Source organism: Actinomadura livida (genome assembly GCF_014648675.1).
Lineage (GTDB): Bacteria > Actinomycetota > Actinomycetes > Streptosporangiales > Streptosporangiaceae > Spirillospora > Spirillospora livida.
In genome coordinates, this window is record NZ_BMRO01000001.1 from 447,732 (window position 1) to 503,646 (window position 55,915).

Here is a 55,915-nt window from a genome sequence, read left to right on the forward strand (position 1 = left end):
GCACGGGCAGCGGCCGTGGGCCCGGCAGGCGCTCTGGGGCCTGTTCCTCACCTCCGCGCTGAACGCCGAGGTGGACGAGGCGGCGCTCGGGCTGTCGGCCATGGTGTGCCGCCACGCGCTGTTCGGGCGCGCCGACGCGGCCGACATCGGGCTGCCGCTCGTGCCGCTGGATGAGCTGCACGGCGGCCCGGCGCTGCGGCGGATCGCGGAGATGGGCGGGACCGTCCGCCTCAAGGCCAAGGTCGAGGCGGTCACCACCGACCCGAAGGTCGTCGTGGACGGCGTCCCGATGGCCGCCGACGCGGTGATCATGGCGGTGCCGCACGACGCGGCGGCGCGGCTGCTGCCCGCGCAGGCGCTGCCGGACCCGCTGCCCTGGCCCGAGCTCGACGCCAGCCCGATCGTGAACGTGCACGTCGTCTACGACCGCCCGGTCATGGACGGGCCGTTCGCCGCCGCCGTCGGCTCGTCCGCGCAGTGGGTGTTCGACCGGACGGCCGTGAGCGGGCTGCGCGGCGGCCAGTACCTCGCGGTCTCGCTGTCGGCCGCGGACCGCTGGGTCGACATGCCGACCGCCGAGCTGCGCGCCCGGTTCGTGCCCGAGCTGCGGCGGCTGCTGCCCGCCGCGCGGGACGCCCGCGTCCGGGACTTCTTCGTGACGCGGGAGCGGCGCGCGACGTTCCGGCAGCGCCCGGGCACCGCGGCCGCCCGCCCCGGCGCGGCGACGCGGGCGGCCGGGCTGTTCCTGGCCGGCGCGTGGACCGACACGGGCTGGCCCGACACCATGGAGGGAGCAGTGCGCAGCGGCCTCACCGCCGCGCGCCTGGCCCGCCGCCACCTGGAGGGGGTGCGGGACCGGTGACGGCTGTTCCCGGCTCGATGACCGATGTCCGTGAGCTGGTCGACGGCGCGCTGCGCGCCGCGGTCGGCCGGCTCGACCCGCGCACCTACCGGGTCGCCGCCTACCATCTCGGCTGGACGGACAAGGAGGGCCGGCCGCGCAAGGCGCCCGCCGGCAAGGCGCTCCGCCCGGCGCTGGCGCTGCTGTCGGCCCGCGCCGCGGTGGCGCCGCAGGAGAGCGCCCTTCCGGGGGCGGTCGCGGTCGAGCTGACCCACGCGTTCTCGCTCCTGCACGACGACATCATGGACGGCGACCGGACGCGGAGGCACCGCCCGGCGGCGTGGACGGTCTTCGGCGAGGCGTCCGCGATCCTGGCCGGGGACGCGCTGCTCGCGCTCGCCGGCGAGGTCGTGCTGGAGGCGCCCGGACAGGGCTCCGCGCGGGCGGCGCGCGTGCTCGCGGCCGCCACGCGGCGCCTCATCGCGGGCCAGGCCCTCGACATGGACCTGGAGACCCACCACAAGCGCGCCGGCCTGGACGAGTGCATGTCGATGGCGGCCGACAAGACCGGCGCGCTGCTGGCGTGCTCCTGCGCGATCGGGGCCGTCCTGGACGGGGCGTCCGAGCCCCTCTGCGCCGCGCTTGAGGCGTTCGGGGCCGACCTCGGGATCGCCTTCCAGCTCACCGACGACCTCCTCGGCATCTGGGGCGACCCTGCCGCCACCGGCAAGCCCGCGCTGTCGGACCTGCGCTCCCGCAAGATGTCGCTGCCGATCGTGGCGGCGCTGAACTCGGGCAGGCCCGAGGCCGCGCGGCTCGCGGAGCTTTACGCGCGCCCCGGACCGCCCGAGGACGACCTGTCCGAGGACGAGCTGGCCGAGGCCGCCGGCCTGGTGGAGGCGGCCGGTGGGCGCGCCTGGGCCGAGATGGAGGCCGAGAGCCGCATCCAGCGCGCCGCCGAGCACCTGGTCACGGCCCGGATCCCGGATCCCGTGCGGGCCGACTTCCTGCGCATCGCCGACTTCGTCACCCGCAGGGACCACTGATGACGGCGGTGGAGACGGGGACGCGGACCCGGACGGCGGCCGAGGCGCTGGAGGCGGCGCGCGAGCACCTGCTGCTCCTGCAGTCGCCGGAGGGATGGTGGAAGGGCGAGCTGCAGACCAACGTGACGATGGACGCCGAGGACCTGCTGCTGCGCGAGTTCCTCGGCATCCGCACCGGCGCCGACACCGACGAGACGGCCCGCTGGATCCGGTCGCGGCAGGCTCCGGACGGCACCTGGGCGACCTTCCACGGCGGCCCGCCCGACCTGTCCACCACGGTCGAGGCGTACGTGGCGCTGCGGCTCGCCGGGGACCCGCCCGACGCGGACCACATGATGCGCGCGGCCGCCTACGTCCGCGGCGCGGGCGGCATCCCGGCGACCCGGGTGTTCACGCGCTTCTGGCTGGCGATGTTCGGCCGGTGGCCGTGGGACGAGCTGCCCGTGCTGCCGCCGGAGATGATGTTCCTGCCGCGCTGGTTCCCGCTGAACGTCTACGACTGGGCGTGCTGGGCTCGGCAGACGATCGTTCCGCTGGCGGTCGTGGGGGCGCTGCGTCCCGTCCGGCCGCTGCCGTTCGGGCTGGACGAGCTGGCGCCCTTCGACGACGTCCCGCGGAACCGGAGGCGGGGCCTGCCGGGGTGGGACACGGCGTTCGAGACGCTCGACCGGGCCCTGCACGTGTACGAGCGGCGGCCCGTGCGGGGGCTGCGGCGGGCCGCGCTCCGCCGCGCCGGGGAGTGGATCATCGCGCGGCAGGAGCGGGACGGCTCGTGGGGCGGCATCCAGCCGCCCATGGTGTACTCCCTGATCGCGCTGCACCTTCTCGGTTACGGCCTGGACCACCCGGTCGTGCGGCGCGGCCTGGACGGCCTCGAACGCTTCACGATCCGGGACGCGGAGGGACGGCGGATCGAGGCGTGCCAGTCCCCCGTCTGGGACACCGTCCTCGCGATGAACGCGCTCGCCGACGCGGGACTGCCGGAGGGGCACCCGGCCCTGGAGCGGGCCGCGGAATGGGTGATCGGCGAGGAGGTCCGCGGCCCCGGCGACTGGGCGGTGCGGCGGCCCGACCTGCCGCCGGGCGGGTGGGCGTTCGAGTTCGACAACGACTGCTACCCGGACGTCGACGACACCGCCGAGGCCGTCATCGCGCTGAACCGCGTGCGGCATCCGCTGGCCGAGCCCGCGATCGAGCGGGGCGTCCGCTGGATGGCCGGGATGGCGTCCCGGGACGGCGGCTTCGGCGCGTTCGACGCCGACAACACCCGCGGGCTGTGCCGCAGGCTCCCGTTCTGCGACTTCGGCGAGGTCGTCGACCCGCCGTCCGCCGACGTCACCGCGCACGTCGTGGAGGCCATGGCGCACCGCGGCATGGCCGACTCGCTGACGGTCAAGCGGGCCGTGGTGTGGCTGCTGAAGGCGCAGGAACCCGACGGGTCCTGGTTCGGCCGGTGGGGCGCCAACCACGTGTACGGCACGGGCGCCGTCGTCCCCGCGCTGATCGCCGCGGGCGTCCGGCCCGGCAGGCCGGAGATCCGCGCCGCGGTGGAGTGGCTGGAGCTCCACCAGCGCGACGACGGGGGCTGGGGCGAGGACCTGCGCTCCTACCGCGACCCGTCGTGGATCGGGCGGGGCGTCTCGACGCCGTCGCAGACCGCGTGGGCACTGCTCGCGCTGCTCGCCGCCGGGGAGCGCGGCGAGGCCGTCGAACGCGGCGTCGGCTGGCTGGCCGAGCACCAGCGGGCCGACGGCACGTGGGACGAGGACCACTTCACCGGCACCGGGTTCCCCGGCGACTTCTACATCAACTACCACCTGTACCGCCTGGTGTTCCCGATCTCGGCGCTGGGCCGGTACCTGAAGGGTGCATGAGACATGGCGATGCCACTGCGCCAGAGCCTGCGGGTCGGCGGGTACGTGCTGCGCAACAGGCTGGCGGGACGCAAGCGCTTCCCGCTCCTGCTGGAACTGGAGCCCCTGTACGCGTGCAACCTGGCGTGCGCGGGCTGCGGGAAGATCCAGCACCCGGCCGACGTGCTCAAGCAGCGGATGCCCGTCGAGCAGGCGGTCGCGGCCGTCCGCGAGTGCGGCGCGCCGATGGTGTCGATCGCGGGCGGCGAGCCGCTGATGCACCCGCAGATCGGGGAGCTGACCGCCGAGCTGGTCAGGATGCGGCGGTACGTGTTCCTGTGCACGAACGCGGCGCTGATCCCGAAGAAGATCGACCGGTTCGAGCCGTCCCGCTACTTCGCGTGGGCCGTGCACATCGACGGGCTGCGCGAGCGGCACGACGCGTCCGTCTGCAAGGAGGGCGTCTTCGACCAGGCGGTCGAGGCGATCAGGATGTGCAAGGAGCGCGGGTTCCGGGTCACGACGAACACGACCGTGTTCAACACCGACACCCCGCAGACCGTCATCGACGTCCTCGACTACCTCAACGACGAGCTGGCCGTCGACCAGATGATGATCTCGCCCGCGTACGCCTACGAGAAGGCGCCCGACCAGGAGCACTTCCTCGGCGTCCAGGAGACCCGGAGCCTGTTCCGCAAGGCGTTCGCGGACGGCCGGCGGGAGCGCTGGCGGTTCAACCACTCGCCGCTGTTCCTCGACTTCCTCGAAGGCAAGACCGACTTCCCGTGCACGGCGTGGGCGATCCCGTCGTACTCGCTGAAGGGCTGGCAGCGGCCCTGCTACCTGATGGACGACGGCTACACCGCCAGCTACCGGGAGCTGGTGGAGACGACCGACTGGGACGCCTACGGGCGGGGACGCGACGACCGCTGCGCGAACTGCATGGCGCACTGCGGGTACGAGCCCACCGCCGTGTTCGCGACGATGGGCTCACTGAAGGAGTCGCTGCGCGCCGTGCGCAGCGTGTGAGCCCGGCGGGCGGTGCCGCCGGCGGGCCGTAGGGCCCGGCGGCGGCACGGTGGTCAGCGGCACGGTGGTCAGCGGCACGGTGGTCAGCGGCACGGTGGTCAGCGGCACGGTGGTCAGCGGCACGGTGGTCAGCGGCACGGTGGTCAGCGGCACGGTGGTCAGCGGCACGGCCGTCAGCGCGGCCCGTCCCGCAGTTCCTCGAGCACGTCGCCGAAGGCCGCCATCAGCGCGTCGGCGTCGTCGGCCAGCCCGGGATCGAGGGAGAGGCCGAAGCACAGCTCCCCGTCGATGCCCAGCCCGGCGATCGCGAACGCCGTGCCGGGCGCCAGCGGGACGATCGGGTACACGGCGGTGAGGGGCGCCCCGGCCAGCCGCAGCGGCCCGGCGGTGGCGGGCAGGCTCGACACGGTCCCCTGGAGGAAGCGGCCGCTGTAGGACATGCGGGCGAAGCGCCGGTGCAGCGGCGCCGGCAGGAAGCGTCCGGCCTGCCACATCACGAACCATGCCGCCTGCCCGCGGGTCCCGGAGCGCAGCACCCGGGCGCGTTTGGCGATCACGGCGAGCCGGTCGGTCTCGGCCATCTTCCCGACGGGCAGGTCCACCATGACGGCGGTGGTGTGGTTGCCGACCATCGCGCTGCCCGGCGGCCGCATCATCAGCGGCACCGCGACGCGGACGGCGGCGGGCCGCCCCTCCTCCTCGCCCATGACCCGGTTCAGGGCGCCCGCGAACGCGCAGAGGACGACGTCGGTGACGCGGGCGCCGTGGCGGCGGCCCGTGTCGCGCACCTCCGCCAGCGGGAGCCGCATGGTGCCGTACCGGCGCTCCGGCGTGCCGGACGACGGCAGCCGCTCCGGGCGCGTGACGGCGGTGGCGAGCTGCGCGAGCCCGGCCGCGGTCGCGAGCGCCCTGCGCAGCGGCCGGCGCGGTGGCGCGGGCACCGGCGCGGGCGGCGGCTCCATCAGGTGGACCGCCTGCGCGACGATGCCGACGCCGTCGGCGACCACGTGGTGCATCAGGTACACGACGGCGGTGCGGCCCGGCGCGGCGCCCTTCAGCACGACCATGCGCCACGGCGGCCGGTCCAGCGGCAGCCGCTCGGCCTGCAGTTCGGCGACGGCCTCGCGCACGCCGGCCATGCCGTCGACGCGCCGCTCCATGACGTGCCACTCCCAGTCGACCGGGTCGTGGTCCCGCCAGAGCGGCCGGCGCCAGCGGCCGCGCCCGGTGAGCCGCTGCCGGAACCGGGGCAGCCCGTCGAGCCGCGCCCGGATCTCCCGGACGAGGTCCGCGCGGCCGACCTCCCGGGCGGCGGTGTCCAGCATGATCAGGCCGCCGGCCTGCTGCGGGGCGGCGGGCGTCTCCACGGCCATGAAGAACGCGTCCGGGCCCTCGACCTTCGGAGCCGGCGGGCGGGACGCGCGCTCGGCGATGTAGACCGGGATGGCGACGAACGGGATCGCGGCGACGGCGTCCAGCAGGAAGTGGTTCGCGGTGGCCATGATGACGTAGAGGGTCACCAGGATGTGCACGATGTTGAGCACCTGCACCCAGCGCTTGGCCTTCACGCGGGCGAGTTCCACGCCGACCCACATCGTCCAGGCCATGTGCAGGGACGGCACCGCCGCCAGCTGGTCGGCGTGCTCCACCAGCGGCGACCCCCACGACCCCCACGTGCCGCCGAGGTAGACGGTGTCGATGAAGCCGAGGTCGGGCATCAGGCGCGGCGGCATGACCGGGTACAGCACGAAGCAGGTGAGGCCGCCCAGGTTCAGCAGGATGAACGAGTTGCGGGCCGTCCGGTACCGCTCGGGATGGCGCAGGAACAGCCAGAGCAGCAGGGCGAGCGCGCTGGCGATGTAGGTGATGGCGTACTCGTAGTTCGCCAGCACCCGCAGGATGCCCTGGTCGGCGAGCCACCTGTTGAGGGAGAGCTCGATGTCGAGGCGCAGGGCGCGTTCGAGGCTGTAGATCGCCTCGCCGTGCTCCCGGGCGCGGCCGATCCTGGCCTCCTCGGGAAGGCCGGCCACGACCAGGTACACCCCGAACAGCAGCAGTCCGAGCAGCATCTCGCGCCGGGCGCTCAGCCGCGCCCGGGCCGCCGTACCGGTGGTGAGCACCGTGTCCCGCACGGTGACCGCTTCGCCAGTGCCCATCGTCCTCCCCATAACGGCTGTTACCCAAGTTTCCTGCGATCAGACGGGGGCGCCCGGAACCGGGGACCGCGTCCGGAACGTCGCGCCGGGGACGGAAAGTTCTCGGGAACAATCTAGCTCATTCGGTCGTCTTCGATATATCGTTGGTGTATCGCGAGAGATCATAGAGAGATCTCAGAAGGTGGTGTAGAACATGGGACACCGGCATGGGCACGGCGGCCCGCGGGGCCGCGGCGACTCCCCGAACCTCGGCTGGCTGTTCGGCGGCGGCCCCGGTCCCGGACCGTGGGGCCCGCCCGGCTTCGGCCCCGGCGGGCGGCCCCCGTGGGCGCGCGGGCGCGGCGGCCCGTGGGGGCGGGGCCCGAAGGCGCGCAAGGGGAACGTCCGCGCGGCGATCCTCGTCCTGCTCGCCGAGGAGCCGCGCAACGGCTACCAGATCATCCAGGAGATCCACGAGCGCAGCGGCGGGGCCTGGAAGCCGAGCCCCGGCGCGGTCTACCCGGCGCTGCAGCAGCTCGCCGACGAGGGCCTGATCGCGGGCGAGGAGGCGGCCGGGCGGCGGTCCTTCCACCTCACCGACGAGGGGCGCGCCCACGTCGAGGAGAACGCCGCGCGGCTGGCCGAGCCGTGGGCGGAGATGACGCCCGAGTACGGCGAGGGCGTCCCCGAGCTGTTCCGGCAGGCCGCGCAGATGGGCGCCGCGGTGATGCAGATCGTCCACTCCGGTTCCGGCGAGCAGGTCGCGCAGGCCAGGGACGTCCTGTCGAACGCGCGGCGCGACCTCTACCGGATCCTCGCCGACGACATCGACGGCACGCACGACGCGGCCCACGACGATGACACCGACGATGACACCGGCGACGACACCGGCGACGACACCGGCACGGGCCCGACGTCCGCGCACCACGGGGAGTGAACATGGCACGCCAGGACGAGCCGCGCGACGAGATGCGCATCGGTGACACCGAACGGGACGCCGTCATGGTCGCGCTCCACGACCACTTCGCGGCGGGACGGCTCGACCGCGGGGAGCTGGACGAGCGCATGGACGCCGTGCTGTCCGCCAAGACGCGCGGCGACCTGCGGCCCCTCGTCCGCGACCTGCCCGCGCCGACCGGCCTGCCCGAACCGGACCGGCGGGCGCCGTCGTCCATGGAGGGCGCGGCGGTCATGTTCGGCGGGCCCTGGCACCCGGCGTGGCAGGAGCACCACCGGCACATGGCCCGGCGCAGGCATCGGCACATGGCACGGGGCCACCACCGGCACGGGCCGCCTTTCCCGGCGTTCCCGCTGCTGCTCGCGGTGTTCCTCGTGCTGGCGTTCACGGTCGGGCCGGGCGCGGGGGTCCTCGCCGTCCTGCAGATCGCGCTGGCCGTCTGGATCGTCCGCGCGGCGCTGCTGGCCTTCGGCGCGCGAAAGTCCGGCCGCTCAACCTAGTCCCGCGTCCCTCGCGAGGAGCCCCGCCTGGGTCCGGTCGGCGCAGCCGAGCTTGTCGAGGACGCGGGAGCCGTGGCCCTGCACGGTGGCCTCGCTGAGGTGGAGGCGTCCCGCGATCTGCGCGTTGGACATGCCCTCGCCGAGGCAGGCCGGCACCCGGGCGTCCTCCGGGCGAGCGCGGCGGACTGAGCCGGGTCAGGCGGCGGGCATCCGGGCGCAGCGGGCGGGGACGGCGTCGTGGAGGGCGCGCAGGCCGCGGTCGATCAGGGGGTTGCCGCGGCTGCCGCGCCGCACGCAGGTCAGCAGGCGCCGCTGCGGGACGGCGTCGCCGGTCAGCGGGACCCGGACCACCGGCTGGTCCGCGGGCCCGCCCGCGAGCCGCGGGACGAGCGACACGCCGAGCCCGTGCGCGACCAGCGCCCAGATCACCGACCAGTTGGTGGCGTGGTGCGCGAACCGGGGCGTGAACCCGGCGGCGCCGCAGTACGCCAGCACCTGCTGGTGGTGGGCGCAGACCTCGGGCTCGACGCTGATCCACGTCTCGTCCTCCGCGTGCTCCAGCCGGACGCCGGTCCGGCCCGCCAGCGGGTGCCCGGCCGGGACGATGAGGTCGTAGACCTCCTCCAGCAGCGGTTCGCGGTCGAAGCGGAGGTCGTCGGACGGCGGCGCGTCCGGGGTGGGCTCGATGACCGCGATGTCGGTGTCGCCGGCGGCGAGGAGGCCGACCGCGACGTCGGTATCGCATTCGCGGACCTCGACCTTGAGGTCTGGATCGTCCCGGATCAGGGCGCCGGCGGCCGGTGCGACGAGACCGCCGACCGCCGTCGTGAACCCGCACATGCGCAGCGGCCCCGCGCCCCCCGCGCGGTGCGACTCCAGGTCGGCGAGGGTCTCCTCCCACTTGGCGAGCAGCCCGTCGGCGTGCTCGATCAGCAGGTTCGCGGCCGGTGTCAGCTTCACCTTGCGGCCCTGCGGCTCCAGCAGCGGCACCTTCAGCTCCCGCGCCAGCTCGCGGAGGTGGTGGGAGACCGCCGACGGGGTCAGGTGCATCGCCTCCGCCGCCGACGTGACCGTCCCGTACTGGTGGACGAGCCGGAGCATGTGCAGCCGCCGCAGATCAATCATGAAACCATATTGCACGATTCAGTGCGGAAACCTGAAATAGACGGCAACGATCGGAGACCGCAGACTGGAGTCATGACTCAGCGGAACACCACTCTCTCCCGGCACGTGACCAGTGAAGGCATCGTCGTCTGGACCCGGTGCGCCTGCGGCCGGCTCCGCATGGACCTGCTGCCGACCGCGGGCGGCGCACCCCTCACCGCGGGCCCCTGCCCGCGCTGCCACACCGGCCCGGACCCGCTCAGTCCCGATCGAGGGTGAGTTCGTAGTGGAGCGTCCGGTACCCCTTCATCCGGTGGAACAGCGGCACCGCGAACCCCTGGAGGAAGGGGTGCTTGCGGGCCAGCAGCCTGCGGACCGGCTTCGACTCCTCCTCGGTGAGCAGCCGGACCCGGCCGCGCGACGCGGCCCCGGTGACCTCCCCCCGGAACGTGCTCGGCGCGATCTCCACCTCCGGGTTGCGCGCCAGGCGCTTCGCCTTGAACGCCTTGTCGTAGGTGCGGAAATAGGCGAGGTCGCCTTGGACGACGACGTTGACGGGCGTGCCGACCGGCGTCCCGTCCTTGCGGTAGGAGGTCAGCAGGACGGTGCGCTGCTTCTTCAGGGCGGTCAGTGCCGATGTAGTGGTCATGTCCGGTAGACGGGGGGTCCGCCTCCGGATGTGACATCACCCGGTGCGCAGGGCGGCCGCTTCGGAGGCGAGCCTGCGGACGCGGTCCCAGTCGCCGGCGCGGACGACGCTCGCCGGGGTCAGCCAGGAACCGCCGACGCACCCGACGTTGCCGAGCGCGAGGTAGTCGGCGGCGTTCCGCGGGCTGATCCCGCCGGTCGGGCAGAACCGGACCTGCGGCAGCGGCCCGGCGAGCGCCCTGAGCGCGGCGGCGCCGCCCGCGGCCTCGGCGGGGAAGAACTTCATCGCGGTGATCCCGTCCTCCAGCAGCGCCATCGCCTCGGACGCGGTGGCGACGCCCGGCAGGAACGGCAGGCCGGTCGCGGCCATCGCGGCCTGGAGGCCGGGCGTGCGGCCGGGGCTGACCAGGAAGCGGGCCCCGGCGGCGGCGGACCGCTCGGCGTCCTCCGGGCGGACGACCGTCCCCGCGCCGACGACCGCGTCCGGGACCTCGGCGGCGATCCGCTCGATCGCCGCCGGCGCGGCGGGCGTGCGGAGCGTCACCTCGATCACGGGCAGCCCGCCCGCGACGAGGGCGCGGGCCATCGGGACGGCCGCCTCCGCGTCGTCCAGGACGACGACGGGGATCACGGGCGCGAGGTCGAACAGGTCTTCGGCGATCATGCAGGCTCCAGGGAGTCCGGGTCGGGCGGGCGCTGCGCGATCCGCATGGTGGCGCCGGCCAGGGCGGGGCCGGGGTGGACGATGAGCGCGGTGGGGACGCCGCGCAGGTAGTCCTCGACGGGGGGCTTCCCCTCGAAGCGGGCGCGGAACGCGCTGTCGCGCAGCACGTCCGCGATGCGCGGGAGGATGCCGCCGCCGAGGTAGACGCCGCCCCGGGCGCCGAGCGTCAGGGCGGCGTTCCCGGCCAGCGAGCCGAGCAGCGCGCAGAACATGTGCAGCGCCTCGCGGCAGACCGGGTCGTCGCGGCGCTCGCAGATCCGCTGCGCGGTGAGCGGTCCGGCCGGCGCGCCGTCGAGGGTCGCGAGGTACCGGTGGATGCGGGCCAGGCCGTCCCCGGACAGCAGCAGCTCGGCGGTCGCGGAGCCGCGCTCGGCGCGCAGCAGCCGCGCGACCTCGATCTCCCGGTCGGTCGCGGCCGGGATGTCGACCTGGCCGCCCTCACCGGGCAGCGGCACCCACCCGGACGGAGTCGGGACGAGACCCGCCACGCCCAGGCCGGTACCCGGACCGACCACCGCGAGGGTCCCGCCGGCGGACGGACGGTCCTCACCGATCGGGACCAGGTCGTCAGGGCCCAGGCGCGGAAGCGCCAGGGCGAGGGCTTCGAAGTCGTTGATGACCTCTAGGTGAGGCAGGCCGAGGTGGGCTCGGACCTCCTCCGGAGTGCCCTTCGGCCAGCCCGCGTTGGTCAGGCGGAACGTCTCGCCCGTGACCGGCCCCGCCACCGCGAGGCACGCGGCGGACGGCCGGACGCCTCCCGCGTGCTCGCGGAGGTACGCGGCCGCGGCCTCGGCGAGCCCGGCGTGGTCGCGGGTCGGCAGCGAACGGACGCGGTAGGGGGCGCCGTCCGGGCCGTCCACCAGCGCGAACCGCGCGTTCGTGCCGCCGACGTCCGCGACCAGCCACGGCCGGTGCGCTCCGCTCACGCCTGCACCCTGTGGGGGGACGACCCCCCACGCCCCCCGGTTCGCTTCGCTCATGTGAAGACCCCCGCGCCGCGCTCGGCCGGGCCGACCGCGTGCCGGAACGCCTGGAACAGCTCCCGTCCGGTGCCCCATGCGCGTCCGGCGTCTCCGGCCGCGGGTTCGCGGGCGGCGAACTCCCCGTCCGGGACGAGAACCTCCAGCACGCCCGCGTCCGCGTCGAGCCGGACGACGTCGCCGTCGCGGACGCGGGCGAGCGGCCCGCCCGCGGCCGCCTCCGGCGACACGTGGATCGCGGCGGGCACCGCCCCCGAGGCGCCCGACATGCGTCCGTCCGTGACCAGCGCGACGCGGTGCCCCCGGTCCTGCAGGACCGACAGCGGCGGGGTGAGCCGGTGCAGTTCCGGCATGCCGTTGGCGCGCGGCCCCTGGTTGCGGACGACCGCCACCACGTCCCGGTCGAGCTCCCCTGCGGCGAACGCGTCCTGGAGGTCCTCCTGCGAGTCGAACACGCGGGCCGGGGCCTCGACCGTCCGGTGCTCGGGACGGACCGCGGACACCTTGACCACCGCCCGGCCGAGGTTGCCGCGCACCGTGTGCAGCCCGCCCTGCGCGTCGAACGGCTCCGCCACCGGCCGCAGGACGTCCGTGTCGCCCGACTCGGTGACGGCCTCCCGCCACTCGGCCCTGCCGCCCGCGAACTCCGGGACGCGCCGGTAGTCGGCGAGGGTGTCGCCGCCGACCGTGCGCGCGTCCGCGTGCAGGAGCCCGGCGTCGATCAGCTCGCCGATGAGGAACGCGGTGCCGCCGGCCGCGTGGAAGTGGTTCACGTCGGCGGACCCGTTCGGGTAGAGGCGGGTGAGCAGCGGCGTGACCCTGGACAGCTCGTCGAAGTCGTCCCAGGTCAGCTCGATGCCGGCCGCGGCGGCCATCGCGACGAGGTGGAGCGTGTGGTTCGTCGAGCCGCCGGTGGCGAGCAGCGCGACGACGCCGTTGACGAACGCGCGCTCGTCCAGGAGTTCGCCGATGGGCGTGTAGTGGTCGCCCAGATCGGTCAGCTGCAGGACGCGCCGCCCGGCCGCCTCGGTGAGGGCGTCCCTCAGCTTGCTGCCCGGCGGGACGAAGCTCGCGCCCGGCAGGTGCAGGCCCATGACCTCCATCAGGAGCTGGTTGGAGTTGGCCGTCCCGTAGAACGTGCACGTGCCGGGCGAGTGGTAGGACGCGGCCTCGGCGGCGAGCAGTTCGTCGCGCCCGGCCTCCCCGGCCGCGAACCGCTTGCGGACCTTCGCCTTCGCGTCGTTGGGCAGCCCGGACGCCATCGGCCCGGCCGGCACCAGGACCACCGGCAGGTGCCCGAACGACAGCGCCCCGATCACCAGCCCCGGGACGATCTTGTCGCAGACGCCGAGCAGCAGCGCGCCGTCGAACATGTCGTGGGACAGCGCCACCGCCGTCGCCATCGCCACCACGTCCCGGCTGAACAGCGACAGCTCCATGCCGGCGCGGCCCTGCGTGATGCCGTCGCACATCGCGGGCACTCCCCCGGCGAACTGCGCCGTCCCCCCGGCCGCCCGGATCGCGGCCTTGAGCAGGTCGGGGTAGTCCTGGAGGGGCTGGTGCGCGGACAGCATGTCGTTGTACGCAGACACGATCGCGATGTTGGGGGTGACGCCGCCCCTCAGCCACAGCTTGTCCTGGGCGCCGCAGGCCGCGAAGCCGTGGGCGAGGTTCGCGCAGCCCATGCCGCCGCGCACCGGGCCCTCGGTCCGCGCGTCCCGGATCCGCTCCAGGTACGCGCCTCGCGCTCCGGCGCTCCGCTCGGCGACACGCCGGGTCACTTCCGCCAGCACGGGATGGACGGCCATCAGACGCTCCAGGACGAAGGGGGATCTTCGCGATCAAGCTACCGAGACATAGGTAAGCGAGACAACCCACTTACGAATTTTCTTTTACATAAGTCATCCTCTTGCGTCAACTAGACGTACTGAACACGGACGTGCTTGACTGACCGGATGCCGCGTCCCGCCGGCCGCCCGTCCACGAGCGGCGACATCCTGCGCCTGATCCGCGAGGACGGTGTCGCCACCCGCGCCGAACTGGGGCGCGTCACGGGGCTGTCCCGCCCCGCCGTGGCCTCCCGCGTCGCCGACCTCGTCGCCCGCGGCCTCGTCGTCGAACGCGCGGACGGCCCCTCCACCGGCGGCCGCCCCCCGGCCCGCCTGGAGTTCAACGCCGCCGGCGGCACCGTCCTCGTCGCCAACCTCGGCCAGTCCCGCGGCCAGGTCGCCGTCTGCGACCTGGCGGGCGCGGTCATCACCCGCGCCGACGGCCCGCCGCCCGAGGCCACCCCTGGCAAGACGCTCCCCCGGCTCCTCGACCAGTGGACATCGCTGCTGGCGGACTCCGGGATCGACGCCGCCACCGTCCGCGGCGTCGGCCTCGGCGTCCCCGACGCCGTGGAGCACGCCGCGGGACGCTGGGACGCCGTGGAGATCGGCCCTCCGATCTCCGGCCGCTTCGGCGTCCCCGCCTACCTCGACAACGAGGTCAACGCCGCCGCCCTCGGCGAGCACCAGGCCCACCCCGGCGTGGACGACCTCCTGTTCGTCAAGGTCTCCACGGGCATCGGCGCCGGCCTCATCGCGGGCGGCCGCATCCAGCGCGGAGCCCTGGGCGCCGCCGGCGAGATCGGGCACGTACCCGTCCCGTCCTCGGCGGAGACCCCCTGCCGCTGCGGCAACGTCAACTGCGTCGAGGCCGTCGCGGGCGGCACCGCCCTCCTGGCCCGCTCGCCGGCGCACGACCTGGCCGGCCTCGCCGCCCTGGCCCGCTCGGGCGACCCCGGCACCGTCGCGCTCCTCCGCGAGGCCGGCCGCCGCATCGGCGAGGTGGTCGCCACCGCCGTCAACCTGCTCAACCCGGCCGTCGTCGTCCTCGGCGGCGACCTCGTCGGCGCCGACGAGCCGCTGATCGCCGGTCTCCGCGAGGTCGTCTACCAGCGCGCCACCGCCCTCGCGACCCGCAACCTGCGCATCGAGCCCAGCCGCCTCGGCGAGGCCGCGGGCCTCACCGGCTGCGCCGCGATGGTCCTCGACCGCATCCTCGCCCCGGAGGCCGTCGACTCGCCTCCCCGCTGAGCGAGGCCGGCCCGCCCTTCCCGGGAGCGTGACCCGGGGGCGGGCCCCCCGGGTCACGAATGGCGTGCCGGATTCCGCCGTACACCGCGAGAACGGCTCCCCTCTAGCACAGCCGGGCGGCGGCCTGCCAGGGGTCGCCATGGCGGCCATCGGCCATGACTGCCTGAGAAAACGATTCGACACCGAATTGGCAAAGTCGCCGCCGATCCACCACTCGGACGAGCCGGACAAATCGCCAAATTGCGGGGCGCTCACCCGCCCTCGGTGACCACTCACGGCACACCTGTCACACCGATATGTTCTTCCGGGTAACACTTTTCTACCGCCGCGGCGCACGTCTGGACGGGAATTCACTCTGGCAATCACGGAGGATTCATGGCTAACGTGTCCTCGTTCGCCGAAGGCAGTCGATCGATCGGCCGAACACCATTGATCGAAGGCGGAAAGATCGCGCCGGGGACGCGGAATCCCCGGTCGGCGGACGAAAAGGGAGCGGCGGAACACCATGGCTGACTTCAATTTCAGCGTCTTTTCCCGGGCCGCGGCCGCGGCCGGGGAGAGCGGCGACACCCGCCTGGCCGACGTCCTCGACCGGGCGGTCGCCGCGGCGCGAGACGGTGGGCGGGACGGCGGGCGGGCCGGTGCGCGCTGGACGGTGCGCCGGGACGCCATGTGGTGCCACGTGCTCCCCGAAGGAGTCGAATGCCCAGCTCAGGGCTGGAAGCTGCACGTCTCCGCCACCCCGGCGTCGGCCGAGGAGGTGCTCGCCCGCTCGCTCGCGGTGCTCCTCGCCGCCGGCTCCGCGTTCAAGTTCGCCGCCGCCCACGACCAGGTGGCGGCGCTCAACGCCCGCAACACCTCCCGCGGCCATTCCGGAAAGTTCATCACCGTCTACCCGGTGAGCGATGAGGAGGCCGTCCGGCTGGCGCTGGAACTGCACCGGGCGACGGCCGGCCTGCCCGGCCCGCGCATTCTGTCCGACCGCCCCTACGCACCGGGCAGTCTCGTCCATTACCGTTACGGCGCCTTCACCGAAGAGCGGCGGATAACCAACGACGGCTTCTACACATGGATGATTCTCGACCCGGACGGCAACCCGGTCGAAGACCAGCGCATCGGAAGATACACGCCTCCCTCCTGGGTCAGCTGCCCCTTTCCGGATCATCGGGCGGCCGACTCCGGCCACAGCGGAAAGGGAACCGGCGACGCGAACGGAAACGGCGCCGACGCCAACCAGAACGAGCTTCTGATCGGGACGCGTTTCACCGTCCGGGAGGCGATCCGCCACACCAACAAAGGCGGTGTCTACCGTGCCCTCGACACCGAGACGGGCGACCCGGTCGTCCTCAAGGAGGCCCGCCCGCACGTGGCCGCCGACGAGGACGGGAACGACGCCCGCGACCTCCTGCGCGCCGAGGCCCGCGCGCTCGAGGCGGTCGAGCACCTGGGGCTGGCGCCGCGCCCGGTCCGGCTGTTCACCCAGAGCGGCCACCTGTTCCTGGCGGAGGAGCTGATCCCGGGCACCACCCTCGGGAAGTGGACGGCGGATCTGCTCGGCGACCGCGGCTGGGGCCCGCACCTGGCCCCCGCGCTGGAGATGGCCGTCCGGCTCACCGACCTGATGATCCGGGCGCACGGCGCCGGGCTCGTCGTGCGCGACTTCACCCCGAACAACATCATGGTCCGCCCGGACGGCGCGCCCATCCTGATCGACCTGGAGCTGGCCGTCGCCCCGGGCTCCCCGGACGCCGTCCCGCTGCGCGCCGGCACCCCGGGCTATGCGGCGCCCGAGCAGATGGACGGCGCGGCCCCCGACCCCGCGGCGGACCGGTTCGCGCTCGGCGCGACGCTCTGCCACGTGCTCACCGGCGGCCCGCCCTACCTCCTGGACGAGCGGCCCGTGGCGCGGCCGCCGGCCGAACGGCTCACGGAGCTGCTGACCGCGCGCACCCAGGGCCTCGACCTGCCCGCCCCGCTGATCCCGCTGCTGCTCGGGCTGATGGCCGGCGACCCCCGGAGCCGCTGGAGCCCCGACCGGGCGCGTGCGGAACTCGCGGCGGCGTCGTCCGGCGACGCGGGCGCCCCGCGGCCGGCCCCGGCCGCCGGCCCGCGGCTCCGCTCCGGGTGGCTGCGCGAGCAGAACCGGGAGGTCGTGACCGGCATCACCGAGCACCTCCTCGCCGCCATGGACCCCGAGGCCGAGGGCTCGCTGTGGCCCGCGTCCTGCGTCCACGGGGCGCCCGACCCCTGCAGCCTGCAGCACGGCGCCGCGGGCCCGCTGGGCGCGCTGACCCGCTGCTACGACCTCACCGGCGACCGCCGTCTCCCGGAGGCGATCGCCCGCGCGGGCCGGTGGATCCTCACCCGGCTGGACGACGGGACGGCCCGCCCCGCCGGGCTCTACTTCGGCACGGCGGGCGCGGCCTGGGCGGTGCTGGACGCGGGCCTCGCGACGGACGACGGCGAGCTCGTCGACGGCGCCCTCGCGCTGGCCGACCGGCTCCCGGCCGCGGCCGACGCCCCCGACATCACCCACGGGACGGCCGGCATCGGGCTCACCGCCCTGCACCTGTGGACCCTCACCGGGCACGCCCGCTACGCCGAGCGGGCGGCGGCCGCCGCCGACGCGCTGGCCGCCTCGGTGGAGGACCGGTCCGGCCGGCTCTCCTGGAGCACCCCGGCCCAGCACGAATCGAAGCTCGCCGGGCGGCGGTACTACGGGTTCGCGCACGGCGTCGCCGGCGTCGGCTACTTCCTGACCGCGTGCGCGCGGGCGACCGGCCGCGCCGACCACCTCGCGCTGGCCGCCGCCGTCGGGGAGGACCTGCTGGAGGAGGCGACCGTCACGGGCCGGTCCGCGATGTGGGGGGCCGGTCCCGGCGACGCGCCGACGGCGCCGTACTGGTGCCACGGCGCGGCCGGGATCGGGGGCTTCCTCGTGCGGCTGGGCGACGCCACCGGCGACGCGCGCTTCACCCGGGGCGCCGAGCAGGCCGCGCAGGCGGTGCTGGACCACCGCTGGCGCGCGCCCCTCGGGCAGTGCCACGGGCTCGCCGGCAACGGGGACTTCCTGCTCGACATGGCCGCGTTCACCGGCGACGGGCGGTACCGGGACGCCGCCTGGCGGCTCGCCCGGACCATCGTCGCCAACCGGGCGAACCGCGACGGGCGATCGGTGTTCCCCGACGAGTTCGGGCAGGTCTCGGTGACGTGGGGCGACGGGATGAGCGGAATCCTGGCCTTCCTGCAGCGGACGTCGCACGGCACGCCTCGGCTGTGGACGGCTGACGTCCCGGACGGCCTGGCCGGAAGCGCGGCGGTCACGGGCGCCGGCGCGGAGCGGGTGTCATGAGCGCCCCCGTCCGCGAACCCGTCGCGCGGGACGTGCCGCCGGTGCCGAGCCGGTTCGGGTTCGCCTTCGCCGAGGAGGGCGGCTGGGCGGCCTGCCTGCGCGCCGTCGAGGACGAGGTGACGCTGGAGAGATGGGACCTCACTCGGCCCGTCCCGTCCCGGAGCACGCTCACCGGCGAGGAGGCGGGAGGCGTCGGCGGCCTCGACCGGCGGTGCGGCGTGCTGCCGCTGGACGACGGCCGCGTCCTGATCCTGCGCCCCGCGACCGGCGGCGACGGTGCGACGGCCGGGCACGGGACCGTGCTCGCCGCGGAGCCGTCCGGCCCGGGCCTGCGGATCACCCGCTCGTGGCCGGTCCCGGTCATGGCGGCCGGCTTCCTGCTGGCCGCCCCGGCGCCCGAGGGCACCGTGGTGCTCGTCACCGCGGAGGACGAGCGGCACTCCCGGATCTGGTGGCTGCGCTGGGCCTCCCCGGCCCTCGAACCGATCGTCCGGATCCCCGGCGTGCTGTCCGGCGGCGTCTGGCTCGACGGCGGACGCACCCTCGCCCTCGACCACGCCTCCGCCCAGCACCGCACCGCCGGCATCCGCGTCGACCTGCGCGACGGCACGTGGCGCCGCCTCTGGTCGGTCTCCGACACCACCACCGACCGGATCGCCGCCTACAGCCCCCGCTCCGGCGTCCTGGCCGTCACCACGACGTCGCCGGGCGCCCAGCCGCCCGGCACCGCGCAGACCGGGCTGCGGTTCCCCGGCGGCGGGCCGGTGCGGTTCCCCGACGCCCTCAACCGGTCCGAGCGTCCGCGGGCGCCGCTGGCCTTCGACGACGCCGGGGAGAACCTGCTCGTCCGGGAGACGCGGGGCGCCGTGGAAGGCCTCGCGGTCTACGCGCCCGGATGGGAGCGCGTCACCGCGGTCCCCGGACCGCCGGGAATGCTGTGGCCGCCCGCCTGCTGGGCGCGGGACGGCCGGATCCACCTGCGCTTCGCCGCCCCGGACCGGCCGCCCACCCTGGCCACGGTCCCGCATCCGCCCGCCGCGGGCTGGTGGCTGGCTCCAGACGACCTCGGGGCAGGCGGTTCCAGCACGAGCGCGGATTGGGCGGGCGCGGAAGCGGTCGAGCTGCCCGGCCCGGCGGGGCCGGTCGAGACGATCGTCTACGGCGGCCCCGGCTGGCGGCGGGCGCCCCGCCTGGTGCTCGCCCTGCACGGCGGCCCCCTGGCGGCCTGGCGGCTGGAGTTCGAGCCCCTCTTCCAGCACCTCGCCGCGGCCGGCGTCGCCGTGGCCGCGCCGAATTACCGGGGCAGCACCGGCTACGGCGAGCGGCACCTGCGGCCCGTCATCGGCGACTGGGGCGGCCCCGACCTCGACGACGTCGTCCACCTGGCCCGGGAGATCGCACGCGACCGCGACGCCGCCGGCCTGCCGCGCCCGGTCGTGCTCGGCGGCAGCTACGGCGCCTTCCTCGCGCTGCTGGCGGCGTGCCACGCCCCGGGCCTGTGGTCGGGGTGCGCCGCGCTGGCGCCGTTCACCTCCGCCGCGAGCCTGCACGGCAGCGCGCCCGGCACCGTACGGGACCGCGTGTCGCGGCTGAGCCGGTGCGACGCGCCCGGCGGGCCGGAGACCGGACGGGACGTCCTGCGCGCCTGCGCCGGCCTCGCCGCGCCGCTGCTGCTCGTCCACGGCACCCGGGACGAGGTCATCCCGGTGGCGCAGTCCAGGGCACTGCGCGCCCGCCTACTCGAACTCGGCAGGACCGAAGGAGTCGACTTCGACTACCTGGAGGCCGACGGCGACCACAACGGGGTCGTCCAGGCATGGCCCCCGGTCCTGCGTGAAGCGGTGGTCCGCTTCTGCCTCACGGCGGAGCGGGCCTACGTATCGGACCAGGAAAGGAGGTGAAAACACATGAACACGTTCGACGGTGACGTCGTGGCCGCTCTGCAGGAGCTGCCCGAGACCGACCCCATCGAGATCGAGGGGATCGCGCTCGGCGGGACGTGCGCGTGCGTCGGCCTGCTCACGCTGCTGAACACGGTGTGCGTCGGCATCTCGTGCATCTGACACCGCACATCCCATGCGGAATCCGGGACCCCTGAATGACCCCGGCCCGCAGAACCCCGGTCACGGGCCGGCCATGAGCCGGTCCGTGACCGGACCCATCGACAAGTGTAGATGACGCACCGCGACGACGGACGGAGCCGACGAGGGTGGTCCGGACACCGACGGAACCGGGCGCGGCCGGTGGCCTGGACGGAACCGGAGGCGCGCCCGAAGCCGCACCCGCAGACGGGCCCGGCCCCCTGCCCGGCGGGCCGGCGGCGTCCGCCGCGCTGCGCGCCGCGGGAAGGCGGCGGCTGCGCGAGGCCATGCGCCGGTTCCGGCTGCGGATGTGCGCGCTGGCGGTGCTCACGGCCGTCCGCGTCGCCGCGACCCTCGCCACGCCGGTCATGCTCGCCGGGGCCGTCGACGCCGCCCGCACCCAGGAGGGCCTCGGCACGGCCACGGCGCGGCTCGCGCTCGTCCTCGCCCTGGCGGCCCTCGCCGACGCCGGGGAGGACGTGCTCGGCGCCTACTGCGGCAGCGACATCACCGCATGGCTGCGGCACCGGCTGCTCGGCCGGGTGCTGGCGCTGGGGACGCAGGGGCGGCACCGCTTCCCCACCGGGGACGTGCTGTCCAGGCTCACCGAGAGCGCCTCGGGCCCCGCGGCCTTCCCCGTCCTGCTGCTGACGGCCGCGGCCGCGCTGGTGACCACGGCGGGCGCGCTGACCGCGCTCGCCCTGATCGACTGGTGGCTCGCCGTCGCGTTCGCGGCCGGGATCCCGCCGATGATCGTGGCGCTGCGCGTCTTCGTCGTCCAGGCGACCGAGCCGTTCGCGCGCTACCAGCGCTGCCAGGCGGCGATCGCGACCCGCCTGCTCGACGCCCGGCAGGGGATCCGCACTATCCGGGCGAGCGGCACGGCCGCGGCCGAGGTCCGGCGCATTCTCGAACCCCTGCCGGACCTTCGCCGGGCCGGTCACGAGACCTGGGCGGCGCAGGGACGGGTGAGCCGGCGTCTCGCCCTGCTGGCCCCCCTCACCCAGGTGCTGGTGGTCGGCACCGCCGGGATCCGGCTGGCCACCGGCGACATCACCACCGGCCAGCTCGTGGCGAGCGTCGCCTACGCCGCCATGGCCACCGCCTCGGCGTCGCTCTTCGACACCTTCGTCGCGCTGCTCAACTGCCAGGTCGGGGCCGGGCGGGTCGACGAGGTCCTGGCGGCCGCCCCGGCGGTGCGGCCGCCCGCCCGGCCGGTGCCGCTGCCGGACGGCCCCGGGCGGCTCCGGCTGAAGGGCGTCACCGTGCGGATCGGCGGCCGCGCCGTCCTGGACGGGCTCGACCTCGACGTGCCGCCCGGCGCCACCGTCGCGGTCGTCGGCGCCTCGGGGACGGGGAAGAGCGTGCTGGTGTCGACGGTCGGGCGGCTCCTCGATCCCGACGAGGGGGTCGTCGAACTCGACGGCGTCCCCGTCACCGCGGTCCCCCTGCCGCAGGTGCGGCGCGCCGTCGCCTACGCCTTCGAACGTCCCGCGCTGCTCGGCGCCACCGTGCACGACACCATCGCCTACGCGCGTCCCGAGTCGACCCGCGGCGAGGTGCGCGACGCCGCCCGGACCGCCGCCGCCGACGGCTTCATCCGGGCGCTGCCGGACGGATACGACACCCCGCTCACCGACGCGCCGCTCTCCGGCGGCGAACTCCAGCGCCTCGGCCTGGCCCGCGCCGCGCTCACCCGGGCCCGGATCGTGGTCCTGGACGACGCCACCAGCAGCCTCGACACCGCCACGGAGCTGAAGGTGACCCGGGCGCTCCAGCGGATCCTGGCCGGCCGCACCAGCCTGGTGGTCGCCCGCCGCCCCGCCACCGCCGCCCGCGCCGACCTCGTCGCCTGGCTGGACGCCGGCCGGGTGCGGGCCCTCGCCGCCCACGCGGACCTGTGGCCCGATCCCGCCTACCGGGCGGTGTTCTCCGCGTCCGCGGCCGGAGCGGCGGCGGGCGCATGACCGCCCCGCCCGCCGCCCGGCTGCTGCACCGCCACCTTCACGGGCGGTGGCCGGCCGTGCGGCGCCTCGCCGCCTGGTCCGCCCTCGAATCGCTCCCGGCGTTCGCGTCCGGTCTCCTCCTCGCGCGGGCCGTCGACCAGGGATTCCTCGCCGGGCGGCCGCTCATCGGTCTCGGCTGGCTCGGCGCCCTCGCCGTCCTGTACGTCGCCGGGGCGGTCGGGACCGGCCGGATCTACCCGTGGCTCGCCGCCACCGTGGAGCCGCTGCGCGACTCCCTGGTGAAGGAGGTCGTCACCGCCTCCCTGGACCGGATGGCCGACCGGGCGCCGGGCGCCGGGGGCGCGGGCGTGTCCCAGGTGACCGAGCAGGCCGAGGCCGTCCGGGTGCTGCTCGGCACCGCGCTGCGCAACGTCCGCCAGCTGCTGTCGGCCGGTGTCGCCGCGCTGCTCGGCCTGGCCCTGCTCTCGCCGCCGCTGGCCCTGGTCATCTGCCTGTCGGTGGCGCTCGCCCTCGCGGTGTTCGCGGCGTGCGTCGGCCTGCAGATCCGCCGCTACCGGGCCGTCGTCCGGGAGGCGGAGCGGATCGGCGAGAGCGCCGCCGCGGTCGTCGGCGGCGTCCGGGACGTCGTCGCCTGCGCGGCGGAGGACCGCGCCGCCCGCGCCGTCGGGGAGGTGATCGACGCCCAGGCCGCGGCGCTGCGCGCGTACGCCCGCACCCGCCTGGTCCGCCTGCCGGTGCTCGCCCTGGGCGTGCACGTGCCGCTGATCGCCCTGCTGCTGCTGTCCCCCTACCTGACCGAGCAGCACGGGCTCACGCCGGGGCAGATCGCGGGCGCGGCGGGCTACCTGGTCGCCGGGCTCCAGCCGGGCATCACCGTCCTCGTCGACGCGGGCGGCACCCTGCTGCTCAGCCTCGCCGTGATCCTCGGCCGGCTCGCCGAGACCTGCGCCGGCCCCGCCACCGACTTCCCCGTCCCGGCCGCCGCACCCGCCGTCGCCGCGTCCTTCGACATCGAGGCCGAGGGCGTCACCTTCGCCTACTCCCCGCACGCCGACCCCGTCCTGCGGGACCTGTCCCTGCGCGTCCCGGAGGGCACGCACCTGGCGGTGGTCGGCCCCAGCGGCGCCGGGAAGTCGACCCTCGCCAACCTCCTCACCGGCCTCCTCCCGCCGCAGCGGGGCAGCGTGACGCTCGGCGGCGTCCCCCTGCCCCGACTCGGCCAAGAACGGCTGCGGTCGGCGGTCGCGCTCATCCCGCAGGAGAGCTACGTCTTCGCCGCGACGCTGCGCGAGAACCTCGCGTACCTGCGCCCGGGGGCCACCACCGCGCAGCTCGACGAGACCGTGCGCGCCGTCGGGCTCACCGAGACCGTCGAGCGCCTCGGCGGATACGACGCCGGCATCCCGCCGGGCGGCGGCGACCTCTCCCACGGGGAACGCCAGCTCATCACCCTGGCCCGCGCGCACCTGTCCCCCGCCCCGGTCATCGTCCTGGACGAGGCGACCAGCCACCTGCACCCCGCCGCCGAGGCCCGCGCCGAACGGGCCCTGGCCGCCCGCGGCAGAACGCTCATCGTCATCGCGCACCGCATGACGTCCGCCGAACGCGCCGGAAAGGTCCTCCTCCTGGACGGCCCCACTCCCCTCCTCGGCACCCACGAGACCCTCCAGGCCCGCAGTCGCCTCTACGCGGACCTGGTGGGCCACTGGCATACCTGACCTCCCGGGAGAAACGCCGTGGAACCATGGGAGCCCGGCCCCCGTCCACTCCGTCAGGACAGGCGGCCGCGCAGCACGGCGGTATCTGGACGGGAGTCCCCGTGGACCGTAGGACCGAGCATGTCCCGAGGCGATGGCGGCAGGCGGCGGCGGACCTCGCGACCCGGGCGTTCCGGGCCGCCTCCGGGCCGGGGGCCGGCGGGCGGCACGCGGTGCTCCCGTTCATCGCCGGTCCGCTCGGCGGACGCCTGGCCCCGCTCGCGGACGCCGACGGCGGGGTGGTCGGCGAAGCGCTGCGCGTCCACTACTCCGTGCGCGGCGAACGGCTCGACGTCGCCAAGACGCCCTTCTCGTTCACCTACCGCCCGGTCTCGGCCGACCCGCCCGGCGACGGTGACCTGCTGGTCGACCTCGGCTTCGCCGACCTGCGGCCGGGAGACGACATCGTCGCCTACGCCGTACCGGATCTTCCCCAGGAGCAACGCGTCGGCCTGGCGCGCGTCACCCGGGCGCCGAGCGGCACCGATCCGCTCGCGTTCGAGCTCCTGGACGGCTCGGTTCCGGCCCGCTGCCGGGTCCGCCTCCTGCGCGACGGCGTCGTCCGCGCCGACGGCCGGTGGTTCGGCGTGCCGGTCGCCGAGGGCGCCCACCAGCGGGAATTCGATCGGGCCGTCCCCGGCGACCTCCTGGAGGCGTACCGGCGGGACGGCGACGATCGTTCGAGCGGCGTCCCGCGGAGCCCCGGCGCACCTGGCCGATCCGCGGTCGGGCCGCGAGGGCGCAGCGGCTCGCGCGCACCGCGCACGGGCGGTACCTGCGGCCCGGCGACCTCGACGAGCAGTCCCGGAGCCTGCTCCTGCGCGCACAGACCGCCGTGGCGGCCGTCCAGCGACCCGGCCTGAGACGTCCCGTCCCGTCGGTCGATGCGGTCAGGCGGTGCGGCGGCGGCGCACGGCCCAGACGAGCAGGGCCGTTCCGGCGACCAGGGTGACGACCGCGGCGGGCGGCAGGATGCCGAACCGCAAGGCGATCGAGGCGTGCGCGTCCACGCCCGGCCGGCCGTCCAGGCGCATCACCACGACGGACCACGCGCCACCGGTCTTGCCCCACCTGAGGGTCCGCGTACCGGTGCCCGAGGAACTCGCCACCCAGAACGACTGCCGGGACGGCGCCGCGGCCTCGGGCGTCCCCGGCAGCCGCCGGAAGACCGGCGCGAACGGGCTGAGGTCGGCCGACACGAACTCCTCGTGCGCCACCCCGCGCAGATAGCCCTCGACCCGCGCCTTCGGCCCCACCCCCACGAACAGCGGCACGCGGGGATCGGCCGGCCGGACCACGATCTCGACCTCGGCGAGTTCCCCGGCATCGGGCATCGGGTCTCCGGCGCGGGCCGTCTCCGCACCCACCTCGATCTCGTCGGTCTTGAGCGCCGCGGTGGACGTGGTGAAGCGCCGCTCCCCGGTTCCGAAGGCGCCGCCGGAGGCGGCCTGCACGGCCCCCGCCGCGGCGAGCCCGGAACCGGCGAGCAGGAGCGGAACCGCGATGAGGACGCCGGGCAGGCCACGCTTCATGATGGATCCCTTTTTAGTACGACCGTGCTACAACCTTCAAAGTAACACAGTCGTGCTATAAAAGCCGCATGCCGAAGGTGGTGGATCCGGCCAGGCGCCGGCGGGAAGTGGTCACGGCCGTGTGGCGGGTCATCCGTCGGGACGGGCTGGACCGGGCCTCGGTGCGCAACGTCGCACGCGAGGCCGGCCTGTCGACGGGATCGCTGCGGCACTACTTCGCCACGCAGCCCGAACTGCTGGCGTTCACCCTCCGCACGATCATCGAGCGGATCGAGGAGCGGATAGCCGCGGCCCTGCCGGCGGACGGCGACCCTCGCGAGCGCGCCGTCCGCGTCCTGCACGAGCTCCTCCCCATGGACGCCGAACGCGCCGCCGAGAACCAGGTCTGGCTGGCCTTCACCGCCCGCGCGCTCGTCAGCCCGGAACTGCGCGCCCTGTGCGAAGAGGCCCATGAGGCCCTGCGCTCGGGCTGCCGCACCGTGGTCGAGTCCCTGGCCCCGGACGCCGACACCGAACTGGAGACCGACCGCCTGCACGCGCTGGTGGACGGCCTGGCCGTCCACGCCGCCCTGCACCCCCGGACCACCACCCCGGCCCGTATGAGCACCGCCCTGGCCGCCCACCTCGACGACCTCCGCACACGAGGCGGCCACTGACCGATCCGGCAGTGGTCGTCGGGGAATGGCCGGAGCCGCTGCCGGCACGAACGCTGATCAGTGATGAAGCCGGTCTGAGGCAGGTCTGAAGTCGGCGGCTGCCTTACTGATCAGGACCCGGCTGGGCGGCGGGGCCACCGGAACTCCTCGGCCGGCCGTCCGGCCCCGGACCGCCGTCGATGCCAATCGACAGGACAGCTCAAAGGGGAAGAAAGATGTCAAGGCGTACCATCGTGACCACGGCCGCATCGGCGCTCATCGGCGCGGGGCTGCTGGTCGCCGCACCCGCCGCCGCGGCCGAGCCGAATCCGCCCGACTGCGCGAAGGGCTACTTCTGCCTGTACTCCTCGTACGATCAGACCGGCGGGCTCGTGCTGAAGAGAGCGGGCAACTGGACCGGCAGCGTCAGGGCCGGCTCGATCTTCAACAACGGCGTCCCGTATCCGAACGCCGACCACATCCAGGTCTACTGGTCCCTCGGGGACTACAGCAACACGACCTGCCTCCACTACAACCCCGGCCCCGGCGCGTACAAGCGCGACTTCCTGCCGGGCACGGTCGTGACCAAGGTGGTCTGGCGCGGCGAATGCTGATGCACCGCGCTCAGGCGTCATAGAGGCGCGAGGTCCGTTGATGCGGGGTCAGGGCCAGGTTCGGGCGTTGGCGGCGAAGGTTTCGGGGTCGCTGTGGATCGGGACCACGCAGAACAGGTGGCCGCCTGGGGCGCGGAGGGTGTGGGCGTCCTTCCACCTGGACACCGGTTCCGCGCCCAGGGCCGTCAGGCGGGCGACCTCCGCCTCCAGGTCGTCGGTCTCGATGTCGACGTGGTAGCGCGGGGGGCCGTCGACCGACTGGACGACGGTGAACAGATCCGGGACGGCGCGGTTCAGGACGGTGAACTGCTCCTCGCCCGGAGCGGGGAAGGTCGTGGCGCCCAGGGCGGCGGACCAGAAGTCCGCCGCCCTGGCGGCTTCGTCGGCGGGGGTGTCGATCAGGATCCCGACCAGTCGGCTGCGATGCATGGCGGCAGAGTAGCCGGGCTCCGGGGAGGCGGTCAGGCCGTGGCTTCGATCTCCTCGCGGGTGAGGATCGGGTCCGGGGCCGTGGGGGCGGTCGAGATGAACGGGTTCGCCTTCTTGCCGGCGGCGCGCTTCTGGGCCTGGCGGTACTCCTTGAGGGGACCGGTGGCCTCGTGGAGGGCGTTGAGGGCGAACCAGAGGGACGTGCGGCGCAGGCGGAGCTTGACCGGGTTGGGCGGCTGGTAGAGGGCCAGCCGCTGCGCCCACTTCGGCAGCATGTCGCGGGCCGCCCAGTCCATGAACTCGCTGCCGGGCTCCCATGCCTTGGCCTTGCTGTCGCGCAGGTTGGGGCCGGTCTGAGCCGCCTTGATGGGGGTGAGCGCCAGGCGCGGCAGGTACGACTCAAGGCATTCGGCGGTCTCGGCCTTGGTGGTGGGCAGGTCGGTGCCGCCCAGGGCCTCGCCCACGCGGACGAACTCGCGGTAGTAGCGGTCGATGTCGTGCAGCGGGCGGCGGTGGTAGCGCTCGTGGGCGGTGGCCAGGCCCCACACGACGGTGGCGTAGTTCCAGCGCAGCCATTCGGGGTCGTCGGCGTCGTAGGCGAGGCCGTCGGGGCGGGTGCCCTTGACCGTGTGGTGCATGGCGCGGACGGTGCGCGCCAGCTTCTCCGCGCTCGCGGTGGAGCCGTAGGCGGTGCCGATGAAGAACGAGATGGAGTGCGCGAGGCGCACCGCGCCGCCTTCGGGGTCGAAGTTGCCGGTCGGGACGCCGTCGACGCGCTCGGCGAGGCGGGAGTGGTCGTAGCCCATCCAGCTGATGCTCGGGTCGAGGCCCTCGATGTAGGCGGCGCTGACCAGGCCCAGGATCAAGGTGGGCAGGTGCGAGTGGACGTACCAGACCGCGCTGCCGGGCCCGAACCAGCCGGGGTCGCCCGCCGGGCCGGCGAAGTCGAGGCCCTTGAAGAACCTGGAGCGAATCTCGGCGTCGAAGGACTGCTCGAACCGCTTGGCGATCGGGTTGGTCTTCATCCGGGGTCTCCCACTTTCTGGCTACGACTGTAGCCAGAATAAGTGATTGGTTACGCGCGTGTCCAGACTTGCTATCGTGAGCGCCATGGCGAGCGTGTCCACCCGATGGGCCGGGGTCCCCGTGGCCCGGCGGAAGGACGAGCGGCGCGAGATGCTCGTCCGGGCGGCGTTCGCGCTGTTCGGAGAGCAGGGTGAGGCCGGGCTCACGGTGCGCGCGGTGTGCCGCGAGGCCGAACTGCACACCCGGTACTTCTACGAGAACTTCACCGGGACCGACGAGCTGCTCGCCGCCGTCTACGACGAGCAGGCGGCCGCGCTGGGGGACGTCCTCGCCCGCGCCCTGGACGAGGCGGGCCCCGATCCGGAGGCGCGGACGCGGGCCGGCGTCCGCAACGTCCTCCGGTTCATCAGCGAGGACCCGCGGCGGGGGCGCGTGCTGTTCGCCGAGGCGCGCGGCAACGAGGTCCTGGCCGTGCGGCGGAGGGCGGCGCAGACCGGCCTGCTGGACGGTCTCATCGCGATGGGCCCCGGGCCGGAGCTGCCCGTCGTCATCGCCGCGACCATGTTCACCGGCGCCATGACCGAGCTGGCGCAGCAGTGGGCGGACGGGCGCCTGGGCCGAGACCTCGACGCCGTCGTGGACCAGGCCGTGGAGCTGTCACTGGCCCTGCACGCGACGACCAGGAAGCGCCTGCCCGGCTAGGCGGCCTGCCGGCGGGCGGAGGCGCCGGCGGCCCGGCGGGCGAAGGCGCCGATCTCCTTGATCGCGGCGAGGCCCTCCCGGGAGACGTCGGCGAAGATCTGGAAGACGTGCATCTGCCCTTCCCAGATCTGCAGCGTGCACGGCACGTCCGCGGCGCCGAGCCGCTCGGCCATCAGTTCGGCGTCGGCGCGGATCACCTCGATCGAGCCGGCCTGGATGAGGGTGGGCGGCAGGCCGCCGAGGTCGGCGTGCACGGGGCTCAGCCACGGGTCGGTGTACTCGGCGTCCGGGAAGCAGGTGCGGACCATGTCCCACATGCGCGGCGCCGGGATGAACGGATCGAGCGCCGCGTTGGCGTGCGCGATCTTAACGTCGATGTCCAGGTCGGTGAAGGGCGACAGGGCGACGATGCCGGCGGGGCGGGGCAGCCCGTCGCGCAGCGCGTACAGCGGTGCCATGAAGGCGAGGTAGCCGCCCGCCGAGTCGCCGCCGACCACGATGTCGTCCGCGTCGTACCCCTTGTCGAGCAGCCACCGGTAGGCGTCCACGCAGTCGGCGATGGACGTGGCGATGGGGACGCGGGGCTGCATGCGGTAGGCGACCGACAGCACCGGCATGCCCGCCGCCTGCGAGATCCGGGCGAGCATCCGGCGGTGGGTGCGCAGGCCGCAGGCGACGAACCCGCCGCCGTGGAAGTAGAGGACGGCCTTGCCCGACCCGGCGGGCACGCCGCGGCCGCGGACCCATTCTGCGGCGCAGCCGAGCCCCTTCACCTTCGTGACGCGGGTGCCGCGCGGGGGGACCATGAGCGCCGCGCCGAGGTCGAGCAGCGGGGCGAAGCGCAGCGTGAACGGCGTCCACGGCAGCCGGGCGACGAGCGGGCGCAGGACCCACCGGGACACCCGCGCTGCCGCCTTGGCGGGCCACCCGCATCCCGCGCGCTCCTCCACCGTCGGTGTGATCGGCATCCGCCGCCCCTCTCGCCAGTCGAATCCGCGGCGAGAGAGTACTACCAAGTAAGCGCTCAGGTACAGGGTCAGGCGTGCAGAGCCTCGTCCGGGGGGCCGACCGACACCCGGGTGAAGCGGACGGTGAGGCCGTCGCGCTCGGGGGCGCAGCAGTACGGACCGGCCGCCGCCGGGACGCCCGCCGGGAACGGCGCCAGCCGGATCAGGTGCCACGGGTCGTCGCCGGCGCGGGCCCGGATCGTCACGGCGTCGCCGCTGCGGCTGGCCCGGAGGGTCACCTCGCGGCCCGCCCAGGGGACGGGCGCGGACGACCAGTCCGAGACGCCGTTGGTGACGACGGCGCCGAGCTGGAGTTCCCCGTCGCAGTACTCGGCGCCCGTCTTGATCCAGGTGGCCTCGTCCACGCGGAGCAGGATGCCGGCCTGGTCGAACTGGTGGTCGTAGTCCGCGACGAAGGACACCTCGACGGCGGCCTCGGGGCCGAGCGGCGACAGCAGCGCGTGGCCGCTGTCGCGGTCGTAGCCGTAGGCGGTCGTCCGCCAGAAGTCGCTGCCCTTGGCGGCGGTGACGAGGAGGTCGGATCCGTCGCGGTCGGCGGCGGGGGGCGGGTTGAGCCAGTCGCCTGTGATCATGGCTGGAATCTACGGGAGGGGGTGGGGCTGGCTCCACCCCCCTTTCGGGGCTTTCCCCCCGCCGATCGGGTGGCTGGGGCCAGTGCCCGGAAGGTGTCGTACCCGAAGGATGTTATTGGCGGGAACGACGGGTGATCGGGGAGGACGAGCGGTGGCGATCGGCGGGTTGAGCGTTTCCATCAACCGGGGCGTGCGGTACGGATTGCGGCCGCTGGCCACCGAGATGGGGCTGCTGGCGGTCCTCTTCGCGTTCTACAAGTGGGGGCGGACGCTTTTCGACCACGGCCCCGCCGAGGCGATGGCGAACGCGGCGCGGCTGTGGGAGTTCCAGGCGGCCTGGCTGCCGAGCGAGGTGGAATTGCAGCAGTGGGCGCTGGGATGGGAGCACACCGCGTTCCTGGCGAACGTCTATTACGTGGGCATGCACTTTCCCGGAACGGCACTGCTATTGGTCTGGCTTTATGTGCGGCACCGGTCGTCCTATACCAGGGTGAGGAACGAGCTGGTGGTGCTGACCGGCGCGGGGCTGGTCGTGCACGTGCTGTTCCCGCTGGCGCCGCCGCGGCTGGCCGGCATCGGCGCCGTGGACACGATGATGACCGTCGGCCCGTCCGCGTATCCGGCGGCGACGGACGGGATCGCCAACCAGTACGCGGCGATGCCGTCGCTGCACGTCGGGTGGGCGCTCCTCGTCGCGGTCGCGGTGGTGCGGGCGTCGCGGAGCCGGTGGCGGTGGGTCGTCGCGATGCACGCGCCGGTCACGGTGCTCGTGGTGGTCGTGACGGCCAACCACTACTGGACGGACGGCCTCGTCGCGGGCGTCCTGCTTGCGGGTGCGATGGCGGCGGTCACGGCCGCCGAGCGGGTGCGGCGCGGCGAGGCACCGCGCGCGGCACGGGCGGCGGGGGCGGCCCGGCCGGCGGGAACGGCGGGGCTCGTTCCGGCCGCCGGGGACGGGTGCGCCGACCGCCTCCGCGGAGCCGCCGCGGGCCGCGGGGACCGCCTCGGCGCGGAGGCCCCCGCTCGCGATGATCTTGTGACGGTCTGAGGGACCGTCCAAATTTGGACGGTCTGTGATGCACATTACCCACAAACAGGGCCGTGACCAGGATAAACTGCGTCAATGACTTTGCTTGTGGCCCGCCGTCACGTTGACTACGGGCGCGTCACCAGCACCAGCTGTTGCCGCGCGATCTCCTGACGCCGCCCGCCGCGGCGCCCGCCGGCGACCCGGCCGCGTCCGCGCACGGCGACGTCCCTCCCGGCCCCGCCCCCCGCGCCCGCCGCATCCCCGCACGAGCACGCCGGTCCCGCACGATCCCGCCCAGCCCGGCCCGTACAGCCCGAGGAGACCCATGAGTGAGCACGCCGAGAACGCCCCCTCCGCCGAGTCCGGCTGGTCGTTCGAGACCAGGCAGGTGCACGCCGGCACCCAGCCCGACCCGGCCACCGGGGCGCGGGCCGTGCCGATCTACCAGACGACCTCCTTCGTCTTCCGCGACACCGAGCACGCCTCGAACCTGTTCTCGCTCGCCGAGGCCGGCAACATCTACACCCGCATCATGAACCCGACCCAGGACGCCTTCGAGCAGCGCGTCGCCGCGCTGGAGGGCGGGGTCGGCGCCCTCGCGGTCTCCTCGGGGCAGGCCGCGGAGTCGATGGCGATCTGGAACCTGGCGCGCGCCGGCGACCACATCGTCTCCGCCTCCACGATCTACGGCGGGACGCACAACCTGTTCCGGCACACGCTGCCGAAGTTCGGCATCGAGGTCTCCCTCGTGGAGGACCCCGACGACCTCGACGCCTGGCGGGCGGCGATCCGGCCGAACACCAAGGCGGTGTTCGCCGAGAGCATCGGCAACCCGCGCGGCAACGTCCTGGACATCCGCGGCGTCGCCGACGTCGCGCACGAGGCGGGCGTCCCGCTGATCATCGACAACACGGTCGCGACCCCGTACCTGGTGCGCCCGCTGGAGCACGGCGCCGACATCGTGGTGCACTCGGCGACCAAGTTCCTCGGCGGGCACGGCACCACCATCGCGGGCATCGTGGTCGACGGCGGCACGTTCGACTTCGGCGCGCACCCCGAGCGGTTCCCCGACTTCAACGAGCCCGACCCGAGCTACAACGGCCTGCGCTACTGGCCGGCGCTGGGCCCCGGCGCCTACGGCATCAAGATGCGGGTGCAGCTGCTGCGCGACCTCGGCCCCGCCATCTCCCCGCACTCGGCGTTCCTGCTGCTGCAGGGCGTGGAGACGCTCAGCCTGCGGATGGAGCGCCACTCGTCCAACGCGAAGGAGCTGGCCGAGTGGCTGGAGCGGCACGACGACGTGTCGGCCGTCCACTACCCGGGGCTGCAGTCCAGCCCGTGGCATGAGGCCGCCCAGCGCTACCTGCCGCAGGGCACGGGCGCCATGGTGAGCTTCGAGCTGCCCGGCGGCATCGAGGCGGGACGTCGCTTCGTGGAGGGCGTCCAGCTGTTCAGCCACCTCGCCAACATCGGCGACGTGCGCAGCCTGATCATCCACCCGGCGTCCACCACGCACAGCCAGCTGACGCCCGAGGAGCACGCCGCGGCCGGCGTCACCCCCGGGCTGGTGCGGCTCTCGGTCGGCATCGAGAACGTCAGCGACCTGAAGGCCGACCTGGAGGCCGGGTTCCGCGCGGCGAAGGGCGCGCTCTGACCGCCGATCCCGAGACCGCGCCGATCTCCCTCCCGCCGGTCTCCGGGGCCTGGCGGGAGGGGGATCCGACCGGCCGGCGGCGCTGGGTGACGCTCGACCGGCCGCTTCCGCTGGAGATCGGCGGTGTCCTGCCCGGGGTCCGGCTCGCTTACGAGACGTGGGGGCGGCTCGCCCCCGACGCATCCAACGCCGTGCTGGTGCTGCACGCGCTGACCGGGGACAGCCACGTCGCCGGTCCCGCCGAGCCGGGGCACCCCACGCCCGGATGGTGGGACGGGCTGGTCGGGCCGGGACGCCCCCTGGACACCGACCGCTGGTTCGTCGTCGTCCCCAACGTGCTCGGCGGCTGCCAGGGCAGTACCGGGCCGTCCTCGCCCCGGCCGGACGGAAGGCCCTGGGGAGGGGCGTTCCCCTTCCTGACGCAGCGCGACATGGTGACCGCCGAGGCGCAGCTCGCCGACGCGCTGGGAATCGAGCGGTGGGCGCTGGTGACCGGCGGGTCGATGGGCGGGATGCGGGCGCTGGAGTGGGCGGTGTCGTATCCGGAGCGGGTCGGGGCGCTGCTGCTGCTCGCCACCGCGGCCGCGGCGAGCGCAGAGCAGATCGCCATGGCCGCGGTGCAGCTGCACGCGATCCGCGCCGACCCGGGCTGGCGCGGCGGCGACTACCACGGCGCCGCGCCGGGGCACGGGCCGCACGCCGGGCTGGGCACCGCCCGCCGGCTCGCGCACATCACCTACCGCAGCGAGCCGGAGCTGCAGGCCCGCTTCGGCCGCCGCGCGCAGGACGGCGAGGACCCCCTGCGGTCCGGCCGCTACCAGGTGGAGTCCTACCTCGACCACCACGCCGACAAGCTGGTGCGGCGCTTCGACGCGGGCAGCTACGTGGTGCTCACCGAGGCGATGAACGGCCACGACGCCGGCCGCGGCCGGGGCGGCACGGCCGCGGCGCTGCGCCGGGTGACGGCCCGGACGCTGGTGGCCGGCGTCGACTCCGACCGGCTCTACCCGCTGGCGCAGCAGGCCGAGCTGGCCGCCGGGATCCCGGGCGCCGACCGCCTGCGGGTGATCGAGTCTCCCAGCGGCCACGACGGATTCCTCACCGAGCCCGCCCAGGTCGGCGCGCTCGTGCGGGGACTGCTCGACGGCTGAGGCCGCCGCCCCCGGGTACGGCGGCGCCGGCGGTACGGCAGAGTTGGGGCCATGTTGCCGACGCACACGAGTTCCGAGGTTCCGGACGTCCCGGTGGCGGTGCTGCCGGTCGGGAGCCACGAGCAGCACGGCCCCTTCCTGCCGCTCGCGACCGACACGGTGATCGCGTGCACGGTCGCGCGGGAGATCGCCGCGGCGCACCCGGTGCGGCTGCTCCCGCCCGTGACGATCTCCTGCTCGCACGAGCACGCGGCCTGGCCGGGGACGGTGAGCATCTCGGCGGCGACCCTGCACGCCGTGGTCCGCGACGTGGCCGCGTCGCTGCGCCGGTCGGGGGTGCCGAAGCTGGTCCTGGTGAACGGGCACGGCGGCAACTACGTGCTGGGCAACGTCGTCCAGGAGGCGCACGGCGACATGGCGCTGTTCCCCGGCCCGGACGAGTGGGCCGAGGCGCGCGCCGCGGCGGGTGTCGAGACCTCCAACGACGACGACATGCACGCCGGCGAGCTGGAGACCTCGATCCTTCTGCACGCCCACCCGGAACTCGTCCGCGACGGGTACCGGACCGCCGACCACCTGGCCGGAGACCGGCGGCACCTGCTGACGGCGGGGATGGCCGCCTACACCGCGTCGGGCGTCATCGGGCGGCCGTCACTGGCCGACGCCGGCAAGGGCCGGGACGCGCTGCGGAGCCTGGTCGCGGCCTTCGGGGACTGCCTCGCGGCGCTTCAGCAGCAGGGCGGCGGCGCCCGGCAGGCACGCGACGAACGTGAGCACCCCGTACACGACGGAGACGGTCAGTCCCTGCGCTGACCCGAGCCCGGCGGCGCCGAACGCGACGGCGAGGACGGCCTCGCGCGGCCCCCAGCCGCCGACGTTCACCGGCAGCACCATCACGAGCAGCGCCAGCAGGAGCAGCGGCACCAGGGTGGCGAGCGGCGCAGTGGAGCCGGCGAGGCGGGCGGCGACGACGAACAGCGCCAGGTGCCCGGCCAGGGCCGTCACGGACAGGACCACGATGGCGGGCCAGATGTCCAGGACGGCGCGCGTGTCGGCGAACATGGCCGCCACCGCCCCCCGGTGCCCGGTGCGGTTGCGGCGGCGGGCCACGACGAGCAGCAGGCTCAGGACGACCGCGGTCACGACCAGGGCGGGCGTCATGGCCGGGGCCATCGCCGACAGCACGGCCGGCTGGGTGAACAGGACGACGAGGCCCACGAGCACTGGGACGACCTGTCCCGTGACCCGTTCGAGGAACACCGCACGCACCCCGCGGCCGACGTCACCGGACCGGTGGCCGTGGCTCACCGCGCGGTGGACGTCCCCGAGCACACCGGCGGGCAGCACCGCGTTGAGGAACTGGGCCTTGTAGTAGTCCGGCACGGCCCCCGCCATGGTCAGGGGCAGGCCCAGGCGCCGGGCGACCAGGCACCATCTGGCCGCGCTGAGCACGGTCGTCAGCAGCCCGATGGCGAGCGCGATGACGATGGCGCCCGCGTCGATGGCCTTGAGCGCGTCGACGAACGCGTCGGTGCTGTGCCACCACAGGAGTGCGGCGAGGATGCCCAGCCCGATGAGCAGGCGCAGCCGGGGCCAGAGCTTCTTCACGGTGTACCCCCGGGTAGGGCGAGCAGGTCGACGTGGTGGACCTCGGCGGTGAGCCCGCCCGCCGCGCACTCGGCGAGCCGCCGGCGCAGGTAGTCGTCCGCGGCCGGTCCGAGCTCGGGACGCTGCTCGACGGCGGCGCCGACCCAGCCGCGCAGCCACTCGGCGGTCAGCGCGGCCTGCCCGGGGCCGAGCCGCCACGGGCTCGGGCGCGTCCGCACGGACGCACCGCGCCGCCCGAACGCCTCGGTGGCGGCGGTGACGGCGTCTGGTCCGAGGAGGCCGTCGCGGCGCTGGTGGGCGTCGAACGCGGCGGCGATCTCGCCGTCGAGCGGGTCGGGCGGGTTCAGCCGGACCCGCCCCACGACCGACAGGGTCAGCAGCGCCGGGCAGCCCACGGCGGCGGCGACGGACTCGATCTCGGCGGCGGTCAGCACGTCCAGCAGCGCCGACGCGGTGACGAGCGACGCGCCGACGAGGTCGGACGCGCGCAGCGACCCGAGGTCGCCCTTGCGGGTCTCGATCGTCGCGGGCAGCCCGTCGGCGGTGACGTAGGCGTTCTCGCGGGCCAGGTCGAGCAGCGCGGGGTCGTGGTCCTGCAGGATCCAGTGCTGCGGGCCGCGCAGCCGTCCCGAGAGCCAGCGGCCCAGGGAGCCGGTGCCGCAGCCGAGGTCCCAGATGACCAGCGGCTCGCCCGGCGGGAGCGCGTCGCGGAGCGGGTCCAGCAGCTCGGAGGCGCGGGCGACGGCGTCCGCGCCCTCCCGCAGCGTCAGCCAGGAGGGATCGAAGCTCACCGTTTCCTCCTTCACCGCGCCTCCCTGCGCAGGCGGGACAGGACGACGGCCATGCGGCGGGCGGTGTCGTCCCAGCCCGGGAGCATGCCGCGGCGCAGCCGGGCGGCGGCGCGCAGCCGGCCCCGCAGCTCCGGCGTCACCAGCCACCGGCGCAGCGACGCGGCCAGCGCGCCCGGATCGTCCGGCGGCACGAGCAGGCCCGGGACGGCCCCCGTGGGGTCCCAGCCGAGCGTGTCGGGCACGCCGTCGACCGCCGTCGCGATGACCGGGATGCCCCGCGCGAGCGCCTCGCTCACGACCATCCCGTACGTCTCCGCGCGGGACGCGAGGATGACGAGGTCGGCCCCGGCGTAGGCGTCGTCGAGCCGCTTGCCGGTCAGCGGCCCCTCCAGGTGGACGCGGTCGCCGAGGCCGCGCCGGGCGATCAGCCGGTGCAGCCGCGTCACGTACTCGGGGTCGCGGCGCAGCGGCCCGACGATCTCGCACTGCCACGGCAGGTGCCCGAGGGTGGCGAGGGCCTCCACGAGGACGTCGTGGCCCTTGCGCGGCGTCACCGAGGCCACCGACAGCAGGCGGGTCGTCCCGTCGGTGCCGGACGCGAGCGAGGCCGGGTCGGTCCCGGGCGTCACGGCGTGCACGCGGGACGCCTCCAGGCCGTGGTGGGCGGTGAGGTGCTCCTTCGCCCACGGGCTGGTCGCCACCACGGCCCCGGCCGCCTCCAGCACCTCGCGCTCGCCCGCGTCGAGGTCGGCCTGGCCGGGTTCGTCCGCCAGCGGGAGGTGGACGAGGACGGCCAGCCGCAGCCGGGCCGCCTCCGGCACCACGATGCCGGGGACGCCGCACGCGACGAGGCCGTCCATCAGGACGACGCTCCCGTCGGGCAGGCCGCCGAGCGACCGGGCGAGACCGTCCCGCGCGGCCGCGTCGGGGCGCGGCCACGCCCCGGGCATCGCCAGCTCCCGGACCGTGCGCCCCGACGCGGCCAGCGCGTCGCTCAGCCGCCGGTCGTAGCGGTTGCCGCCGCTCGGCACGTCCGGGTCGTCGATGTCGCCCGGGACGACGAAGCAGATCTCCTGCGATGCGCTCATAGGGCGCGCTCGTAACTGGCCCAGGCGACGTGCGACTCTTTCAGCGTCACCGTGATTCCGGTCAGGCCGCGCGCGTTCTCGCCGAGGGCGCCCGCGTGGACCCGGTCGGCGAGCCGGTCGGCGATGACCTTGGCGAGGAACTCCGTCGACGTGTTGACCCCGGCGAAGTCCGGCTCCTCGTCCAGGTTGCGGTAGTTCAGCCCGCCCAGGACCTCGCCCAGCTCGCTGGTGGCGAGCCCGATGTCGACGACGATGCCGTCCGGGTCCAGGCCGGGGCGGCGGAACGTCGCGTCCACCACGTACGTCGCGCCGTGCAGCCGCTGCGCCGGGCCGAAGACCTCGCCGCGGAAACTATGGGCGATCATGACGTGGTCCCGGACGGTGATACCGAACAAGGTCGTCCTCCAGATGGTCGGGATGCAAAGGACTCGAAACGCAAAGACTCAGTAGGTGATTCGCTGGCAGAGCGCGGGAAGTTCACCGCTCGCCAGCCGCGGCATGACGCGCGGCAGGTCGGCGAACGGGCTCTCGCCCGTGACCAGCGTGTCGAACGCGGGGTTCGCGAGCAGCCGCAGCGCCAGCGCCACCCGGTCGGCGAAGGTCCGCCGCGCCCGGCGCGCCGGGGGCAGGGCGCCGACCTGGCTGCCGCGTATCGTCAGCCGCCGCGAGTGGAAGAACTCGCCCAGCGGGACGCTGATCCTCCGGTCGCCGTACCAGCTCAGCTCCACGACCTCCCCGTCCGGGGCGAGCAGTTCCAGCGACCTGGCCAGGCCGGCCTCGGTGGCGCTCGCGTGGACGACCAGGTCGCAGCCGCCCGCCGCGTCCTCGGGCGCCGCGAACCCGACGCCCAGCGCCCGCGCGACGTCCGCGCGGGAGGGATCGGTGTCGACGAGCTGGACGTCGCAGCCCGGGAATCCGGCGAGGACCCCGGCGACCGAGCAGCCGACCATCCCGGCGCCGACCACGGCGACGCGGTCGCCGACCAGCGGCGCCGCGTCCCACAGCGCGTTCACGGCGGTCTCCACGGTCCCGGCGAGGATGGCGCGCCCCGGCGGCACCTCGGCGGGGACGGGGGTGACCGCGCTCGCCGGGACGACGTACCGGGTCTGGTGCGGGTAGAGGCAGAACACCGTGCGGCCGAGCAGTTCCGGCGGGCCGTGCTCGACCACGCCGACGTTCAGGTAGCCGTACTTGACCGGGCCGGGGAACGCCCCGTCCTGGAACGGCGCCCGCATGATCGCGTGCTGGTTCGGCGGGACGGCCCCGCGGAAGACGATCGACTCCGTCCCCCGGCTCACCCCGGAGCAGACCGTCCGGACCAGCACCTCGCCGGGCCCCGGCTCCGGCAGGGCGACGTCGCGGATCTCCCCCTTACCGGGCGACCGGATCCAGAAGGCGCGGGCTTCGCGCTCCATCCGTGCTCCTCCCCCGATTCCCCCGGCCTCCGCGGCCCCCGCGGCCCCCGCGGCCCGCCGGCCGGTCCGCGTGCCGCCGCGTGTACAGCCACCCGACGTCCCGCCCGAACGACCACACCAGCAGCGCGAGCGACGCCGCCACCAGCGCGGCCGCGTAGGGGACGACGCCCGAGGCGGCCACGGTCAGCGCGACCCCCTGCACCACCGCGACGGCCTTGCGCGCGATGCTGGGCCGCAGCTCGGCGCGCAGCCACGGCGCCGCCCACGCCGCGGCGCCGAACACGTACCGCATCGCCCCGATCGCCAGCACCCACGCCCCGGCGGACCAGGCCACGTGCACGCTCAGCACCAGGACGAGGAACGCGTCGACCTCCATGTCGAACCGGGCGCCGAGCCGCGACGCCGTCCCGGTGCGCCGGGCGACCTGCCCGTCGACACCGTCCAGGACGAGCGCCACCGAGGCGGCCGCGACCAGCGTCCACGTGTGGCCGTCCCCCATCAGATGCCCCGCGACCAGCGCCGCGACACCCCCCGTGAGAATGACGCGACCGAGCGTGACGTGGTCGGCGGGCCCGAGCGTCCGCCGGTGCCGGAAGGCCGCGGTGAGGACGCCCCACGAGACCAGCGCGTAGGCGACGCCCACGGCGACGCCCGCGATCCCGGGCCGCAGTGCGGCCAGCAGCGCGAACTGCACGCCCACCGCGGCCGCCAGCTCGACGCCCCGCGTCGGCGCCGGCCTGCGGCGGCGCGGCGTCCCGGCGGTGTAGAGCACGCCCGGCGGCGCCGTCGTCAGCGGTCGCGTGACCGCCATGGGCCGCGTCATCCGCGGACCTCGCTCACCGGCGCCTCGCCGATGGCGCCGTCCAACCCCGGGCCCTCCAGCTGGGGGAGGTCGTGGCCGAGCCGGTCGCGCTTGGCGGTGAGGTAGCGGACGTTGTCGTCGCTGACCGGGACGAGCAGCGGCACACGCGCCGCGATCGCGATCCCGTAGGACTCCAGGGCGCTCACCTTGACCGGATTGTTCGACAGCAGCCGCACCGACCGGACCCCGAGGTGCCGCAGGATGCGCGCCGCCGGCCCGTAGTCGCGGACGTCGACCGGCAGGCCGATGGCCGTGGCGGAGTCGACGGTGTCGAGGCCCTGGTCGTCCTGCAGGATGTGGGTACGGACCTTCGCCACAAGCCCGATCCCGCGCCCCTCGTGGCCGCGCAGGTACACCAGGACGCCGGCCCCCTCGCGGGCGATGGCGTCCAGCGCCGTGCCGAGCTGGTCCCCGCACTCGCAGCGCGTGGCGCCGAAGATGTCGCCGGTCATGCACTCGGAGTGCATCCGCACGAGCACGTTCTCCATGCCCCTGACGTCGCCCCGCACGAGCGCCATGTGCTCGTGCCCGTCGACCGGGTCCCGGAACGCGACGGCGCGGAACACGCCGCGCCTCGTCCTGAGATCCGCCTCCGCTATGTCCTTCTGGTCGATGCCCTGGTCCCGCATCGCTCCCCTTCCTCGGCGTCGCAATCACCCTGTACTACGTGGCAGAGGCACCAGGTGGTTGCGTCGGACGGTCCGTATACCCCGTGGCACGGAGGGGAGACACCGCAGGGTTCAGCCTAGGCGCGCCCGGACTACGAGGTCGTGCAACGCACGGGGGTCCGCGGGAGATTCGGGCAGGTCACTGCGGTCGCGCTCGTCCTCCAGGCGGGCGGTGAGCGCGGTGACGTCGGCCTGGAGGCGCGACGGGGCGGGGGCGTCCGCGGGCAGGGCGCCGTGCTCGGCGGCCCGCTTCGCCTCGATCAGGCCGGGAAGGTAGGGCGGCCCGTCGCCGGTGAGGCGCGCCAGGTCGGCCTGGACCTCGCCGGTCGACGTCGCTGCCGGCGGTCGCCAGCCCGTAGGCCCGCGACCCGGTCACGACCGACAGGACCGTGTGGTCGCGGACGAGGTCGAGCGCGCTGCCGTTCACCGGGGCCAGCCTGGCGCAGCGGCCGCGGGCGTGTCGACCTGGTTTGCCCGGAGCCTGGAAAGAGTTACAGCTTGGCTACTTCCTTGCAGAAAGTTTCTGCAAACTGTTTACGACATTGCAAAGCGTTGCTAGCGTCCGGCACCAGCCACCCCCAATCCCCGGACATGCGGGACGGCCGGCCCCCGAAGGCACGACCGCCCGTCCCGCCAAGGAGGACACCATGCGGCGCATCCCCCCCAACGGCGGCACCCCACTCGCCGGCATCGTCGCCTGCGCCGCCCTCGCGCTCTCGCTCACCGCCTGCGGCGGCGATGACGACGGCGGCTCGCAGGGCGGCGGCACCGCGGGCCTGGAGGGCCGCGGGCCGATCACCTTCGTGACCGGCAAGGACCGGTCCGGCAACCTGCAGAAGCAGGTGGACGCCTGGAACTCCGACCACCCGCAGGAGCAGGTCCGCGTCATCGAGCTCCCGGACGAGCCCAACGACCAGCGCCAGCAGATGATCCAGAACGCCACCACCAAGTCGGACGCCTACTCGGTGCTGAACCTCGACGTGGTGTGGACCGCCGAGTTCGCCGCCAACCGCTGGCTGGTGGAACTGCCTATGGCGTCCTTGTCCGGGGGGTCTGGGGGGTCGTCCCCCCAGGCAGAGAAGGGCAAGATCGACCTGTCCGCGATGCTGCCCGCGACGGTCAAGACCGGGCAGTACCGGGGCCGGCTCTACGCGGTGCCGTCGACGTCCGACGCGGGAATGCTCTACTACCGCGAGGACCTCCTGGAGAAGGCCGGGATCGCCGAGCCCCCGAAGACCTACCAGGAGATGTGGGATGCCTGCGACAAGGTGCAGAAACTCCCCGAGGGCGAGGACGCCGACTGCTACTTCACCGAGGTCAACAAGACCGAGAGCATGACGATCAGCGCGGTCGAGGCGATCACCGCGGCGGGCGGCTCGATCATCGGGCCGGACGGCAAGCCGGCGCTGAACACGCCGCAGGCCCGGCAGGGCCTGGAGTTCCTCGTGGACGCCAAGAAGACCCGGATGCCCAAGGAGGCCGTGACGCTCGACACCGAGGGCGGGCGGCGCTACTTCCAGTCCGGCAAGCTCGTCTTCCAGCGGCAGTGGCCCTACCAGTACGCGCTCGCCAACGAGGACGACGGCTCCTCCGAGGTGGCGGGCAAGTTCGCCGTCGCGCCGCTGCCCGGCCCGGACGGCCCCGGCGTGGCCAACCTCGGCGGGCACAACCTCGCGATCTCCGCGTTCGCCGCGAACAAGGCCACCTCGCTCGACTTCATCAACTACCTGACGGGCGCGGACGCGCAGCGCGCCAACCTGCTCGCGACGTCCCAGGCGCCGACCATCGCCGCGCTGTACGACGACCCGGAGATGGTGAAGAAGTTCCCCTACCTGCCCGTCCTCAAGAAGGCCATCGAGACCGCCGAGCCGCGTCCGGTCGCCGTGAAGTACGGGGACGTGACCGCCGCGATCCAGGGCGAGATGTACGACGCGGTCACCGGCAAGAAGCCCGCTGAGCAGGCACTGAACGACCTTCAGGCCAAGCTCGGACCGCTGACCGCGCAGTGAGCCGCATGACCACCGCCCCCGGGCATCCGGCGTCCGCCGCGGGCAGCCCCGCGGCGGGCGCGCCGCCCGGACAGAGCGCGAACGGGCGCGGGCGCAAGGGCGACGTGCAGGGCACGCGGCGGCTCGCGGCGCTGCTGCTGTCCCCGACGCTGCTCGTGCTCGCGCTCGTCATCGGCTACCCGGTCCTCGCCGGCTTCCGCGAGTCGCTGTACGCGCGGGGCGAGGGCCTGGACGACCAGGGGTTCGTCGTGGAGGGCGACCGGTTCGCCGGCCTCGGCAACTACACCGCGATCTTCCAGGGCGACCGGGCCGCGGCGTTCTGGAACGCCTTCGGCAACACCACGTTCTTCACCGTCACCACCGTGGTCCTGGAGACGGTGATCGGTGTCGCGATGGCGCTGATCATGCACCAGATGTTCCGGGGGCGGGCGCTGGTGCGCGCCAGCATCCTCGTCCCGTGGGCGATCCCGACCGCGATCTCCGGGCTGCTGTGGCGGTGGATCTTCCAGGCCGACGGCGCCGCGAACGCCGTGCTGCGCGAGCAGATCCTGTGGACCGCCGACGGCTTCCCCGCCAAGATGGCCATCGTCGTCGCCGAGGTCTGGAAGACCTCCCCGTTCATCGGGCTGCTGGTGCTGGCCGGGCTGCAGATGATCCCCCGGGAGGTCTACGAGGCCGCCCGGGTGGACGGCGCGGGCCCCGTCCAGCAGTTCTGGCGGATCACGCTCCCGCTGGTGAAGCCCGCGCTGCTGGTGGCCGTGCTGTTCCGGATGCTGGACGCGCTGCGGATGTTCGACCTGCCCGCCGTCCTGATCGGCGTCAACCAGAAGTCCGTGGAGACCCTGACGATGCTCGCCTGGTTCGAGGCGTCCAACCTCAGATACGGGTCGGCGGCGGCGTACGCGACCGTCCTGTTCCTGTACATCGCCGTGATCGCGTACCTGTTCGTGAAGCTGCTCGGCGCGGACATCATCGGCGAGGCCCGGCGGCAGGACCGGGGCGCGCGGAAGGGCGCGCGGAAGAAGGTGACCGCATGAGCGGCTCGCTCGCCAGGCGGACGCTGTCCTCCCTGGGGTTCGCGCTGGTGGCGCTCTACTCCCTCGCGCCGTTCTACTGGATGACGGTGTCGGCGTTCCGCAGGCCGCAGGACCAGTTCGACAACACGATCATCCCGGTGCGGTGGTCGTGGGAGAACTTCTCCGCGGTCTTCTCCGGCGACAACGGGTTCGGGCGGGCGCTGCTCAACAGCCTCGTCGTGGCGGGCGGCACGACCGTGCTGACGCTGCTCATCGGCACGGTCACCGCCTACGCGCTGGCCCGGCTGGACTTCCGGTTCAAGAACGCCGTCCTCGGACTCATCATCGCGACGACGATGTTCCCGGGAATCTCGCAGCTCGTTCCCTTGCTGAAGCTCTTCACCGACATCGGATGGATCAACACCTACCAGGCGATGGTGGTCCCCAGCCTGGGGTTCGCGCTGCCGCTGTCGGTGTGGCTGCTCACGGCCTTCTTCCGGCAGCTGCCGTTCGAGCTGGAGCAGGCGGCCATGGTGGACGGCTGCACCCGCGGCCAGGCGTTCCGGAAGATCATCATTCCGCTCGCGGCGCCCGGGGTGTTCACCACCGCGATCCTGACCTTCATCGCCGCGTGGAACGAGTTCCTCATCGCCCTGTCCATGGTCAACAAGAAGGAGATGCAGACCGCCACGGTCGCGATCTCCAAGTTCACCGGCGTCTCCGGGTTCGACCAGCCGTTCGGCACCCAGATGGCGGCGGGCGTGATCGTGACCGTCCCGCTGATCGTCGTGGTGCTGGTCTTCCAGCGCCGGATCGTCGCCGGCCTCACCGCCGGCGGAGTCAAGTGAACCGAACCGCACGCACGCACGCTGACAGCTCCCGATTCGAAGGATGTTCATGACCCAGGACACCCTGATCGTCCCCGCCGAAGACCTGACTGCGTCCGGCGACACGGGGGACGGTGCCCGCTGGTGGCGCGACGCCGTGATCTACCAGGTCTACGTGCGCAGCTTCGCCGACTCCGACGGGGACGGCGTCGGCGACCTGCCCGGCGTCCGGAGCAGGCTGCCGTACCTGGCCGGGCTCGGCGTCGACGCGCTGTGGCTGACGCCGTTCTACGTCTCCCCCATGGCCGACTTCGGCTACGACGTCGCCGACTACCGCGGCGTCGACCCGCTGTTCGGCACGCTCGACGACGCCCGCGGCCTGATCGCGGACGCGCACGCCCACGGCATGCGGATCATCGTCGACGTCGTGCCCAACCACACCTCCGACCGGCACGCCTGGTTCCGGGCCGCGCTCGCCGCCGCCCCGGGCTCCGCCGAGCGCGCCCGCTACATCTTCCGCGACGGGCGGGGGCCGGACGGCGCCGAACCGCCCAACGACTGGGAGTCGGTGTTCGGCGGCCCCGCCTGGACCCGGCTGCCGGACGGCCAGTGGTACCTGCACCTGTTCGCCCCCGAGCAGCCCGACCTGAACTGGGAGAACCCCGAGGTCCACGCCGAGTTCGCGGACGTCCTGAAGTTCTGGCTCGACGTCGGCGTCGACGGCTTCCGGGTGGACGTCGCGCACGGCATGGCCAAGGCGCCGGGGCTCCCGGACGTCGGCCACGCCGACCAGGTCGAGATGCTCGGCACGGCCGTCCTGCCGTACTTCGACCAGGACCACGTCCACGACATCCACCGCGGGTGGCGGCGCCTCCTCGACTCCTACGGCGGGCAGCGGATCGCCGTCGCCGAGGCGTGGGCGCCGACCCCCGAGCGCCTCGCCGCCTACACCCGCCCGGACGAGCTGCACCAGGCGTTCAACTTCCACTACCTCACCGCGTCGTGGGAGGCGCCCGCGCTGCGGGAGGTCATCGAGGAGTCGCTGCGGACGGCCGGGGGGGTCGGCGCGCCCGCCACCTGGGTGCTGTCCAACCACGACGTGAAACGGCACGTCACCCGGTACGGCGGCGGCGACCGGGGCCTGCGGCGCGCCCGCGCGGCGGCGCTGCTGACGCTCGCGCTGCCCGGCTCCTCCTACGTCTACCAGGGCGAGGAGCTCGGCCTGCCGGAGGTGCTCGACCTGCCCGAGGAGTTCCAGCGGGACCCGCAGCGGCTGCGCGGCGACGGCGCCGGGCGCGACGGCTGCCGCGTGCCGCTGCCGTGGGAGGGCGAGGAACCCCCGTTCGGCTTCGGCGCGGGCGGCGGCTCGTGGCTCCCGATCCCCACCGACTGGCGCGACCTCACGGTCGCCGCACAGCGCGACGACCCCGGGTCCATGCTCAACCTGTACACGGAGGCGCTGCGCATCCGGCGCGGCCACCCCGCACTCGGCGACGGCTCGCTGCGCTGGCTGGACGGTCCAAGCGGCACACTGGTGTTCGTCCGGGAAAGCGCGGGCGAAGGCGCGCGCGGCGGGCTCGCGTGCGCCGTCAACCTGGGCGGCCGCGCCGTGCGCGTCCCCGCGTACGGGACGCCGCTGCTCGCGAGCGGGCCGGTCCGCGGGGACGGCGGCCACGTCGAGCTGCCGCCGGACACCGCATTGTGGTGGGACGTCAAGGAGGAAGGCTAATTTGAAACCCATGACGACACGCCTGGCGGACATCGCGGCGCACGCCGGGGTGAGCGAGGCGACGGTGAGCCGCGTGCTCAACGGCAAGCCGGGCGTGTCCCCGACCACGCGCCAGGCGGTGCTGACCGCTCTGGACGTGCTCGGCTACGAGCGCCCGGCCCGGCTGCGCCAGCGGCGGGCCGGGCTGATCGGGCTGATCATCCCCGAGCTGACCAACCCGATCTTCCCCGCGTTCGCCGAGGTCATCGAGAGCGCGCTGGCCAGGCACGGGTACATGGCGGTGCTGTGCTCGCAGGCGCCCGGCGGCGTCGCCGAGGACGAGTACATCGAGATGCTGCTGGAGCGCGGCGTCGCCGGGATCATCTTCGTCAACGGCCTGCACGCCAACGCCAACTCCGACCGGGCGCGGTACGCGCGGCTGCTGGAGCAGGCGCTGCCGATCGTGCTGGTGAACGGGTACCGCCCCGACATCGACGCCCCGTTCATCTCCAACGACGACGTGGCGTCCATGGAGGCGATCGTCGCGCACCTGGCCGCAATGGGCCACCGGAGGATCGGGCTGGCGATCGGCCAGGAGGTCTACGTGCCGACGCGCCGCAAGACCGAGGGCTTCCGCCGCGGGATGGCGGCGCACACCGACCTGGCGCCCGGCGAGGTGGACGAGCTGGTCGTCAACACCATGTACACGGTCGAGGGCGGGCAGGCCGCGGCGACCCGGCTGCTCGACGCGGGCTGCACGGCGATCTGCGGCGGCAACGACATCATGGCGCTCGGCGCGATCCGGGCGGCCCGGCAGCGCGGGCTGCGGGTCCCCGCGGACGTCTCGGTCACCGGCATGGACGACTCGCTGCTCACCGCCTACCTGGACCCCCCGCTGACCACCGTCCGGCAGTCGGTGCGCGAGATGTCGATGGCGGCGGTGAGCACCGTCCTGGACGAGATCCGCGGCACCCGCGCGCCCAGGACCGAACTGGTCTACCGGCCGGAACTGGTCGTCCGCCGGTCCACGGCGCCGGCGCCCGCGGCGGCCCGGCTGGCGCCCGCGAAGGACGGTTGACCAGGTGCTGACCGCGGGTCGGAGCGGACCTGACCGGCCCGGCGCCCCGGCACGGTTGTTGTAACGGTTGTGTTTCGGCGCATTGACAGTGAGGCCCGTCACGGTCTTTCATCCGTGGGAGCGCTCCCACACACCTGGAAGTCACAACCTGAGAGGGGTCCGCCATGAGGGCCATCATGCGGCGCGGACTGAGTACGGCGATGGCGGCGGTGCTCGTCGGCGGCCTGGTCGTATCCTGCGGCGGGGACGACGGCGAGGACGGCGGCTCGGACGGCGGTCCGGTCGAGCTCACCGTCGACGTCTTCGGCGAGGCGGGGTACGAAGAGATCGCCAAGCAGTACGAGCAGTCTCACCCCAACGTCACCGTCAAGCTGCGCAAGGTCTCCAGCCTCGACGAGTACAAGCCGCGCATCCAGCAGTGGATGTCCACCGGAAGCGGCGCCGGCGACGTCGTCATGCTGGAAGAGGGCATCCTGCCGCTCTACATGCAGCAGGCGAACAAGTTCGTCAACCTCTTCGACCACGGCGGCAAGGAGCTGGAGAAGAACTTCCTGCCCTGGAAGTGGCAGATGGGCGTCAGCCCGGACGGCAAGCAGCTCGTCGGACTCGGCACCGACGTCGGCCCGCTCGCCATGTGCTACCGCAAGGACCTGTTCGAGAAGGCGGGCTTCCCGACCGAGCGCGACGAGGTCGGCAAGCTCTGGCCGACGTGGGACGAGTTCCTCGCCAAGGGCCAGGAGTTCCAGGAGAAGGTCCCCGACACCAAGTGGCTGGACGGCCCGACCGCCGTCTTCCGCGCGACCGTCCTGCAGAACGCCGGCAGCGGCCCCGGACACAGCTTCTTCGACAAGGAGAACAACCTCGTCTTCGAGAGCAACCCGGCCGTCAAGCAGGCGTTCGACACGTCGCTGAAGTTCGAGCAGAGCAAGCTCACCGCCGACATGTCGATCTTCACGCCGCCGTGGCAGACCGCGCTCAAGCGCGACACGTTCGCCACCCTCCCGTGCCCGTCCTGGATGCTCGGCGGCATCGAGGAGTTCTCCGGCGACGCCGGCAAGGGCAAGTGGGACGTGGCGACGATCCCAGGCGGCTCCGGCTACTGGGGCGGCTCGTGGCTGGCCGTGCCGAAGCAGACCAAGCACGCCGAGGAGGCCGCCGAGCTGGCCAAGTTCCTGACCTCTCCCGAGGGCCAGGTCGGCGCGTTCAAGGCCGCGAACGTCTTCCCGTCCTCCCCGCAGGCCGCGCAGGACCCGGCGGTGGCGGGCGCGACGAGCGCGTACTTCAACGACGCTCCGGTCGGCAAGATCTTCGGTGACCTGGTCGCCTCGGTGAAGCCGGTCCACCTCGGGCCGAAGAACGAGGACGTGCGGGCCGCGGTCGAGAACGTGCTCGTGTCGGTGGGCCAGGGCAAGCAGGACGCCGGTGAGGCGTGGAGCAAGTCCGTCGAGGAGGCTGAGAAGGCCGCCCGCTAGTCCAGGCGGTCTTCCGACCACGGCGGCGGCGCCGCGCCGCAACCTCCCCGCCGGCGCCGCCGCCGTACCCATCCCTCCCTCAGCCCCGTCCTCGGAAAGGAGGCGCACGACGTGACCACCGATCTGCGCCCCAGCCGGAACGGCCCCCCGCCGCCCTCGCCGGCGAAGGCCGACCCGGGGCCCCGCCGCACCTGGCGGGCCCGGCTGGCCAGACTCGACGTGAAGGGCGCACCGTACGCCTTCATCTCGCCGTTCTACATCGTCTTCCTGATCTTCGGCGCGTTCCCGCTGCTGTTCACCCTCTGGGTCTCCCTGCACGACTGGGAGCTGGCGTCCGGGACCCGCGACTTCGTCGGGCTGGACAACTACGACTACCTGCTCACCGACGCGGACTTCTGGCACGCCACGGTCAACACGATCGGGATCTTCATGATCGCGACCGTGCCGCAGCTGCTGCTCGCGCTGATGATCGCCAACGCGCTGAACCGGCGGATGCGGGTCCCGACGCTGTTCCGCATCGGGATGGTCGCCCCGCTGGTCACCTCGACCGCCGCCGTCGCGATCGTGTTCACCCAGATGTTCGACCAGGACTGGGGGATGATCAACTGGTTCCTCGGGCTGTTCGGCGTCGACGCGATCGCCTGGAGCAGCAGCCGCGGCTGGTCCTGGGTCGCCATCGCCGTGATGGTCGACTGGCGCTGGACCGGCTACAACGCGCTGATCTACCTGGCCGCCATGCAGGCCATCCCGAAGGACCTCTACGAGGCCGCGGCGATCGACGGCGCGTCCCGCATCCGGCAGTTCTGGCAGATCACCGTGCCGATGCTGCGTCCCACGATCATCTTCACAGTGATCATCTCGACGATCGGCGGGCTGCAGCTGTTCACCGAGCCGGTCCTGTTCAGCATCCACACGCCCAACAAGATGGAGGGCGGCCCGCTGCACCAGTTCCAGACGATCACGATGTACATGTACGACAACGCGTTCTACAGCGACCGGTACGGCTACGGCGCCACCGTCGCCTGGGCGCTCTTCGTGATGATCATCGTGTTCTCCCTGATCAACTTCCTGGCCGTGCGGCGTACGGGAGGCACCAAGTGACCACGCTCCTGGCCGGCCCCGGCCGGCGCCCCGCGGGCAAGCACGCCGCCGCGCCCGCCGGCCGCTTCCGCGGCCTGTGGAACGCCAGCCCGCTCACCTACCTGACGCTCCTGGTGGCGCTGTTCCTGTCGATCTTCCCGATCTACTGGATGATCGCCATGGCGACCCGCACCAACGACGTCGTCGCCGACGTCCCGCCGCCGCTGCTGCCCGGCGGCAACGGCGGGGGGAACATCGAGCGGCTGTTCAACAACCCCGACGCGTTCTTCGCCAAGGGCCTGCTGAACTCCGTGATCGCCTCCGGCGTGGTGACGGTCACCACGGTGTTCTTCGCCTCGCTCGCCGGGTTCGCGTTCGCCAAGCTGCGCTTCCGCGGCAAGAACGGGCTGCTGCTGGTGATCATCGCGACGATGATGATCCCGGTGCAGATGGGCATCATCCCGCTCTACATGATCATGGTGGAGCTGGGCTGGCAGAACCAGCTGCAGGCCGTCATCGTCCCGTTCCTGGTCACCGGGTTCGGCGTGTTCATGATGCGGCAGTACGCCGAGCAGGCCGTCCCGGACGAGCTGATCGAGGCGGCCCGCGTCGACGGGTGCACCACGTTCGGCATCTACTGGCGCGTCGTGCTCCCCGCGCTGCGGCCCGCCGCCGGCGTCCTCGGCCTGTTCACGTTCATGCAGACCTGGAACGAGTTCATGTGGCCGCTGGCCGTGCTGAACCCCGACAACCCGACCGTGCAGCTGTCGATCAACAACCTGGCGAACGCCCACTTCCAGGACTACACGCTCATGTTCGCCGGTACCAGCGTGGCGGTGCTCCCGCTCCTCATCGTGTTCATCATTTTCGGCCGCCAGATCATCGGCGGAATCATGGAAGGTGCTGTGAAGGCGTGACCTCCCTCAAGGACGACACCGGCGCGACCACGGCCGCGCAGTTCCCGACCGCGTTCCGATGGGGGGCCGCGACCGCCGCTTACCAGATCGAGGGCGCCGCCGGCGAGGGCGGGCGCGGCCCGTCGATCTGGGACACGTTCTGCCGCACGCCCGGCAAGGTGCTCGGCGGCGACACCGGCGACGTCGCGGTGGACCACTACCACCGGTTCCCCGAGGACGTCCGGCTCATGTCCGACCTCGGGCTCACGGCGTACCGGTTCTCGATCTCCTGGTCCCGGGTGCAGCCGTCCGGGACCGGGGCCTTCAACCAGGAGGGCCTGGACTTCTACCGCCGGCTGGTCGACGCGCTGCTGGACGCGGGCATCGAGCCGTGGCCGACGCTCTACCACTGGGACCTCCCGCAGCCGCTGGAGGACAAGGGCGGCTGGCCGGAGCGCGAGACCGCGCACCGGTTCGCCGAGTACGCGACGCACGTGCACGCCGCGCTCGGCGACCGGGTCCGCCACTGGACGACCATCAACGAGCCGTGGTGCGCGGCGTTCCTCGGCTACGCGTCCGGGGAGCACGCGCCCGGCCGGCTCGACCCGGCGGCGTCGCTGCTCGCCGCGCACCACCAGATGCTCGGCCACGGCCTGGCGATCGAGGCGATGCGGGCCCGCACGCCGGACAACCGGTTCGGCGCCGCGGTCAACCTCTACGCGGTCACCCCCGCGACCGACGACCCCGCGGACGTGGACGCGGCGCGCCGCATCGACGGGCTGCAGAACCGGCTGTTCCTCGACCCGCTGCTGCTCGGCCGCTACCCCGAGGACGTCCTGGAGGACACCTCCCGGTACGGGTTCGTCCCGGCGGACGCCGACCTGGCCGTGATCGGCACGCCGATCGACCAGCTCGGCATCAACTACTACTCGCGGCACACCGTCGCGGGCACGCCCGGCGAGGCGGCGCAGACCGCGTCGTCGCCGTTCTCCACGCACTCCCCGTGGGTCGGCAGCGACCATGTCCGCTTCGTCCCCGCCGGGCGTCCCGTCACCGGGATGGGCTGGGAGATCGACGCGGACGGGCTGCACGAGGTCCTCACCCGGGTGCACCGCGACTACCCGGAGGTATCGCTGTACATCACCGAGAACGGGGCGGGCTACGACGAGACCCCGGACGGGGATGGCACGGTCCAAGACACGGGCCGGATCGACTATCTGGACGCGCATCTCCGGGCGTGCCACCGCGCCATCGCCGACGGCGTACCGCTTCGCGGCTACTTCACCTGGTCCCTGCTGGATAATTTCGAGTGGGCTTGGGGCTACTCCAAGCGCTTCGGGCTCGTCCACGTCGACTACGCCACGCAACGCCGGGTGCCCAAGGACAGCGCCCGGTGGTACGCAGGGGTGATCCGGCGGGGCGGGCCGCCCGGACGGGGCTGACGCCACACGGGACCGGACGGACGAAGGGGGCGATATGACGGGCAGCAGCACCCGTCCCACGCTGGAAGCGGTGGCGGCGAGGGCAGGTGTCGGGCGCGGCACGGTGTCGCGGGTGGTCAACGGCTCGCCACGGGTCAGCGCCCAGGCCCGCGAGGCGGTGCTGAAGGCGATAGAGGAACTCGGGTACGTGCCGAACCGCGCGGCCCGGACCCTCGTCACCCGCCGCACCGACACCGTGGCGCTGGTGGTCGCCGAGTCCGACCAGCGGCTGTTCGACGAGCCGTACTTCGCCGGGATCATCCGGGGGATCAGCAACGGCCTCGCCGACACGGGGCTGCAGCTCCTGCTCGCGCTCGCCCGGTCCCCCGCCGAGTACGGGCGGCTGGAGGAGTACCTCACCACGCAGCACGTGGACGGGGTGCTCCTCACCTCCCTGCACGCCGAGGACCCGCTGCCCGCCAAGCTGGAGGCCAACGGCGTGCCGACCGTGCTCGGCGGGCGCCCGCCCGGCCTGTCGCCGGTCAGCTACGTCGACGTCGACAACCGCAGCGGCGCCCGCGAGGCCGTCACCCACCTGATCTCCGGCGGCCGGCGGCGGATCGCGACCATCGCCGGCCCGCAGGACATGGGGGTGGGCCTCGACCGGCTGGCCGGCTACCGCGAGGCCCTCGCCGAGGCCGGGCTGCCGGAGTACGTCGAGTACGGCGACTTCGGCGAGGCCAGCGGCATCATCGCCACGGAGCGGCTGCTGGCCGCCGAGCCGGCCCTGGACGCGGTGTTCGCCGCGGACGACCCGATGGCGCTCGGCGCGCTGCGGGTCCTGCGGCGGCACGGCCGCCGCGTCCCCGGCGACGTCGCGGTGATCGGGTTCGACGACTCGGCCGCCGCTCCGCTGGCCGACCCGCCGCTCACCACCGTCCACCAGTCGGTGGGCGAGATGGGCGTGGAGATGGCCCGGCTGCTGGTGTCCCGCATCCGCGGCGAGACCGTCGCGGACCCGGTCGTCATCATGCGCCCCCACCTGGTGCTCCGGGAGTCGGCGTAGTCCTATGATCGTCCGGTGGGCTACGAACCGACCGACGCCGAACTCGTCCATCTGAACCGCTGCGTCGAACTCGCCGCCGAGGCGCTCGGCGCGGGCGACGAGCCGTTCGGGTCCGTGCTGGTGTCCGGGTCCGGGGAGGTCCTGTTCGAGGACCGCAACCGCACCGCGGACGGCGACCAGACCCGGCACCCCGAGTTCGAGATCGCCCGGTGGTCGGCGCGCAACCTCGCCGCGGGCGAGCGCGCCGCCGCCACCGTGTTCACCTCCGGGGAGCACTGCCCGATGTGCTCGGCCGCGCACGCCTGGGTGGGGCTCGGCCGCATCGTCTACGTCCACTCGTCCGCGCAGCTCACCGCGTGGCGCGGCGAGCTCGGCCTCCCGCCGGGGCCGGTCGCGCCGCTCCCGGTCCGGCAGGTCGCGCCGGGCCTTGCGGTGGACGGCCCGGTCGCCGCCCTGGAGTCAGCGATGCGCGACCTGCACACCCGCTTCGCCCGGTCGTGAAGCAGGGCCCGAGGAACGGGTGGAGCACTGGGTGGTGAAGCACGGCGTGCCGCCCTCCTAGGTCGGCGGGCGAGAGCGGCACGCCGTGGTCCGGCCGGGGGCGCCCCGGATCGGCGCCCCGCCGCTCATCTCCTGGCCGGCACCGCCGGTCGCTCCAGCAGCGCCTCCAGCCGCTCGACGGCCGCCCGCCAGTCGCACGGGACTTCGCACCGCGTCGTCCGGTGCCCCCGGTAGGTGAGGGTGTAGGTGAAGTGGTCGGCGACATCGCATCCCGCCGCCGACGAGCGCGTGGTGACGACGCGTCCCAGCGCGTCGCGCAGGCCGCGCATCTCCCCGGCCTTGAGCGTGGCGTCCCGGCCGTTGACGGACGCCGCTCCGGCGGAATCGACGGAGACGCGTTCCCGGATTCCGGCTATTCCTCCGGTGCGCTCATAGGTGACCAGTACGTCCGGTCCGGTGAAAGCGAGCATCATATTCGGATCACGCCCTTCTTGAATGCGGGCCGCCGGACAGCACCCCGCTTCCCCAACCCGGCGGCCCGCGGTCCGCGGTTTACTCGCCGAAAAGAATTCCACCGGTGTCGCGCATGGCCGCGCAGCGGTTGGGATAGGTGCGGGTGAAATGGCGTGGCCGGTCGCGCCATTTACCGTCGGCGCTCACCCGGACCGGCGCGTATTCGAGCGTGCACGGCCCTTCCTTCGCGGGGATCCGGGCGACCTCGCCGTCCGCGGCCGCGAGCTGGGCGCAGGCCCGGGAGGCCGCCCGGAGCGTCCCTCCGTCCGGACCGCACCAGAGCGTCTTCGCGGTGACGGGGCCCTCTTCCGGGGCCACCATCAGCAGGTATGCGCCGGTCGGCTCCACCGGGGCCTGCGCCTGCGCCGGGGCGGCCTGGGCGAGTACCGCCGTTCCCGCCAGCGCGGCGGCCCACCGGATTCGGGCGCGCGACATGGTCATGTCTTCCTCCCTGGATTGCCCGCCGCGATCTGCGGCATCGGCCGGCCGGGCGCCGATGTGTGGTGGGCGCCCCGCCGCTCCAGACATTAGGCGCCGCGAACTCCGGCGAACAACCCCATTGTTCGTCCCAACCTGGCCACCGGTTCACACTTAAATCAAGTCTGCCCAAGTGTGCAATACCAGATGACCACCATTTAACCCGGTGTTGTGCTAATGCGGGCCCGGACGCAGGACATTGCCCGCGGCGGACGGATCGCCGGAGGCGGGTGCGGTCGCCGGTTCCGTTTTCGCCAAGGGCGCGACGCTCGTGACGAAAAGGCCCTGGCGTTTGAACTCGTCGTACTTGGCGGTGAGCCGCCGGTTCTCGGTGATGGGGGCGCCGTAGTCGTACGAGGTGTAGACGTCGTTGGGCTGGCCGAGGCGTCCCCAGTTCGTGCCGCCGAACGCCATGTAGTAGCCGAACATCGTGGCGCCCGAGGTGATCAGATTGGACTTGTAGTACACCTTCATGAATCGGGGCCCGGTCAGTTCGGCGCACTTGTCGTAGCCCGCGCGGAACAGGTCGATGGTAGAGCGAGACCCCGTTGAATCCGGCGGCCCTTATCTTCTCCAGGACGTCCCTCCACAGCTCGGGGCTGGGGAGGCGGAAGTAGTGGAATTCGCCCGACCAGAGGAGGACGCGTTTCCCGTCCACGACGAGCGAGTGGCGGTCGTAGCCGACGTCATGGGCGTCGGCCTCGGCGGGACGGGCGGGAGCGGGGACGGAGAGGAGCGCGGCGGTGGTGAGGGTGGCGGTGGTGAGGGTGGCGGTGATGACGGCGAATCTGCTCATGGCGCGCATGGAGGGCGTCCTTTGCAGCGGGACGGCCCGCCCCGGTGCCGCCGGGGCGGGCCGGGTTGTCAACGGGTCAGGGAGAAGGTGCTCAGGCGGGTCTCGCCGGTGAAGACGAGGTAGACGTCGCGGTCTCCGCGGGCGCCGGTGAGCGGTGCGGTGATCTCCTCGTAGGTGTACTTGTCGCCGGTGGCC

55 protein-coding genes and 2 pseudogenes (1 of these 57 running past the window's edge) are annotated in these 55,915 nt (G+C 73.8%); 32 read left to right on the plus strand and 25 right to left on the minus strand.

Annotation, left to right across the window (positions count from 1 at the left end; all coding sequences use genetic code 11):
- From IEZ03_RS37455 to hpnH, 4 genes are all read left to right on the plus strand, one after another.
- Positions 1-862: hydroxysqualene dehydroxylase (locus IEZ03_RS37455; RefSeq protein WP_229807929.1), on the plus strand; the 862-nt coding region annotated here is incomplete at its 5' end.
- The gene (locus IEZ03_RS01900; RefSeq protein WP_184882687.1) at positions 859-1,887 is read left to right on the plus strand and encodes a polyprenyl synthetase family protein; all 1,029 of its coding nucleotides are present in this window, start codon (positions 859-861) and stop codon (positions 1,885-1,887) included. The genes IEZ03_RS37455 and IEZ03_RS01900, both read left to right, overlap by 4 nt.
- Positions 1,887-3,761, plus strand: coding sequence for a squalene--hopene cyclase (gene shc, locus IEZ03_RS01905; RefSeq protein WP_184882685.1), 1,875 nt, complete (start codon positions 1,887-1,889; stop codon positions 3,759-3,761). Before IEZ03_RS01900 ends, shc begins: the two co-directional genes overlap by 1 nt.
- 3 nt (positions 3,762-3,764) lie before the next feature.
- Positions 3,765-4,769: an adenosyl-hopene transferase HpnH gene (gene hpnH, locus IEZ03_RS01910; protein WP_184882683.1), complete on the plus strand. Its 1,005-nt coding sequence runs from the start codon at positions 3,765-3,767 to the stop codon at positions 4,767-4,769.
- On the opposite strand, the gene IEZ03_RS01915 is transcribed toward hpnH, so the two are convergent.
- Together IEZ03_RS01915 and IEZ03_RS01920 are read right to left on the minus strand one after the other, a co-directional pair.
- Positions 4,731-4,937: a hypothetical protein gene (locus IEZ03_RS01915; RefSeq protein WP_189241144.1), complete on the minus strand. Its 207-nt coding sequence runs from the start codon at positions 4,935-4,937 to the stop codon at positions 4,731-4,733. The genes hpnH and IEZ03_RS01915 overlap by 39 nt on opposite strands.
- Before the next feature lie 5 nt (positions 4,938-4,942).
- Entirely contained in the window at positions 4,943-6,925 is a 1,983-nt protein-coding gene (locus IEZ03_RS01920) for a bifunctional phosphatase PAP2/O-acyltransferase family protein (protein WP_184882680.1), read from the minus strand.
- A gap of 193 nt (positions 6,926-7,118) precedes the next feature.
- Between IEZ03_RS01920 and IEZ03_RS01925 the strand changes: the two genes are divergently transcribed.
- Entirely contained in the window at positions 7,119-7,841 is a 723-nt protein-coding gene (locus IEZ03_RS01925) for a PadR family transcriptional regulator (protein ID WP_184882678.1), read from the plus strand.
- Between the two features lie 2 nt (positions 7,842-7,843).
- Positions 7,844-8,362 (plus strand): DUF1707 SHOCT-like domain-containing protein, encoded by a 519-nt coding sequence (locus IEZ03_RS01930; protein ID WP_184882676.1) that lies wholly within the window; start codon positions 7,844-7,846, stop codon positions 8,360-8,362.
- On the opposite strand, the gene IEZ03_RS01935 is transcribed toward IEZ03_RS01930, so the two are convergent.
- Positions 8,354-8,518 carry a response regulator transcription factor gene (locus IEZ03_RS01935; RefSeq protein WP_229807930.1) on the minus strand — a complete coding sequence of 55 codons (165 nt, stop codon included), beginning with the start codon at positions 8,516-8,518 and terminating at the stop codon, positions 8,354-8,356. The genes IEZ03_RS01930 and IEZ03_RS01935 overlap by 9 nt on opposite strands.
- A gap of 39 nt (positions 8,519-8,557) precedes the next feature.
- The gene (locus IEZ03_RS01940) at positions 8,558-9,487 is read right to left on the minus strand and encodes a LysR family transcriptional regulator (RefSeq protein WP_229807931.1); all 930 of its coding nucleotides are present in this window, start codon (positions 9,485-9,487) and stop codon (positions 8,558-8,560) included.
- A 72-nt stretch (positions 9,488-9,559) separates the two neighbouring features.
- Here IEZ03_RS01940 and IEZ03_RS01945 point away from each other — a divergent pair, with 72 nt between their 5' ends.
- Positions 9,560-9,745 (plus strand): hypothetical protein, encoded by a 186-nt coding sequence (locus IEZ03_RS01945; protein ID WP_132049878.1) that lies wholly within the window; start codon positions 9,560-9,562, stop codon positions 9,743-9,745.
- On the opposite strand, the gene IEZ03_RS01950 is transcribed toward IEZ03_RS01945, so the two are convergent.
- The 4 genes from IEZ03_RS01950 to edd are packed head-to-tail and all read right to left on the minus strand — an operon-like array spanning position 9,726 to position 13,626.
- Positions 9,726-10,115, minus strand: a complete 390-nt coding sequence (locus IEZ03_RS01950; protein ID WP_184882674.1) for a PPOX class F420-dependent oxidoreductase — start codon at positions 10,113-10,115, stop codon at positions 9,726-9,728. The two genes, IEZ03_RS01945 and IEZ03_RS01950, sit on opposite strands and share 20 nt — an antisense overlap.
- Before the next feature lie 36 nt (positions 10,116-10,151).
- On the minus strand, positions 10,152-10,778 hold the full coding sequence (gene eda / locus IEZ03_RS01955) for a bifunctional 4-hydroxy-2-oxoglutarate aldolase/2-dehydro-3-deoxy-phosphogluconate aldolase (protein ID WP_132049882.1): 627 nt from the start codon (positions 10,776-10,778) through the stop codon (positions 10,152-10,154).
- Complete coding sequence (glk, locus tag IEZ03_RS01960; protein ID WP_229807932.1) at positions 10,775-11,764, minus strand: glucokinase; 990 nt, start codon at positions 11,762-11,764, stop codon at positions 10,775-10,777. Before glk ends, eda begins: the two co-directional genes overlap by 4 nt.
- A 50-nt stretch (positions 11,765-11,814) precedes the next feature.
- Positions 11,815-13,626: a phosphogluconate dehydratase gene (edd, locus tag IEZ03_RS01965; protein ID WP_184882670.1), complete on the minus strand. Its 1,812-nt coding sequence runs from the start codon at positions 13,624-13,626 to the stop codon at positions 11,815-11,817.
- 147 nt (positions 13,627-13,773) lie between these two features.
- Here edd and IEZ03_RS01970 point away from each other — a divergent pair, with 147 nt between their 5' ends.
- The 7 genes from IEZ03_RS01970 (at position 13,774) to IEZ03_RS02000 (ending at position 24,918) form a co-directional block, all read left to right on the plus strand.
- Positions 13,774-14,898, plus strand: coding sequence for an ROK family transcriptional regulator (locus IEZ03_RS01970; RefSeq protein ID WP_184882668.1), 1,125 nt, complete (start codon positions 13,774-13,776; stop codon positions 14,896-14,898).
- A 505-nt stretch (positions 14,899-15,403) separates the two neighbouring features.
- Positions 15,404-18,250 (plus strand): class IV lanthionine synthetase LanL, encoded by a 2,847-nt coding sequence (gene lanL / locus IEZ03_RS01975; protein WP_189241145.1) that lies wholly within the window; start codon positions 15,404-15,406, stop codon positions 18,248-18,250.
- On the plus strand, positions 18,247-20,151 hold the full coding sequence (locus IEZ03_RS01980) for an alpha/beta hydrolase family protein (RefSeq protein WP_184882666.1): 1,905 nt from the start codon (positions 18,247-18,249) through the stop codon (positions 20,149-20,151). Before lanL ends, IEZ03_RS01980 begins: the two co-directional genes overlap by 4 nt.
- Positions 20,152-20,157: 6 nt before the next feature.
- Complete coding sequence (locus tag IEZ03_RS01985; protein WP_165966204.1) at positions 20,158-20,313, plus strand: VenA family class IV lanthipeptide; 156 nt, start codon at positions 20,158-20,160, stop codon at positions 20,311-20,313.
- Positions 20,314-20,459: 146 nt separating this feature from the next.
- On the plus strand, positions 20,460-22,298 hold the full coding sequence (locus tag IEZ03_RS01990; protein WP_184882664.1) for an ABC transporter ATP-binding protein: 1,839 nt from the start codon (positions 20,460-20,462) through the stop codon (positions 22,296-22,298).
- Entirely contained in the window at positions 22,295-24,016 is a 1,722-nt protein-coding gene (locus IEZ03_RS01995; RefSeq protein WP_184882662.1) for an ATP-binding cassette domain-containing protein, read from the plus strand. Before IEZ03_RS01990 ends, IEZ03_RS01995 begins: the two co-directional genes overlap by 4 nt.
- A 101-nt stretch (positions 24,017-24,117) precedes the next feature.
- Positions 24,118-24,918, plus strand: coding sequence for a hypothetical protein (locus IEZ03_RS02000; RefSeq protein ID WP_184882660.1), 801 nt, complete (start codon positions 24,118-24,120; stop codon positions 24,916-24,918).
- Between the two features lie 27 nt (positions 24,919-24,945).
- Here the strand turns inward: IEZ03_RS02000 and IEZ03_RS02005 are convergent, their stop codons facing one another.
- A complete protein-coding gene (locus IEZ03_RS02005; RefSeq protein ID WP_184882658.1) occupies positions 24,946-25,587 on the minus strand; it encodes a hypothetical protein in 642 nt (213 codons plus the stop codon).
- A gap of 68 nt (positions 25,588-25,655) precedes the next feature.
- On the opposite strand from IEZ03_RS02005, the gene IEZ03_RS02010 reads away from it, so the two are divergent.
- Positions 25,656-26,243, plus strand: a complete 588-nt coding sequence (locus IEZ03_RS02010) for a TetR/AcrR family transcriptional regulator (protein WP_184882656.1) — start codon at positions 25,656-25,658, stop codon at positions 26,241-26,243.
- Between the two features lie 215 nt (positions 26,244-26,458).
- A complete protein-coding gene (locus IEZ03_RS02015; protein WP_184882654.1) occupies positions 26,459-26,836 on the plus strand; it encodes a peptidase inhibitor family I36 protein in 378 nt (125 codons plus the stop codon).
- 48 nt (positions 26,837-26,884) lie between these two features.
- Here the strand turns inward: IEZ03_RS02015 and IEZ03_RS02020 are convergent, their stop codons facing one another.
- Both IEZ03_RS02020 and IEZ03_RS02025 read right to left on the minus strand, forming a co-directional pair.
- On the minus strand, positions 26,885-27,265 hold the full coding sequence (locus IEZ03_RS02020) for a VOC family protein (RefSeq protein WP_184882652.1): 381 nt from the start codon (positions 27,263-27,265) through the stop codon (positions 26,885-26,887).
- 32 nt (positions 27,266-27,297) lie between these two features.
- The gene (locus IEZ03_RS02025) at positions 27,298-28,290 is read right to left on the minus strand and encodes an oxygenase MpaB family protein (protein ID WP_184882650.1); all 993 of its coding nucleotides are present in this window, start codon (positions 28,288-28,290) and stop codon (positions 27,298-27,300) included.
- 85 nt (positions 28,291-28,375) lie between these two features.
- On the opposite strand from IEZ03_RS02025, the gene IEZ03_RS02030 reads away from it, so the two are divergent.
- Positions 28,376-28,993, plus strand: coding sequence for a TetR/AcrR family transcriptional regulator (locus tag IEZ03_RS02030; protein WP_184882648.1), 618 nt, complete (start codon positions 28,376-28,378; stop codon positions 28,991-28,993).
- Here IEZ03_RS02030 and IEZ03_RS02035 read toward each other — a convergent pair.
- Positions 28,990-29,961, minus strand: a complete 972-nt coding sequence (locus IEZ03_RS02035) for an alpha/beta hydrolase (protein WP_184882646.1) — start codon at positions 29,959-29,961, stop codon at positions 28,990-28,992. The genes IEZ03_RS02030 and IEZ03_RS02035 overlap by 4 nt on opposite strands.
- A gap of 68 nt (positions 29,962-30,029) precedes the next feature.
- Complete coding sequence (locus IEZ03_RS02040) at positions 30,030-30,593, minus strand: DUF1349 domain-containing protein (protein WP_184882644.1); 564 nt, start codon at positions 30,591-30,593, stop codon at positions 30,030-30,032.
- Between the two features lie 190 nt (positions 30,594-30,783).
- Between IEZ03_RS02040 and IEZ03_RS02045 the strand changes: the two genes are divergently transcribed.
- The 4 genes from IEZ03_RS02045 to IEZ03_RS02060 all read left to right on the plus strand — a co-directional run bounded on the left by IEZ03_RS02045 (position 30,784) and on the right by IEZ03_RS02060 (position 35,241).
- Complete coding sequence (locus IEZ03_RS02045; protein WP_221480628.1) at positions 30,784-31,641, plus strand: phosphatase PAP2 family protein; 858 nt, start codon at positions 30,784-30,786, stop codon at positions 31,639-31,641.
- 307 nt (positions 31,642-31,948) lie between these two features.
- Entirely contained in the window at positions 31,949-33,277 is a 1,329-nt protein-coding gene (locus tag IEZ03_RS02050; RefSeq protein WP_184882641.1) for a bifunctional o-acetylhomoserine/o-acetylserine sulfhydrylase, read from the plus strand.
- 23 nt (positions 33,278-33,300) lie between these two features.
- Positions 33,301-34,428, plus strand: coding sequence for a homoserine O-acetyltransferase MetX (gene metX, locus IEZ03_RS02055; protein ID WP_229807977.1), 1,128 nt, complete (start codon positions 33,301-33,303; stop codon positions 34,426-34,428).
- 51 nt (positions 34,429-34,479) lie between these two features.
- On the plus strand, positions 34,480-35,241 hold the full coding sequence (locus IEZ03_RS02060; protein WP_184882639.1) for a creatininase family protein: 762 nt from the start codon (positions 34,480-34,482) through the stop codon (positions 35,239-35,241).
- 3 nt (positions 35,242-35,244) lie between these two features.
- Here IEZ03_RS02060 and IEZ03_RS02065 read toward each other — a convergent pair.
- The 7 genes and pseudogenes from IEZ03_RS02065 to ribA all read right to left on the minus strand — a co-directional run.
- A pseudogene (locus IEZ03_RS02065) lies at positions 35,245-36,105 on the minus strand (lysylphosphatidylglycerol synthase domain-containing protein); the annotation flags it as partial.
- Entirely contained in the window at positions 36,033-36,827 is a 795-nt protein-coding gene (locus IEZ03_RS02070) for a methyltransferase domain-containing protein (protein ID WP_229807933.1), read from the minus strand. The pseudogene IEZ03_RS02065 and the gene IEZ03_RS02070, both read right to left, overlap by 73 nt.
- 11 nt (positions 36,828-36,838) lie before the next feature.
- The gene (locus IEZ03_RS02075) at positions 36,839-37,915 is read right to left on the minus strand and encodes a glycosyltransferase family 4 protein (RefSeq protein ID WP_184882635.1); all 1,077 of its coding nucleotides are present in this window, start codon (positions 37,913-37,915) and stop codon (positions 36,839-36,841) included.
- Positions 37,912-38,310, minus strand: a complete 399-nt coding sequence (locus tag IEZ03_RS02080; RefSeq protein ID WP_184882633.1) for a 6-pyruvoyl trahydropterin synthase family protein — start codon at positions 38,308-38,310, stop codon at positions 37,912-37,914. The genes IEZ03_RS02075 and IEZ03_RS02080 overlap by 4 nt, the downstream gene beginning before the upstream one ends.
- 48 nt (positions 38,311-38,358) lie before the next feature.
- The gene (locus IEZ03_RS02085) at positions 38,359-39,330 is read right to left on the minus strand and encodes a zinc-dependent alcohol dehydrogenase (RefSeq protein ID WP_184882631.1); all 972 of its coding nucleotides are present in this window, start codon (positions 39,328-39,330) and stop codon (positions 38,359-38,361) included.
- Entirely contained in the window at positions 39,287-40,141 is an 855-nt protein-coding gene (locus tag IEZ03_RS02090; RefSeq protein WP_184882629.1) for a CDP-alcohol phosphatidyltransferase family protein, read from the minus strand. The genes IEZ03_RS02085 and IEZ03_RS02090 overlap by 44 nt, the downstream gene beginning before the upstream one ends.
- 8 nt (positions 40,142-40,149) lie before the next feature.
- Positions 40,150-40,821 (minus strand): GTP cyclohydrolase II, encoded by a 672-nt coding sequence (gene ribA, locus IEZ03_RS02095; protein WP_184882627.1) that lies wholly within the window; start codon positions 40,819-40,821, stop codon positions 40,150-40,152.
- 686 nt (positions 40,822-41,507) lie between these two features.
- Between ribA and IEZ03_RS02100 the strand changes: the two genes are divergently transcribed.
- From IEZ03_RS02100 to IEZ03_RS02150, 11 genes are all read left to right on the plus strand, one after another.
- Positions 41,508-42,869, plus strand: a complete 1,362-nt coding sequence (locus tag IEZ03_RS02100) for an ABC transporter substrate-binding protein (protein ID WP_184882625.1) — start codon at positions 41,508-41,510, stop codon at positions 42,867-42,869.
- 5 nt (positions 42,870-42,874) lie between these two features.
- Positions 42,875-43,906: a carbohydrate ABC transporter permease gene (locus tag IEZ03_RS02105; protein ID WP_184882623.1), complete on the plus strand. Its 1,032-nt coding sequence runs from the start codon at positions 42,875-42,877 to the stop codon at positions 43,904-43,906.
- The gene (locus tag IEZ03_RS02110) at positions 43,903-44,733 is read left to right on the plus strand and encodes a carbohydrate ABC transporter permease (RefSeq protein ID WP_184882621.1); all 831 of its coding nucleotides are present in this window, start codon (positions 43,903-43,905) and stop codon (positions 44,731-44,733) included. The genes IEZ03_RS02105 and IEZ03_RS02110 overlap by 4 nt, the downstream gene beginning before the upstream one ends.
- Positions 44,734-44,782: 49 nt before the next feature.
- Complete coding sequence (locus tag IEZ03_RS02115) at positions 44,783-46,441, plus strand: glycoside hydrolase family 13 protein (protein WP_184882620.1); 1,659 nt, start codon at positions 44,783-44,785, stop codon at positions 46,439-46,441.
- Between the two features lie 10 nt (positions 46,442-46,451).
- Complete coding sequence (locus tag IEZ03_RS02120) at positions 46,452-47,498, plus strand: LacI family DNA-binding transcriptional regulator (protein WP_132050245.1); 1,047 nt, start codon at positions 46,452-46,454, stop codon at positions 47,496-47,498.
- A gap of 164 nt (positions 47,499-47,662) precedes the next feature.
- Entirely contained in the window at positions 47,663-48,970 is a 1,308-nt protein-coding gene (locus IEZ03_RS02125) for an ABC transporter substrate-binding protein (protein ID WP_184882618.1), read from the plus strand.
- 111 nt (positions 48,971-49,081) lie between these two features.
- The gene (locus IEZ03_RS02130; protein WP_229807934.1) at positions 49,082-50,071 is read left to right on the plus strand and encodes a carbohydrate ABC transporter permease; all 990 of its coding nucleotides are present in this window, start codon (positions 49,082-49,084) and stop codon (positions 50,069-50,071) included.
- A complete protein-coding gene (locus tag IEZ03_RS02135; protein ID WP_373293502.1) occupies positions 50,068-50,967 on the plus strand; it encodes a carbohydrate ABC transporter permease in 900 nt (299 codons plus the stop codon). The genes IEZ03_RS02130 and IEZ03_RS02135 overlap by 4 nt, the downstream gene beginning before the upstream one ends.
- On the plus strand, positions 50,964-52,388 hold the full coding sequence (locus IEZ03_RS02140) for a GH1 family beta-glucosidase (protein WP_184882616.1): 1,425 nt from the start codon (positions 50,964-50,966) through the stop codon (positions 52,386-52,388). The genes IEZ03_RS02135 and IEZ03_RS02140 overlap by 4 nt, the downstream gene beginning before the upstream one ends.
- Positions 52,389-52,422: 34 nt before the next feature.
- A complete protein-coding gene (locus tag IEZ03_RS02145; RefSeq protein WP_132050241.1) occupies positions 52,423-53,433 on the plus strand; it encodes a LacI family DNA-binding transcriptional regulator in 1,011 nt (336 codons plus the stop codon).
- 15 nt (positions 53,434-53,448) lie between these two features.
- Positions 53,449-53,934 carry a nucleoside deaminase gene (locus IEZ03_RS02150; protein ID WP_184882614.1) on the plus strand — a complete coding sequence of 162 codons (486 nt, stop codon included), beginning with the start codon at positions 53,449-53,451 and terminating at the stop codon, positions 53,932-53,934.
- 125 nt (positions 53,935-54,059) lie between these two features.
- Here the strand turns inward: IEZ03_RS02150 and IEZ03_RS02155 are convergent, their stop codons facing one another.
- The 5 genes and pseudogenes from IEZ03_RS02155 to IEZ03_RS02170 form a co-directional block, all read right to left on the minus strand.
- Complete coding sequence (locus IEZ03_RS02155; RefSeq protein WP_184882611.1) at positions 54,060-54,407, minus strand: protealysin inhibitor emfourin; 348 nt, start codon at positions 54,405-54,407, stop codon at positions 54,060-54,062.
- 79 nt (positions 54,408-54,486) lie between these two features.
- On the minus strand, positions 54,487-54,888 hold the full coding sequence (locus IEZ03_RS02160; RefSeq protein ID WP_184882609.1) for an SSI family serine proteinase inhibitor: 402 nt from the start codon (positions 54,886-54,888) through the stop codon (positions 54,487-54,489).
- A 210-nt stretch (positions 54,889-55,098) separates the two neighbouring features.
- Positions 55,099-55,455, minus strand: a complete 357-nt coding sequence (locus IEZ03_RS37460) for a beta-galactosidase (RefSeq protein WP_308427945.1) — start codon at positions 55,453-55,455, stop codon at positions 55,099-55,101.
- A 13-nt stretch (positions 55,456-55,468) separates the two neighbouring features.
- Positions 55,469-55,729, minus strand: a pseudogene (locus IEZ03_RS38800) (beta-galactosidase); the annotation flags it as partial.
- A gap of 59 nt (positions 55,730-55,788) precedes the next feature.
- Positions 55,789-55,915, minus strand: the 3' portion of a protein-coding gene (locus tag IEZ03_RS02170) for a glycoside hydrolase family 3 protein (RefSeq protein WP_184882607.1). The gene runs 2,879 nt beyond the window's last position; 127 of the gene's 3,006 nt are visible here — the last part of the coding sequence; the start codon falls outside the window, past its right edge; its stop codon occupies positions 55,789-55,791.

What these genes read in the sequence shown, in the direction of transcription:
- shc (WP_184882685.1), top strand. Translation starts at nt 1,887, where the DNA reads ATGACGGCGGTGGAGACGGGGACGCGGACCCGGACGGCGGCCGAGGCG.
- hpnH (WP_184882683.1), top strand. Translation starts at nt 3,765, where the DNA reads ATGGCGATGCCACTGCGCCAGAGCCTGCGGGTCGGCGGGTACGTGCTG.
- IEZ03_RS01920 (WP_184882680.1), bottom strand. Translation starts at nt 6,925, where the DNA reads ATGGGCACTGGCGAAGCGGTCACCGTGCGGGACACGGTGCTCACCACC.
- IEZ03_RS01925 (WP_184882678.1), top strand. Translation starts at nt 7,119, where the DNA reads ATGGGACACCGGCATGGGCACGGCGGCCCGCGGGGCCGCGGCGACTCC.
- IEZ03_RS01930 (WP_184882676.1), top strand. Translation starts at nt 7,844, where the DNA reads ATGGCACGCCAGGACGAGCCGCGCGACGAGATGCGCATCGGTGACACC.
- IEZ03_RS01940 (WP_229807931.1), bottom strand. Translation starts at nt 9,487, where the DNA reads ATGATTGATCTGCGGCGGCTGCACATGCTCCGGCTCGTCCACCAGTAC.
- IEZ03_RS01945 (WP_132049878.1), top strand. Translation starts at nt 9,560, where the DNA reads ATGACTCAGCGGAACACCACTCTCTCCCGGCACGTGACCAGTGAAGGC.
- IEZ03_RS01950 (WP_184882674.1), bottom strand. Translation starts at nt 10,115, where the DNA reads ATGACCACTACATCGGCACTGACCGCCCTGAAGAAGCAGCGCACCGTC.
- eda (WP_132049882.1), bottom strand. Translation starts at nt 10,778, where the DNA reads ATGATCGCCGAAGACCTGTTCGACCTCGCGCCCGTGATCCCCGTCGTC.
- edd (WP_184882670.1), bottom strand. Translation starts at nt 13,626, where the DNA reads ATGGCCGTCCATCCCGTGCTGGCGGAAGTGACCCGGCGTGTCGCCGAG.
- IEZ03_RS01970 (WP_184882668.1), top strand. Translation starts at nt 13,774, where the DNA reads ATGCCGCGTCCCGCCGGCCGCCCGTCCACGAGCGGCGACATCCTGCGC.
- lanL (WP_189241145.1), top strand. Translation starts at nt 15,404, where the DNA reads ATGGCTGACTTCAATTTCAGCGTCTTTTCCCGGGCCGCGGCCGCGGCC.
- IEZ03_RS01980 (WP_184882666.1), top strand. Translation starts at nt 18,247, where the DNA reads ATGAGCGCCCCCGTCCGCGAACCCGTCGCGCGGGACGTGCCGCCGGTG.
- IEZ03_RS01985 (WP_165966204.1), top strand. Translation starts at nt 20,158, where the DNA reads ATGAACACGTTCGACGGTGACGTCGTGGCCGCTCTGCAGGAGCTGCCC.
- IEZ03_RS01995 (WP_184882662.1), top strand. Translation starts at nt 22,295, where the DNA reads ATGACCGCCCCGCCCGCCGCCCGGCTGCTGCACCGCCACCTTCACGGG.
- IEZ03_RS02005 (WP_184882658.1), bottom strand. Translation starts at nt 25,587, where the DNA reads ATGAAGCGTGGCCTGCCCGGCGTCCTCATCGCGGTTCCGCTCCTGCTC.
- IEZ03_RS02010 (WP_184882656.1), top strand. Translation starts at nt 25,656, where the DNA reads ATGCCGAAGGTGGTGGATCCGGCCAGGCGCCGGCGGGAAGTGGTCACG.
- IEZ03_RS02015 (WP_184882654.1), top strand. Translation starts at nt 26,459, where the DNA reads ATGTCAAGGCGTACCATCGTGACCACGGCCGCATCGGCGCTCATCGGC.
- IEZ03_RS02020 (WP_184882652.1), bottom strand. Translation starts at nt 27,265, where the DNA reads ATGCATCGCAGCCGACTGGTCGGGATCCTGATCGACACCCCCGCCGAC.
- IEZ03_RS02025 (WP_184882650.1), bottom strand. Translation starts at nt 28,290, where the DNA reads ATGAAGACCAACCCGATCGCCAAGCGGTTCGAGCAGTCCTTCGACGCC.
- IEZ03_RS02030 (WP_184882648.1), top strand. Translation starts at nt 28,376, where the DNA reads ATGGCGAGCGTGTCCACCCGATGGGCCGGGGTCCCCGTGGCCCGGCGG.
- IEZ03_RS02035 (WP_184882646.1), bottom strand. Translation starts at nt 29,961, where the DNA reads ATGCCGATCACACCGACGGTGGAGGAGCGCGCGGGATGCGGGTGGCCC.
- IEZ03_RS02040 (WP_184882644.1), bottom strand. Translation starts at nt 30,593, where the DNA reads ATGATCACAGGCGACTGGCTCAACCCGCCCCCCGCCGCCGACCGCGAC.
- IEZ03_RS02050 (WP_184882641.1), top strand. Translation starts at nt 31,949, where the DNA reads ATGAGTGAGCACGCCGAGAACGCCCCCTCCGCCGAGTCCGGCTGGTCG.
- IEZ03_RS02060 (WP_184882639.1), top strand. Translation starts at nt 34,480, where the DNA reads ATGTTGCCGACGCACACGAGTTCCGAGGTTCCGGACGTCCCGGTGGCG.
- IEZ03_RS02075 (WP_184882635.1), bottom strand. Translation starts at nt 37,915, where the DNA reads ATGAGCGCATCGCAGGAGATCTGCTTCGTCGTCCCGGGCGACATCGAC.
- IEZ03_RS02085 (WP_184882631.1), bottom strand. Translation starts at nt 39,330, where the DNA reads ATGGAGCGCGAAGCCCGCGCCTTCTGGATCCGGTCGCCCGGTAAGGGG.
- IEZ03_RS02090 (WP_184882629.1), bottom strand. Translation starts at nt 40,141, where the DNA reads ATGGCGGTCACGCGACCGCTGACGACGGCGCCGCCGGGCGTGCTCTAC.
- ribA (WP_184882627.1), bottom strand. Translation starts at nt 40,821, where the DNA reads ATGCGGGACCAGGGCATCGACCAGAAGGACATAGCGGAGGCGGATCTC.
- IEZ03_RS02100 (WP_184882625.1), top strand. Translation starts at nt 41,508, where the DNA reads ATGCGGCGCATCCCCCCCAACGGCGGCACCCCACTCGCCGGCATCGTC.
- IEZ03_RS02105 (WP_184882623.1), top strand. Translation starts at nt 42,875, where the DNA reads ATGACCACCGCCCCCGGGCATCCGGCGTCCGCCGCGGGCAGCCCCGCG.
- IEZ03_RS02110 (WP_184882621.1), top strand. Translation starts at nt 43,903, where the DNA reads ATGAGCGGCTCGCTCGCCAGGCGGACGCTGTCCTCCCTGGGGTTCGCG.
- IEZ03_RS02115 (WP_184882620.1), top strand. Translation starts at nt 44,783, where the DNA reads ATGACCCAGGACACCCTGATCGTCCCCGCCGAAGACCTGACTGCGTCC.
- IEZ03_RS02120 (WP_132050245.1), top strand. Translation starts at nt 46,452, where the DNA reads ATGACGACACGCCTGGCGGACATCGCGGCGCACGCCGGGGTGAGCGAG.
- IEZ03_RS02125 (WP_184882618.1), top strand. Translation starts at nt 47,663, where the DNA reads ATGAGGGCCATCATGCGGCGCGGACTGAGTACGGCGATGGCGGCGGTG.
- IEZ03_RS02145 (WP_132050241.1), top strand. Translation starts at nt 52,423, where the DNA reads ATGACGGGCAGCAGCACCCGTCCCACGCTGGAAGCGGTGGCGGCGAGG.
- IEZ03_RS02155 (WP_184882611.1), bottom strand. Translation starts at nt 54,407, where the DNA reads ATGATGCTCGCTTTCACCGGACCGGACGTACTGGTCACCTATGAGCGC.
- IEZ03_RS02160 (WP_184882609.1), bottom strand. Translation starts at nt 54,888, where the DNA reads ATGACCATGTCGCGCGCCCGAATCCGGTGGGCCGCCGCGCTGGCGGGA.